The organism is Providencia rustigianii DSM 4541, from assembly GCF_000156395.1.
Lineage (GTDB): Bacteria > Pseudomonadota > Gammaproteobacteria > Enterobacterales > Enterobacteriaceae > Providencia > Providencia rustigianii.
Genome location: NZ_GG703818.1, coordinates 501,010 through 549,843, shown reverse-complemented (window position 1 = coordinate 549,843; position 48,834 = coordinate 501,010). Strand labels below are relative to the sequence as shown.

Below are 48,834 nucleotides of genomic sequence, written 5' to 3'. Positions count from 1 at the left end.
GCACCTAGCATCATAAATCCTATCACCGAAGCAATAAAACTTAAGTAACCTTTTGACGAATAGTATTTATCCACCGTTTCTAAATAGTGTGAGTTTATTTCAATCACTTTTAAGTCAGGCATTAATTGGTCAGTCTCAAAATCCAGCCGTACTTTTTGGTCTAATTGTGTGGCGCGTTCACGCTCATTCAATGGGCGATTGAGTTTAAAATGGGGGAATAATCCGTAAATATCCATAAAGTGTTATCCTATTGCGCGTTCAAAGGCATCCATTTCCATTGACATGGTCGGGTAAATCTCTGGCCATTCACTTTGTGGGATATGCGCGGGCACTTTCCGCCACAGGCATTGCTCTAACCATTTTTGGATCTTATTTTGTCCTTCGATGGCAATGTAAATTGCCGCCCCAATCATGATGAGCACAGCTAACAAGGTTAATACCGCAAATGCAGCAAAAAACTTAGAAAAAATAATTATAATCAACCATGTTCCAGATGCAGCAGACAGACCATAAGCAATTGCTAATCCTTTATTATTTTTACCCCATTCTTCATCTGCATGATAAATATCAAATGCAACAGAGATGACTCCAGCAACAACACCAGCTCCTTTGCCTATGCCGATAAACAGATTTTTGTACGCCGTGGAGTTTCTAAACAGCACTTTTTCCGCAAGATTTTCAAACGTTGCAAAACGCTTCATGCCTTCTTCAACTAACCCAAACGATGTACTAACGATCCCTGCAACCCCAGCATAGAATCGGCTATGAGCTTCCACAACTTCTTCCGGCAATGTCTTTTTATTCTCCAAATCTGCCGAATGGAACAAGGCAATGCTTTGAAGAATACCCGATACTATCCCCGCACCGATGACCATCCCAGATTTTCCCTTTCCGGATGTCATGCTGGCGCGCATCCGCGCAATGCTGGCAGACTCCGTTTCTGAGTGTAACTGCAACAACTGACTGAGGGCTTTTTCTTGATCTTTAGGAGCGAGAAGTTTAATTCTATCTAATTCACTGATATCAATGTCAATCCAATATTTTAATATTCGATTCTGCTCCATCGGTAATCCAGCGACCTTCAATCGTTCAAGTTTCTTGTATACATGCTTTCTAATTTCATTCTCATTTAATTCATGGTTATTATCACTAAGACGAACCAATGTATTCACGACATCTTTAACAAAGTGGCGATAGATGCCTTCTTTACGCACAGGGATAATGGCTTTATTACTGAATGCCCCTAAGGCGACAGCAAAGCCATACACTTTTTCTGAACTCATGGCTTTGTCAACACTTTGCATTATCGCAGTGGCAAGGTTACCGAGGTAAACCGCCATGATACCTTGAGAAGTTATTTGGTGTGGTTCAATTAATTTGGCAAACGCATCCGCTAATCCAGCCCAATTGAGCGATATCATCTCTAATGATGAATTTGTCGCCTCCTCCATCTTCTTAATTAATGACGCTTGATTGAAGACTAATGCCCGACCTAAAATATTAGTCGGGTCAGACAAGCTTTTTAACAGTGAGCTTGAGAAATAGTCTAAACTGCCTTTTTTGTCCGACATTTTGATAATGCAATAGCTAACGGTGGCGGTATAGGCAATCCCACTGAGCAAATCCCGCGTATCAAAATGTTGCTGAAAATAATGCATTAATGTTGGTGACTGAAACCAATCTAAATACAATTGTATTCGTGGGCTGACAACACGGGTATTGTATTCTTCTAAAATGCTCTGAAAACGAAGATTGAATGCATCATAGACCTCAGTATTATAGTACTGCTCATATTCAGCCCAATTTGCCTGCGTTTTCGCCATGATCATATTTCGGCGATTCTGAATAAATACACTGTCTAATTCATCTTCCTCCAACTCTACGATACGACGCCCATACCCATAGGGATCTCGTTCGATACTCTTAATCAGAGCTGCCTCATCTAATATGGAGGTGATGTAATTTTCTTGAAATTGGTCTCTGATGCTGTTTTTGACACCTGAAATCGCACCAAGTAGCATGACTTGCCGCTTAATATCAGGGCGCTGATAAACATGCTTATCTAGCTCATATTCAATTAATGTAGGTAAATCATTCAAGATCCCAGTCGGGTCTTGTAAGACAAGGAGAGCCCCATTGGGATGCAGCTCCTGACTCGCTGTCGCCTCCACTTGTTGACCTGTAGCGATAGGTCTAAATTGCGAGGTGATGGGGTAAACTAAGGTTTTGAGTCCTTCAAGGAGGTCAAGCTGGGATATTAACAGTGACCATTTCCACATTTGGCTTTGTCGGACGTGCTGAGAATAATCTGCAACGGTTTGTTCCAAATGTGATAACGGTAATGCCTGTGCAGCCGACTGACTATTGAGCCACGTATCCATATCAAACGGCTGCATGTACTGTTCACGGTGACTTTGTTGTTCAAACTGTTTACGAATATTATCGGTCCATTTCACTTCCGACCAAGCAAACCAAAAAAGACCATTTTTCATGCCTTGAGGCATCACCGGCAAGGTAATCAACGACGCTTTGGCTAATTCTTCGGGCTGGTCAATGCACGGTTTGATTGTCCCGGTGGCAATGTCATCAGGTACATCACCACTTTCTGGCAAGGGATAGTAAAAGCCTCCAGCAGTGACAAAATAATTAATCCATCCATGTGCGTGTTCATCCCAAATATTAAGATACCCAGAACGCATGAGCCGCAATGTGTAGGCCGTTTCACCTTGAGCAGGAATGGGTACTTGAATCGAATCAGGCATAATAGGCAATACGTCGTGTTGTGACATAATGGCCGGGCGAACAGGTAAGATAGGCAACCCACGACGTTGACAAAAACTACATCCTTCGGGCTTAGCAGGCTGAGCCATACAATTTCTTCTCCTTGAAATATAAACAGTCAAATAACATTAAATTGATAAATTTTAGTTAAGTTAGCATTTATTGATAGCTGTCGCATGCTTTTCTTTAATAAAAAATATATTGAAGGGAGATTCCCAGATTTTTTATTTCATAATGCGAGTTCCTGAGAACTTAAATATCAAAACTCCTTCCAAGATTAACCAACTATAGTCGCTGTTATTTCTGTTTTATTCTTTATATGTCATAGTGATTCACTGCGCTTAACTCAATAAAAGGACGCTCTGTGCAATCAGTCATGCGGGTATTGCGGAAATTGTATAAATACGAAAATAGCCAATATGATGGGGAGCGGGCGGTTTCAGTTTATCCGTTGGACTCTTTATCTGATAAAGAACGCGACGTATTAGACGAGGTTCACTGGCAAGCCAATATCATTGAATCTTTTGCTGATCACCAAGATATTATTAATAAGCTGCACAGTTTAAAACAGGAAACGGCATTAACACGTCAACGTTGTTTGGATGCTTTTGTTGCGGGAGTGGGTGGTAGTTATCTGCGTGGGCGCTCTGTATTAGGGGCTTACCATAAACTGCATACGTTACCCGCCCATGCCTATATAGAAAAACCCCAATATGCCTGTTGTTGGGTTTGTAGTGACTATAATAAGCGTATTCATATCAATGACAGCTATTTCCAATACTGTTTATATTACGGAAATTCCTATACTGGAAATGCCACTTACGCTTATTTGAATCTCCGACATTTACTGACCGTTGAAGCGGTTGTGCCCACAGATGAAGACAAAAAAATTTTTAACCAACTGTTGGATTTATTACGCAATGCGCCTGAAGATGAAACGCCGGGAAAATTTGAGAAGCGCTTATCTCAAGCGAAATTGGTCAAAGGGGATAAATATACCCTACGAGGCATATTGCATTCACTGGCATTAATTGGCGTTATTCCGAATGCTTTCATTCCATTATCCCTCGATAGCTGGACTGATTTTGGCGATATTACCAGTGTAGAAAACCAACTTAGCAATACAAAAGGGCGTTCTGATATGGAAATGCCTTGGGCGGGTTGGAAAGGAAATTTGAAGGTAAATGAGGAAAAAGTCGCTGAATATTTTGGGGACTATTGACGAAAACGTTAAGTTTCTCTTCGCAATATTGAGCCTCATTGAGAAAAACACTCTAGCCATTCGCAGAGTGTTTTTTTATTTTAACCCTCTGAAAAATATCATTGATTTTGGATGAGCGCATTCCACTATAAGAAACAAAATTCTATTGCGATCACAGATATGTAAACTAAATGTTATCAATGCGCAATCATTGTGTATATTTTGAATAATAGCCTTTTCAGGCGATTAATATTCCTTATACTTGCTCAGCAAACACATTTAATTCCTAAAAAAGATAATCATAAAGGTCTATCATGGATACAAATAAAACAGGGTTATGGCGAGTGATTAGTCAGGGCAGTTTGGTCAAACAGATCCTTGTTGGCTTAATTGCGGGTATTTTACTTGCTTGGTTATGGCCATCCGCAGCGAAAAACGTCGGTCTGTTGGGTGACTTATTTGTCAGTGCGTTAAAAGCAGTGGCTCCAGTGTTGGTTTGGGTGCTGGTTATGGCATCGATTGCAAACCATCGCCAAGGGCAAAAAACCAGTATTCGTCCAATTTTAGTTCTGTATATTTTAGGGACTTTCTTTGCGGCTGTTGTTGCAGTTATCGGTTCATTTATGTTCCCCTCTAAGCTGATTTTAGCGGTGGGTGACACTCAACTGACTCCTCCGGGTAACATTGCTGAAGTCTTAAAAGGGTTATTGATTAATATCTTTGCAAACCCTGTAGATGCCCTGATCAAAGGTAACTATATTGGGATTTTGGCATGGGCTATCGGTCTGGGTATTGCATTACGCCATGCGAGCGACTCGACGAAAACCATGATCCAAGATTTTTCATTGAGTGTGACCCAGTTAGTTCGTGTCGTGATCCGCTTAGCACCATTAGGTATTTTCGGTTTAGTTTCCTCAACGATTGCGACAACCGGTTTCGAAACCTTAACAGGCTATTTCCACGTACTGGCTGTATTAATCGGCTGTATGCTGATCGTGGCGTTAGTGGTTAATCCACTGATTGTTTACTGGAAAATGAAACGTAACCCGTATCCACTGGTTTTTGCTTGCCTGCGTGAAAGCGGCGTCACTGCCTTCTTTACGCGTAGTTCTGCGGCAAATATTCCGGTGAATATGGGAATGTGCCGTCGGATGAATTTGCACGAAGATACTTACTCGGTATCAATCCCGCTGGGAGCCACCATCAACATGGGCGGTGCTGCGGTTACGATCACGGTATTAACGCTGGCGGCAGTTCACACATTGGGTATTCCGGTTGATATCCCAACGGCTCTGTTATTAAGCGTCGTGGCAGCCGTGTGCGCATGCGGTGCTTCCGGTGTGGCAGGTGGTTCATTACTGCTGATCCCACTGGCGTGTAACATGTTTGGTATCTCTAATGAAATCGCGATGCAGGTTGTTGCTGTCGGCGTGATGATTGGGGTACTGCAAGATTCAGCGGAAACTGCACTGAACTCTTCGACGGATGTGCTGTTTACTGCGGCGGTTTGTATTGCTGAAGATGACCGTTTAGCCAATGCGGATTCTGAGTTATCTCAGACTCAAGATTAAGCATTAAATAGCGAATAACAGACAAATGAAAACCCCGCCGACAATACTGCAAGCGGGGTTTTTTATTGGTATTTGATTAGAGCGAGTAGGCGATTTTCATACCTTGTTCGATGGCTCGGCGAGCATCCAGCTCCGCAGCAATATCCGCACCACCAATCACATGGGGATGGATCCCTCGTTCTTCTAGTTGTTTCTGTAATGGGCGGTAAGGTTCCTGACCTGCACACAGAACCACATTATCAACGGGTAAACAGATATTTTCATCTTGATAACGAATGTGTAGCCCTTGATCGTCGACACGCATATATTCTACACCGTTAAACATTTTAACCCCGCGCTTCATCAGCGAAAGTCGATGAACCCAACCAGTCGTTTTTCCTAAGCCTGCACCTACTTTGCTATTTTTACGTTGCAATAAATAGAGATGACGAGGTGAAGGTTCGAGCTGTTTATTCGGTGGATAAATACCGCCATGGGTGGTAATCGAGGGGTCGATATTCCATTCCTGAATAAACTTATCATCATCCAAACTGCTGCTGATACCTTGTTGAGTTAATAGCTCGGCGACATCAAATCCGATGCCTCCCGCACCAATAATGGCGACATTCTTACCGACAGCATTAGGGTGATTCAGTGCCTCAATATAGGTGATAACTTTTGCATGGTTTGCCCCCGATAAACTGACGGATCGAGGGATCACGCCCGTGGCAATAATCACGTCATCAAACCCTGTAAGGCTATTAACGTCAGCGGCTTGCTCTAAGCGGACATCCACATTAAGTTTCTCGAGCTGGCGCGCAAAATAGCGAATGGTTTCGTAGAATTCTTCTTTACCGGGGATCTGCTTCGCCAGATTAAACTGCCCACCGATTTGATTAGCGCGCTCAAACAGTGTCACTTTATGCCCGCGTTTAGCCGCATAAATGGCGCAAGATAGCCCTGCAGGACCCGCGCCAACGATAGCCACATTTTTCTGACGAGCCGCCAATTCATTCGGATAATCCATCTCCCTTACCGCTTGGGGATTGACTAAACAACTGGCTAATTTGCCATTAAAAATTTGGTCAAGACAAGCTTGATTACAGCCAATACAGGTGTTGATTTCATCGGCTCTATTTTCTTGTGCTTTTAAGACAAATGCTTCATCGGCGAGGAATGGGCGTGCCATTGACACCATATCTGCCTGACCGCTAGCAATAATTTGTTCGGCAACAAACGGGTCATTGATACGGTTGGTGGTAATCAACGGAATGCTGACTCTCCCCATCAATTTTTCTGTTACCCAGCTAAATGCTTTGCGAGGAACTTGAGTCGCGATAGTCGGAACCCGCGCTTCATGCCAGCCAATCCCCGTATTAATCATGGTTGCTCCAGCTTTCTCGATCTCTTTGGCAAGATATTCGATTTCATCCCATGTGGAGCCGCCTTCGACAAGATCCAGCATCGATAAGCGATAAATAATAATAAAATTTTTACCCACAGCTTCACGGATTCGCCGAACAATTTCAATGGGAAGGCGAATACGATTTTGATAACTGCCTCCCCACTCATCGGTTCTGTGATTGGTGCGTAATGTTATAAATTGATTAATTAAATAACCTTCGGAGCCCATCACTTCGACCCCATCGTAGCCCGCTTGCTGGGCAAGCTTGGCTGTTTTGACGAAATCATCGATGGTTGTATGGATTTCATCCCCTGATAATTCCCGAGGAGGAAATGGGGTGATTTCAGACTTAATAGCACTCGGAGCCACTAATAATGGATGTAAACTATATCGCCCTGCGTGTAATATTTGTAAAGCGATTTTCCCGTCAGCTTGGTGAACGGCTTGGGTGATTTGCTGGTGAAAAGGCAGTTGTTCTTCATTATTTAATACTGCGCCATGAGGGGCTAATGCACCTTCTGGATTAGGGGCGATCCCCCCAGTAATAATTAGGCTGACACCATTTTCAGCGCGTAACCGATAAAAGTGGGCCAAACGCTGGCTACCTTGTGGGTGTTCTTCTAAGCCTGTGTGCATTGAACCCATCAAAATACGGTTTTTCAGAACGGTATGCCCCAAATCAAGAGGGGTAAAAAGATGTGAAAAATTGCTCATAATGGCTCCCATTTGGGGCAGTTGATAACAGGTCAGATGAGTTAACTGTAGCGTACTGGCTGCGTGAATTGGGAATGATGTTAAGAAATTGTGATTTTTATCATATGTTTTACACAGAACGGCTAAATAACAACGAACGCAGATCCCATTTTATTTTTTTGTCATAAAAAAGGGTTACAACAATCGAAAGTCATTAAGTCGTCGTAATTCGATAGTAAGTGGATTCATATAATCTGTTCAATTCAGGAAACATGCCAATGAAAGAGATTTGCCAAGTTGTGACCTTAGAAGGCAAGCACGTTCGATTAGAGTTATTATCTCACCAGCATGACGCTGTTTTTACAGATATTATTGCTAGGGATAAGCTTCACCATTTATGGTATACCTCCGTACCTGAGCCAGAGAATTTAGCCAAAGACGTGGACACGCGTTTAGCTCGCTTTGCTAGCAAAGAAATGCTGCCATTCGCCATTATTGATCAACGTACCAATAAGGCGGTTGGAATGACGTCTTATATGCGCATTGACCACGGAGTTCGTCGAGTTGAAATTGGTGCCACATGGTATGGGGGTGAGGCGCAGCGTACCCCCATGAATACTGAAGCTAAGTACTTATTATTAAAGTATGCTTTTGAAGAACTTGAGTGCGTTGCTGTTGAGCTGAGAACGCATTTTTTAAACCATCAAAGCCGTAAAGCTATTGAACGTTTAGGCGCTAAGCTGGATGGGATCTTGCGCAATCATATGGTGACGCGTACAGGGGAGTTGCGTGATACTTGCGTATATAGCATCTTAAACAATGAATGGCCGGCAGTTCGTCGTCATATAGAATGGCTGATGACAAAACCACGTTGAGATACAAAATAGCCCACAAAAGAGTGGGCTATTGTCTTTATGATTTATTTATAGATATTCGTGCATTGGTTTAGTCATATAGACGTTATTTGGCATTTTCTCTGTAGTGATATAGCCCGCAGGACTATTAATCAGTGCAGGGATGCGGTTAACCAAATTGGCACAGGTTAACTCTACCGTTGCAGGGTTATTCACTTCAATAGCAGTATCTGGCTCGCCGATTAACTGCCAGCAATTTTTATCACACTCATCCGCCGTTAAAATTTTACCGATACATTCGGTTTCCAAGGTGACACCTTCGGCTGTTTCCGTGATCACCACGGCTGACAGACCTAAAACATCCCCTTTCTTCACGGTCATTTTTAAGGTGTCCGAGTAAATATCTTCGTTAGCAATTTGCGGTACGCAACGTTGAGTTTGGCTAGTGATAGTTAAGCCTAAGCGGCTGCACAGCCAACCATTTTGAGTCCACATATACGGTGGTGCATATTCGCCGCTCTCAATTTTTTGAGAAATCACCTCATAAGGCAGGTCATTATAGTTGCCAATTTGCTGGTTAAACTCATCAACAGTCAGTCCGGCACCGTGACCGATGGCTAATGCAATCCCGTAATCTTCGACGTTATAGCAGCTAGAACCTTTAATTTTTACCAATTTATGCATTGAACCTGCGAGGGTATCGACAAGCACACCCCAAAACATATCTGGATAGCCGCTACCTGCTAAAGTACAGTCATGGGCTTTGGCCAGTTCATCGAGTTTTTGGGTAATTTCAGGGGAGGAGTTCCAAGGGTAGAGCGCTTCTTCGCCAGTGGAAATAGCATTCACGCCATGACGTGCAAATAGGGAGAATGCATCTTCTAAATCAGCCATGGTACTGAGGGTAGCGATAATCCCGACATCCGGTTTTAAAGCTTCTAGGGTCTTATCGGCTTCATGGAGTGGCTGAACTTTGACTCCGGTTGGTGCAGTACCCGCAATCTCACCAATATCTTTACCTATAACAGCTTCGTTGATATCAAAAGCCGCCACAACTTCAGCACCGTGTTCTTGTAGGTAACGGATGAGAAACTTACCCATCTTTCCACAACCATATTGAACTGCACGTACTTTTTTCATCATTATCGTCCTATGCTATTTATCTTTTAATCATCATGTTAGATATAGAGTATAAAATTATTGTTTTATATCAATCAATTGAACAAAGAATGCGAAATAAAAAAGAGAGTGATTAGTCGGGGGTAACGTTCGACTATTTGATATAGGTTAGTCATTAACTCAGACTTATCTACAAACTGTTATCTAATAAAGAATGGAAAGCTAGAATAAAATCCGAACATTGGGATGGGAATAATAATTTTTGATGATGCTAGAATGTTGAATTATAGAGAAACTCATCGCCTTGAACACAAATTCGCCATATAGTTTTGAAATACTAGACCTTCACTAAAACAGCACGTATAATCGCACCACTTTGGCCCCTTAGCTCAGTTGGTTAGAGCAGGCGACTCATAATCGCTTGGTCGCTGGTTCAAGTCCAGCAGGGGCCACCAAATTTTAGCTGTTAAATCAGCGCATTAAGCCACTTTGAAAAAAGTGGCTTTTTTGTGTCTAAAAAGCCAATGGCGACAAAATGGCTTCCCTCTGCCCATTTCCCATCAATTCAGACACTCCTCTTTAGATTAATCTAACCATAAAATTAACGTAAATGAGCCTCATTTTTGATTGTCAGTATCCTGTGTGATAGAGAAATATATTTTTAAGTCATTAAATAATTCTCATTAGATAAAAGTAATAATAATTTAATCTTTCTTCTTAGTTAATGATAATGATTCAAACAATTTAAATAAATTAATTTTTACTATCAGGAAATAAAAATAGGAATTTGACTATAATTTTAAAATAAATCATTACGCTATTTAGTAGTAATTGAAAATTATTGTATGAATTGAAATATTAAAATGTAACAAACTGAAAAGAAGTGATTTTTAATGTTTTGTCATTATATTAATGTTTTTGTGAATTAATGAAACATTATGTATAACTCATTGATTTTTATTGGTTGTTGATAATCGGAATGTGATTAAATGTATCAAGAAATAACTGCCTATTAAACTTAATACTATCAATAGGTGTATCTGCCTTTACAGCTTTTAAGTGTAATTATAATATTTATGCGAACCGAAGCTAAAGAACAAATAGATTCAATTAATAATCTTATCTATGTATTGTTCTTTCATTCCGAATTCTATATCTGAATCGTTAATTAATGACGATTTTATTGATTTATTTTTGCTTAATTTTTCATTTCTAAATATTACTTAATTAAGGAATTATCTTATGAAATTCAATAAAACTATTATGGCTATCGCAGCAACAAGTTTAATTAGCTTCAGCGCGTTCTCTGCGCCAGTGAACCACGGTAACGGTAAAGTCACTTTTACTGGTAGCATCATCAGCGCACCTTGTTCTATTGACCCTGCGTCTTTAGACCAAACAGTGGATTTAGGTCAAATTGCTGACGTTGTATTAAAAAATGGTGAAACTTCAGATGGTCAATCATCCCCAGTTATGTTCGATATCAAACTGATTGACTGTACTGTTGAAACAGGTGATACCGTGAACGTGACATTTTCAGGTGCAGCCGCTGAGAATAACGGTAATCCATTATTAGCGATTACAGGTACTGCGGGTGGTGCTGGTATCCAAATCGTCGATAGCAACAATGCTCCAATTGTATTAAATGAAAAAACTAAATCGACTCATAAACTGCAAGGTGTAACTAATACACTGCAATTTGCTGCTTACATTAAAGGTTTAGGAACATTAAAGGGCGCTTCTGATCCAGTAGAAATTATTCCTGGTGAATTCCAAGCAGTAACTGATTTTATTTTGACTTATAATTAATTCGCTTTAGAACAATATTTATAAAGATATCTATAGCGATAAGCTGAAGTAATGAATAAACTCATTACTTCAGCTTAGGAACTTTATTAAAATTTAAGGGCATAGCAATGATGAATAATAAAAATAAAATTATCAAATCTGTGTTTTTAAATGTTAATATTTTTTGATCCCATGAAAAAACTACTCGTAATATTACTTATTTCACTTCAGTCATCAGTTTCTTTTGCTGAAGATGATGATATTGATTTTAATGTCAATATTTTGAATGCAGAAGATAGAGAAAACATAAACTTAGCTGTTTTTTCTAGAGATTTATATATTGTTCCCGGTATTTATCCATTTAAAATTTATATTAACAATGCTTTTTTACCGGAAGAAAAAATACAAATTTTTAGTCGAGATGAAAAGTCTGAGGCTTGTATAACCAATGAAATTGTTGAGAAGTTTAACTTAAATCCACAGGCATTAAATTCATTAAAATGGGAATCAATAGATGGATTAGAATGTCTAGATACATCTAGTCTATCAGGAATGAAAGTTAGACCTGAATTATCAAATAGCACGTTGAATATAAATATTCCCAAAAATTATCAGGAATATTCTGCGGATGACTGGGAGCCAGCATCACGCTGGGAAGATGGAATTAAAGGTCTTATTCTTGATTATAATTTAACCTCTCAATTTAATCGCAGCTTAGGTGATAATAAAGCGGGTGACACGGTTTATTTTTCAGGATTAGGTGTATTAGGCGCAAATTTAGGTAGTTGGCGTTTACGGGGACACTGGCAGGGCACTTATAATCATGTACAGCATAGCAATGCGGGAGACACCAAAGAATTTCAGTGGACCAGTATTTATGCCTATCGAGCGATTAGAAGCTTAAAGGCAAAATTAACGGTCGGCGAAGATTATCTGCAATCTAATTTATTTGATAATTTTAAATTTGCCGGAATTTCTTTGTACTCCGATGACAATATGTTGCCCCCTAGCTTGCGTTCTTACGCTCCAGAAGTCACGGGGTTTGCCGAAACAAATGCCATCGTTAAAATCAGCCAAGATGGTCGATTAATCTATGAAAGCTTAGTGCCCGCTGGTCCTTTTCGCATTCAAAATTTAAATAGCGGCATTACAGGAACTTTGCAGGTTAGAGTTGAAGAGAGTGATGGTCGAGTCTCTGAATTTGAAGTTGAAGCGACAAATGTTCCTTTTTTATCTCGACCGGGTTCTATTCGTTATAAAATGAGTGCGGGTAGACCAACAGATTTAAACCGTCATGTTAATGGTGATATTTTTGCCCAAAGTGAAGCGTCATGGGGAATAACCAACGGCTGGTCTATTTTTGGTGGAGCGCTTAACAGTAGCAAATTCAATTCATTTGCGATGGGGGTTGGGCGTGATTTATTCCAGTTTGGCGCAGTTTCTTTTACCTTAAATCATTCAGTAGCGTCACTCTCAGAGGGTCCTACGCTCAAAGGTAAAGCATACAAGATTGATTATTATAAAAGTTTTCAGTCACACAGTAGTCAATTGCAGTTATCGGCGTATCGTTTTACGGATCGTGAATTTATGACGATGAGTGATTTCCTCGCCTATAATAATCATGAATCGATGTATGCCGGACATAATAAAAACCTATACACAGCCTCGGTGAGCAAAAATTTTACTGATTGGCGCTCATCCATGAATTTGAGCTACAACCATCAGACTTACTGGAATAGACCCAACAGCCATCGGTATAACATGACATTTTCCAAGTATTTCGATACGAAAATGTTTAACAACGTTGGATTATCCATCAACGTATTTAGCAGTAAGATGCAGAGTTTCCGAGATAATGGCGTTTATGTCAGCGTATCTGTGCCATTGACAAGTGGAACGAATATCAGCGCTTCGACGTACAATGGTAGGAATGATAATACCAACAAGCTCACTGCCAATACCCGAATTGACGATAGAAATAATGTATCACTCAGCGTTGGTAATAACAGGCACAGTGCCTTACTCAGTGGATATTACAGCCACAAAGGAAACAATTCTGACTTTAATTCTAGCTTCAACTATATGAGTAATAGCTCGATGAGTCTGTCATCGACACTGCAAGGTGGAATGACATTAACAGGCTATGGGGCTGGATTTCATCCAATTACCGCACTTGGTGGAACCCGCATTTTTGTTGATACCAACGGCGTTAAAGATGTACCTGTAAAATATAATGGAACCACATTGCGCTCGAACAGTTTTGGTAAAGCCATCGTTCCAGATTTAACTAGCTACTATAAAACGAATTTAGCAATAGATATTAATAAACTACCTAAAAATGTTGAAGTGGCGGATTCCATTGCTCAATCAACGTTAACAGAAGGCGCAATAGGGTACCGAAATTTTGATGTTATTTACGGTAAGAAATTAATGGTTCTATTGAGATTAAAAGATGGGAGTTATCCTCCTTTCGCATCCGATATTAAAAATAATGACGGTAAGGTGACGGGAATTGTTGGAGACCAAGGCGAAGCCTATATTGGGGGAATTAGACCGGGTGAAACTATGAATGTTACTTGGCAAGGTTCTGAATGTGTTATTACATTCCCTAAAGATATTGAATCGCACGATGTTTTCGACAAATTGCTCTTACCCTGCAATTAATAAAATATATTAAAAAGAAGGCTAATGTTTATGATGAAGAAATTATCCGTAATATTACTTAGCTGTTTTGTCACAGCGAATGCCTATTCTGCTATTTCGATGGATCGTACTCGAATTATTTATAATGGAGATAGCAATTCAATTTCATTAACAGTCAGTAATAAAAATAACCAACTGCCTTATTTAGCTCAAGGTTGGATGCAAGTGCCTAATGGCGAAAAACTGACTTCATATTTTACGATCCTGCCACCAATTCAGCGAATTAACGCGGGGCAAACTAGCCAATTACGAATTGAAGCTTTACCGGATGTGGTGAAATTACCTCAAGATAGAGAAACGATGTTTTTCTTTAATTTGAGAGAAATTCCACCAACAAGTAAAAAAAGTAACGTATTGCAAATTGCACTGCAAACTCGAGTGAAGTTTTTTTATCGTCCTGAATCATTAGTAATGGATTCAACTGAAATGAAAAATTCACCATGGCAGCATAAATTAGTGTTGGTTAAGAAAAATGGCGAAATATATGCCAAAAACCCAACACCGTATTACATCATCATGAATAGCGTTAAGAAAAATGCAACCTCAGAAAAAATAGCGGGTTTTACTGCTACCGATATTGCGCCGTTTGCTGAAACAAAACTATCGCTGACGGCAGATCAATTAGGCTCAGCGCCGGTCATTAATTATATCAATGACTACGGTGGACAAGTGGATTTACCATTTAGCTGTTCTGCAACAGAATGTCGTGCGAAAGAGACCAAATAACCAAACTGCAAATGATGGATAGAGACCATGCCAATAGTTAAGAAGTTATTGTGCCTTAGTTTACTGTTTTTTGTGTCTGTATTGTCGTTTGCAGATGGGAAATTTGTGACTGTTAGAGTGAATATTTTATCGGGCGGATGTGTATTAAACGACAATGAAGAAATTTATGTCGATTTCGGTGACGATGTGGTTATCGGGCAAATTGATTCCGGAAAATACACCCAGCCAGTGAAGTATAAATTGTATTGTGATTCCTCGTTTGATGAATTGTATTTGATTTTTGAAGGTGCCAGAGGGGAAACGGCGAATAGCCTTGAAGTCGATAACACGCCGGGTTTGAATATTAAGTTATATTTCGATAATGGCCCTATGAATATAGGAACTCGATACGAAATTGATAACTATTCTAATCCACCATCTTTAACCGCAGAACTAGCATTAGCTGATGGGATAAGACCTGTTGGAGGCGAGTTTTCTACTACCGCAACACTCACTGTTGGGTATCATTAAGGTATTTTCTTATGAAAAAGATTTGTCTTTCAGGACTCTTATTGTTGGCTTTTACACACACGGCGCTAGCGGTACCCGTTAACTTTAGTGGGCGATTAATTGAAAGCACACCTTGTGTTATCAATGATAATCGACCAATTAACGTATATTTTGGTGATGACTTGGTTGTGGCATTAGTCCCAACAAAAGACGGCAAAACCTATATTGAAGATATTGATTTTGAATGGGAATGTAACGGTATTTCATCAGGAACTGACGTTGTTTTTAGTTTCGATGGCGCTGAATCAGAATTTGATAGAGATCTGTTAGCAATCAATGAACAAGATGAGATTGGATTACAGCTCTATAACGGCTCAAGATCACTGTCAGTTAATTCTGACTTTACTTATACTTATCGCTCAGATGGTGAAACACCAGATTTAAAAGCAAGCTTAGTCAAAAGTGGCTCAAGTAACGCGGTCGTCTATGCTGGTGCATTTACCGCCAATGCAACATTGACGGTTGCTTATCAATGAAAATAATCTTCTTTACTCTACTGTTTTATTTCTCTGGGAATGCTTTCGCGGATGAAGTGAGCTTTTCTGGAGTATTGAGGAACGCAATCCCTTGTAATATCAATGATGGCGCTGATCTAGAGATACCGTTTCATGAGGTTAATGATAAGGATCTGTATAGACAAAGAGAGATTGCCGAAGTTTTTAACATTACGCTATCTGATTGTGAGTATCTACCTGATTTTTCATATTCAATGGAATTCACTGGCGTCGTAAATTCAAAAATTAAAGGTTCTCTGGCGGTTGATGGTGATACGGGGGATTTAGGGTATGCCATCAAGCTCACGCACGACAATAGCGATATAGATATTAATACTCAATATCCAGTTAGTGGGATGAAAAACAATGACTTTCCGGCCGCTATTACCTTTAAGGCCTCTATCCTTGCTGAAGATGATGCTATCGCGAATAAGAGTATTAAATTAGGTGATTTTACCGCTACAACAACCTTCAATATCTATTACGAATAACTACGTTGTTAAGGTTATTATGAAAAAACTCATATTTATCTGTTTATTACTGATATCGCCTTTTCAAGTTGCACGAGCTGAATTCGCCGCGCAAGGTGAGCTACTCACTGACTATGGTGCGTGGATGGATACACGGTATATTTTACGTGGCGATTTGCAACATGATAATCGTCCGATGGCTGTACAAACAACAGGAAGCTGCCCTTGTGATATCGAATTAGGATCATGGGGAACTTATGCTGATGGTGGATATGGTGCTGGCAACTCACACATTGTTAACTTTGACACGCATTCTGTCAGATTGAGAGAAAGAAGTTCATGGGATGAAAAACCCGTTACATTTAGTGAAGTTGCGCGAGCATTAGAAAACGATAATGTATTAAATAGACAAATACCGGGTCGTTGGCAATTTTATCCAAGAAGACCGGGTGTTGGATATTGCTTCAATTTAGGAATTCTTTATCGGCAGAAAATGCAGAGGGAGCAAACTGCGGATAACCCGATTATACTCTGCTCCCCATTAGACCCGGGGACGGTAAACTGTAATATCGAAGGTCCAGATTATATCGACCACGGCACTTTATCCAATAGTTCCCTAAATGGGCATACTGTGACAGAAAACTTCACCGTTAGTTGCACGGATACTACAGATGTAAAAATTGCAGCAGTGGCTGGTTTAGATAATGATAACTTTATCTTTATTGCGGATGGGTTAGAGTCAGAAATTAATGTGGACGGTTCACCTTCAACAATATTAACGGTTGAGTCTTTTGTGAAAAAACAGTTTCGAGTCTCTAGCCGATTAGTGAAAACCAAGGATCTTGCACCGGACGAATATTCTGGAATTTTCCTGTTATCGGTAGAAATTCCGTAATAACAAACCTGATAATATGCAAATGGCAGAGTGATGGTGAAATTTGATGACCACTACTCTGCCATTTTTTGATCTTAACTTAGGTTATTTTTACTTATTAGCGCGAGAATACCTTCTCCATCATAAGAGGGCATTTGGGTGAAAAACGGAATACAGCTGCGGATCAAAGGTAAAGTGCAAGGGGTTGGTTTCCGACCTTATGTATGGCAGTTAGCCCATCAATGTGCTTTCAAAGGTGATGTCTGTAACGATGGGGAAGGTGTCCTAGTCCGTTTCCTTGCAGATGCGGATATCTGCGTATTTACTGAATTACTGTATCAGCATTGCCCGCCACTAGCACATATTGAATCGGTGCAATCCCAGCCTTTTGATTGGGATGAAATACCCGAAAAATTTTCTATCCGTCACAGCGGTGCGGGTAGAATGGATACCCAAGTTATTCCGGATGCAGCCACGTGTGAAGCGTGCAGTAGCGAACTTTTTGATCCCTCAAATCGCCGCTATCATTATCCGTTCGCAAATTGTACCCATTGCGGGCCTCGTTTTACGATTATCCGTCAAATGCCCTATGACCGCCCAAATACCTCAATGGCAGAATTTCCACTGTGCCCTGAATGTCAGCAAGAATATGAGGATCCTGCCGATCGCCGCTTTCATGCTCAGCCAAATGCTTGTGCTGTTTGTGGACCAGAAATCCAGCTGTGTGATAGGTCGGGAAACTTATTAGCGACAAAATATGAGGCGTTAAAGCAAACGGCTCAACGATTATTGGCTGGGGAAATTGCAGCGATTAAAGGGGTAGGGGGATTCCATCTAGCTTGTGATGCCACAAATTCCCCTGCGGTCAATCAATTACGACAACGTAAACATCGCCCAAGCAAGCCCTTAGCGGTCATGATCCCATCAATCAATTGGTTAGCAGAGCAAGGGGTTGAGGTTACTGATGGACTGAGAGCTTTACTTCAAAGTTCTGCCGCTCCGATTGTTTTGATCCCGATTTGGGCCAATAGTTTACTTAGCCCTGATATTGCGCCCCACTTACAGGAAATTGGGGTCATGCTGCCATCAAATCCCTTACAGCATTTATTGATGTCAGAGGTGAATACTCCTTTAGTCATGACTTCGGGAAATGCCTCTGGCAAACCGCCGGTGTTAACCGACCAAGAGGCGTTGACGGATTTAGCCAATATTGCCGATATTTGGTTGATACATAATCGGGAGATTGTCCAACGAGCGGATGACTCTTTGGTGCGCTACCATGGGGGACAGGCGGAAATGCTGCGCCGAGCAAGGGGCTATGTTCCTGATGCTATTGAACTTCCCGCAGGTTTCGAAAACTCCCCATCTATTTTGGCGCTTGGCGCAGATTTAAAAAATACTTTTTGCTTATTACGTGATAAAAACGCGGTGCTCAGTCAACATTTGGGCGATTTGGATGATATTGATATTTATCAACAATATCAAAAAACTATCCATCTTTTTGAATCAATTTACCGCTTTACACCAACAGTATTAGTCGGGGATATGCACCCTAGTTATGTCAGTCATCGCTACGGTAAATCCTTGAGCGAGCAATTACACATTCCATTTATCCAAGTCCAGCATCATCATGCCCATATTGCGGCGGTGATGGTTGAGCATGGCATTCCCCTTGGCCATGAGAAAGTGATCGGTTTAGCCTTAGATGGTTTAGGCTTTGGCGATGATAATCGTTTATGGGGCGGAGAATGTTTATTGGTGGATTACCGTGCCAGCCAGCATATTGGTGGATTACCCCCCGTTCCAATGCCGGGGGGAGATTTGGCCTCCCGCCAACCATGGCGAAATTTATTGGCTCATTTGGAGCAATTTGTTCCGAATTGGCAAACATTGCCAATCGCTTCAACGCTCCAGCCTTTCCCTTATCCAGTACTCCAAAAAGCGATGCTACGTGGAATTAATAGCCCTACAGCGTCATCCGCTGGGCGACTTTTCGATGCGATTTCGGCAGCATTGGGGATCTGTAAACAGCAGATGAGCTGGGAGGGGGAGGGAGCTTGCCAACTAGAAGCACTAGCTCGGCAAAGTGTCCTAAAACAGCATCCGGTAAGTTTGCCAGTGATTGGGCAACAATTGGATTTGAAAACATTTTGGCAGCAATGGTTGCGTTATTCTGCACCTGATGCTGAGCGTGCTCATGCTTTTCATGTCGCTTTAGCGCAGGGATTTGCAGATCTAGCGCATCAAGCTGCTCACCGGTATGAAATTAATAAGGTAGTTTTATCTGGTGGGGTGATGCATAACCTATTATTGCGTCAGCTACTGGTTGAAAAATTGCAGCCTTTGGATGTGCTATATGCACGCCAATTGCCGATGGGCGATGGAGGATTAGCGTTAGGACAGGCGGCGATAGCTACTGCTCAAATTAAAGATGAATAACTGACAATAATAGTCAGGCTTTATTTTAAATAAACGAATATATAAACTTATTTAAATTTAGCTTTATTCTTTTTGATATTTATTCTTATTTATCTTTTTTGAGATTAATTCTTATTTGTTTTTAAATAGAATTGAATGAACATCAAAAAAAGCTACTCGGAATTCGTTTAATTAATCTTTTCAGTTCTGTTAAATATATTAACGGAATGATGCTGTTTTGGTTTTTTTCTTTATTTTCAATTGATTATAATCTTTATTTTTTGGAATATTAAAATTTTCAATAAAAAGTCAAATCATCTGCTAACCCTTGGCTGAATCGATTTTTCTATCATAAATTTAAAAAAGACCAAATTTCTTATTGCCTCTTGATGAAGATCAAGTGATTAAAAGGTGGTAGGACTAGGATCTCATTCATATTTACACATCAGGTAACGTCTAATAAGAATATTGTTTATTAGATGTAATTGTTGAAGCAATTTTGAATACAAATAATACATCAAAACTGAAGCATATTTTAAATGTGCGGAGGGATTTATGTATTTTTTGAATACAAAATCGTAAAGAAAAATAGCCTAATAAATAGGCTTTAAGCCACTCATAATAGGAAATAGAAATGGCAGGAGATAACTCTATTATTTCTCCCCATGGCATTAATCGCCGTGACTTTATGAAGTTATGTACAGCACTCGCTGCGACAATGGGGTTAAGTGGAAAAGCCGCTGCTCAAATGGCAGATGCGGTCAGTGATCCAGAACGCCCACCGGTCATTTGGATTGGTGCGCAAGAGTGTACGGGTTGTACAGAATCTTTGTTGTGTGCAACTCACCCGACCCTCGAAAACTTAATTCTCGATACCATTTCTCTCGAATATCACGAAGTACTGTCAGCCGCATTTGGTGAACAAGTTGAAGAAAATAAACACAATGCGATTGAAAGATACAAAGGTCGATATGTTTTAGTCGTTGATGGCTCGATTCCACTGAAAGACGATGGGATCTATTGCATGGTGGCGGGTAAACCTATTGTTGAGCATATTCGTATGGCGGCAGAGCATGCAGCGGCGATTATTGCTATCGGTTCTTGTGCTTCTTGGGGCGGTGTTGCCGCAGCGGGAAGTAACCCAACAGGTGCAGTGGGTCTGAGTGAAGTCATCAAAGATAAAACCATTATTAATATTCCTGGCTGCCCACCTAACCCACACAATTTTTTAGCGACAGTCGCACATATTATTACTTTTAATCGCCCACCAGCATTGGATAGCAAAAACCGTCCAATGTTCGCGTACGGTCGATTAATTCATGAACATTGTGAACGTCGACCACATTTTGATGCGGGACGCTTCGCAAAAGAGTTTGGCGATGCTGGTCACCGTGAAGGTTGGTGTTTATACCATTTAGGATGCAAAGGTCCTGAAACTTACGGTAACTGTTCAACCTTGCAATTCTGTGATGTGGGCGGAGTTTGGCCTGTAGCGATTGGTCACCCATGCTATGGCTGTAACGAAGAAAATGTCGGCTTCCATAAAGCGATACACCAACTTGCAAACGTTGAAAACCAAACGCCACGCTCAGAAAAACCGGATTTGAATAACAAAGAAGGTGGTCAAGTTTCTGCCACAGCAGTCGGTCTAATCGGTGGTGTGGTTGGTCTGGTTGCAGGTGTCAGTGTGATGGCGGTACGTGAGTTGGGACGTCAAAAACGTCAAAATGATAACGACTCACGGGGAGAATAACCGTGGATAGACGAAATTTTCTTAAGCTCTCAGCTGGGGGAGCGCTGTTAGCCAGCACTTCAACACCTAGCTTGGCGGGAGCGGAAAACAGACCGCCAATTCCGAATTCACTTGGGATGCTCTACGACTCAACGTTATGTGTAGGTTGTCAGGCGTGCGTAACCAAATGTCAGGATATCAACCATCCTGAGCGTAATCCTGTGGGGCCACAAACATGGTCAAACAACGATAAGTTAACGCCATACACCAATAACATCATTCAAGTCTGGAGTGACGGTACTGGCTTACATAAAGATCAGGAAAAAGACGGTTACGCCTACATTAAAAAACAGTGTATGCATTGCGTTGACCCGAACTGTGTTTCTGTTTGCCCAGTTTCTGCGCTGACTAAAGACCCGAAAACGGGGATTGTGCATTACGATCCCGATATCTGTACGGGTTGCCGTTACTGCATGGTGGGTTGTCCATTTAACATCCCTAAATATGCATACGATGACAAATTTGGTGCGATCCATAAATGTGAACTGTGTAACCAGAAAGGTGTTGAACGTCTGGATAAAGGCGGTTTACCGGGTTGTGTTGAAGTTTGTCCTACGGGGGCAGTTATTTTTGGTACTCGCGAAGAGCTTCTGGCGGAAGCCAAAAAACGTTTATCACTGAAAGTGGGTGAAGAGTATGGTTTTCCTCGCCAAACGCTGCACCACAACGACCCGAACGTCATGCCAGCGCCAAAATATCAGCAACATGTTTATGGTGAATTAGAAGCCGGTGGAACGCAGGTCATGGTGCTCTCTGGTGTACCGTACCAAAACCTTGGCTTACCTGAACTGGATGAGTTAGCAACAGGTGCGCGTTCTGAAAACGTTCAGCACACACTGTACAAAGGTATGGTTCTGCCTTTAGCCGCATTGGCGGGGTTAAGTTTCTTAGTGTATCGCAACACCAAGAAACAGGATCATCATGATTCCCATGACGACCAATCTCATGATGGCAAACCTCATGATGGTAAATCTCATGACAACAAAGGAGACGACTCTAATGGCGACGCATGATAAAGAACAGCCGCTAGGCGGGCGTTTAGTCAGTTGGCCAGTGATTGTCTTTGGCCCATTCGTCTTCCTGTGCCTGATTCTGATTGTTAAACGTTTAGTGTTTGGATTGGGGTCAGTTTCTGACTTAAACGGCGGCTATCCATGGGGTATCTGGATTGCCTTTGACTTGCTAATTGGTACAGGTTTTGCCTGTGGTGGTTGGGCATTGGCATGGGCGGTTTATGTATTTAATCGTGGTGAATACCATCCGCTAGTACGCCCCGCGTTACTCGCCAGCTTATTTGGTTATTCCCTCGGTGGTTTATCCATCACTATCGACGTTGGTCGTTACTGGAACCTGCCATATTTCTATATTCCAGGTTACTTTAATACCAACTCCGTACTGTTTGAAACTGCCGTCTGTATGACTATCTACATCGGTGTGATGGCATTGGAATTTGCCCCTGCAATTTGTGAAAAATTTGGTTGGAAAGTTTTCTTAAAACGCTTGAATAAAGTGATGTTCTTTATCATTGCGTTAGGAGCATTACTGCCAATGATGCACCAATCATCAATGGGTTCATTAATGATTGCGGCAGGTTATAAAGTCCATCCGATTTGGCAAAGCTATGAAATGTTGCCGCTCTTATCGCTATTGACCGCATTTATTATGGGCTTCTCCATTGTCATATTTGAAGGCTCATTACTGCAAGCAGCGTTAAAAGGGCAAGGGGCTGATGAGCGACCCCTGTTTATCAAGATAACCAATATTCTCCAAGTCTTCTTAGTGCTGTTCTTGGTTTGTCGCTTTGGTGAGCTGATTTATCGCGGCAAGATGCATTACGTGATGGGCTTTGATTTCTACGCCATCATGTTCTGGATCGAAACGGCGTTAATGGTCATCCCATTAGTGATTTTCCGTAAACCATCATTACGTATGGATTCAAGATGGTTATATTTCAGCGGTCTAAGCATGCTGATTGGTGCGGCGCTGTGGCGTATGAACTACTCGCTAATCGCATTCAATCCAGGTGGTGGGTATGACTATTTCCCAACCACTGAAGAGATACTAATTTCAATTGGTTTCGTCGCGATCGAAGTGTGTGCTTACATCTTACTGATCCGCTTACTGCCAATTATTCCAGCACTAAAAAAATCTAATTTGAGTCCTTCTCAGGCCCGAGGTAAAGCATGAGCCAACGTATAACAATTGACCCGGTAACTCGTATCGAAGGTCACTTACGCATTGATTGTGAAATCGAAGATGGAAAAGTCACAAAAGCTTGGGCATCCGGCACCATGTGGCGCGGTATGGAAGAGATTGTAAAAGGAAAAGATGCTCGCGATGCATGGATGATCATGCAGCGTATTTGTGGGGTATGTACCACGGTGCACGGCATTATTTCCGTGCGCACCATTGAAAGTGCTTTAAATCTTGAAGTGCCGGTCAATGCGCAATACATCCGTAACATGATTTTGGCTGCGCATACTATCCAAGACCATATTGTGCATTTTTATCAGTTGTCAGCGTTGGACTGGGTTGATATCACCTCGGCATTGCAAGCGGATCCAACCAAAGCCGCAGACATGCTAAAAGGCGTTTCGACATGGTCTTTAAATAGCCCAGAAGAGTTCACTCGCGTTCAGAACAAAATTAAAGATTTAGTTGCCAGTGGGCAGTTGGGTATTTTTGCCAACGGCTATTGGGGTCACCCAGCGATGAAATTATCGCCAGAAGTGAACCTGATTGCGGTTGCTCACTACCTGCAAGCGCTAGAATGCCAACGTGATGCTAACCGTATCGTGGCACTGCTGGGTGGTAAAACGCCGCATATTCAAAACTTAGCGGTGGGTGGGGTAGCAAACCCAATCAATCTAGACGGTCTGGGCGTGTTGAACCTTGAGCGCTTAATGTATGTGAAATCCTTCATTGACCGCTTAGGTGACTTTATCGAGCAAGTTTATAAAGTTGATGCCGCAGTGATTGCAGCAGGTTACCCAGAATGGCTAGAAGTTGGTAAAGGTGCGCAACATTATATGTGCGTTCCAGAAATGCCAATGGATAACAAAAATGGCAGCTTCTTACTGCCGGGTGGTTATCTGGAAAATGCAGATTTCAGTACTTATCGTCCAATTACTAGCCACACTGACGAATACCTGATCAATGGTATCAAAGAGAGCAGTAAACACGCGTGGTACAAAGATAATGAGCCACAAGCCCCATGGGAAGGAACCACAATTCCTGACTACACTGGCTGGGATGATGACGGTAAATATTCGTGGGTTAAAGCGCCAACCTTCTACGACAAAACTGTGGAAGTGGGTCCATTAGCTGATTTGCTGTGTAAACTGGCGGCAAAACATGAGCCGACAGAAAAACACTTCAACCAAATTGTGGGTCTGTACCAAGCCCTAACCGGCAACACAATTACCAAAAACCAATTAGAGTCTACCTTTGGCCGTATTATTGGTCGTTCAGTACGTTGCTGCGTGTTGAATGAAACCTTATCCATCCAATGGCAAGCGCTGGTGGATAACATTGCGAAAGGTGACCACACCACCTTTATCAAACCAAACTTCCCGCAAGATGTGGCAATCAAAGGGGTCGGTTTTGGTGAAGTTCCTCGCGGTCTGTTATCCCACTGGGTCGTGGTTAAAGATGGCAAAATTGAAAACTATCAAGCGGTAGTGCCATCAACATGGAACTCGGGTCCACGTAACTTCAATGACGAACCGGGTCCTTACGAACAAGCATTGGTGGGAACGCCAGTGGCTGATCCATCTAAGCCATTGGAAGTGGTGCGTACTATCCACTCATTTGACCCATGTATGTCCTGTGCGGTGCATATCGTTGATACGGAAGGCTCCGAAGTGACTAAGGTGAAGGTGCTTTAATGCGAATTTTAGTCTTAGGTGTAGGCAACATTTTGCTCAGTGATGAAGGGATCGGTGTCCGTATTGTCGAGGCACTCGAACAACGTTATCACTTGCCAGAATGTGTCGAAGTATTGGATGGGGGAACCGCAGGCATGGAGCTGATTGGCGCCATGGCGGATCGCGATCATTTGATTATTGCGGATGTGGTCTTGTCGAGCCAGCAACCTGGTAACATTTTGGTGTTACGAGATGAGGAAGTTCCTGCGCTGTTTACGCGTAAAATCTCGCCTCATCAGTTAGGGCTATCTGACGTGTTGTCCGCATTGCATCTTACCGATGAATTCCCTAAGCGCTTAACGTTGGTCGGTATTGTGCCTGAATCTTTGGAGCCACGTATTGGTTTAACAGAAACAGGTAAAGCCGCATTAGAACCCGCACTGCAAAAAGTCATTGAAGTATTACGCAGTGAGGGGTTAGAGATTATCGAAAAAGAAGAGAGTCTCCATGCCTGATGAAACTATGCCTAGTGATATTCAAGGTTACTCAAACAATCCGCAGCCGTTAGTTCAGGCTGCGTTTGAACGGGTTTCTGAACAGTCGATGCATGATTTATCTTTCTTGCACCCAACGATGGGCATTTATGCCAGTCCGTTTAGCGTGTTTGAAAATCAGTGGGTTGGGGTGGTTATCACCCCATGGATGCTGAGTGCCATTATTCTGCCGGGACCCGATCAGTATTGGGAACATCGTACGGTTGGCGAAAAACTTGGGTTGATCCTACCGTATGGCGAAATGACCTACACGGTAGGGGAACTTGAAGGGTTAACTCAGTATTTAGCATGCTCATTGATGTCGCCGTTAGACAGAAAACTGACGGCGGAACAAGGTGTGCATCTGGCGGATGACTGTGCTCGGATGTTGCTATCCTTGCCAGTGACAGATCCAAATGTACCGAAATCACCAGAGCGTAGAGCCGTGTTTGCCCGTTACTTGGGAGATAAATAATGCATGAAGTCTCTTTGTGCCAAAGTGCCGTTGACATTATTGAGCAGCAGGCGCGGCAGCATAACGTGAATAAAGTGACGGGAGTTTGGTTAGAAATTGGTGCGCTCTCTTGCGTAGAAGAGAGTGCGCTACGTTTTTGTTTTGATATCGCGTGCCGCGACACCGTGGCACACGGTAGCCAATTACATATTGTGTATCGTCCTGCTCAAGCTTGGTGTTGGGATTGTAGTGAAAGTGTTGAAATCCATACCCACGAGACTCCTTGCCCAAAATGTCACGGTTTCAACCTGAAAGTTGAAAACGGGGATAGCCTTCGAATCAAAGAACTTGAAATTGAGTAGAATTTTGATCTAGTAACCTTTTGTGTGATTTAGCGTGAAATTTGTTGATTGACCTTGCGGTGAATCAACCTTTTTTTTGGGGCTTGAACTAAGCTGACGTGATAACACTCGACTAAGGAGTAATACCATGTGTAGTACTTGTGGCTGTGCATCGGGAGAGCGCAGAATTGAAGGTGATGACCATAATCATGAGCATCACCATGGACATGACCATCAGCATCCTCATTCTCATGACCATCAGCATCCTCATTCTCATGACCATCATCACGATCATGATCATCATGGTCATAGCCATGATCACGACCATCATCACGATCATGACCACCATCACGACCATGACCATGCTCCTCAACAAAGTGGTAAAACAGTGATTATTCATCATCACTATTATCACCAAGGTGATGTTAACCATTACTACCAAGCTGAAGCTGCAACGAGCGGCGTTAAAGTAGAAAAACATAAGCATAAACATAAACACGAACATCAGCATCTTCATGGTGAGGTTGAAACGACTTTTGAACCTGCGGGTGAGCACCACGACCTTGATTATGGACACGGTGAAGCGGGCACCCATGCCCCGGGCATTAGCCAAAAACGCATGCTACAAATTGAGATGGATGTTCTCGATAAAAACAACCATCTAGCCGAACATAACCGTGAAGATTTTGCGGCAAAAAATATTCTGGCATTGAACCTAGTTTCTAGCCCCGGCTCAGGCAAAACCACCTTATTGACTGAAACCTTGTTACGTCTGCGCGACAAACTGAACTGCGCCGTGATCGAAGGGGATCAGCAAACCACCAACGACGCTCAGCGTATTCGTGAAACGGGTGTACCTGCGATTCAAGTGAATACCGGTAAAGGCTGCCATTTAGATGCACAAATGGTGCATGATGCTGTAGACCGTTTAGGTTTGGACGACAACAGCTTACTGTTTATTGAAAACGTGGGTAACCTCGTTTGTCCAGCAAGCTTTGACCTCGGCGAACGTCATAAAGTTGCGGTATTGTCTGTGACTGAAGGTGAAGACAAACCCTTGAAATACCCGCACATGTTTGCGGCGTCAGATATTATGATCCTCAACAAAATTGACTTACTGCCTTATCTACATTTCGATGTTGAAGCGTGTATTGCCAATGCCAAACGCGTTAATCCAAATATTCAAGTGATCAAAGTCTCCGCGACAAGTGGCGAGGGGATGGATGCTTGGTTAGCGTGGCTGGAGACCCAGTTATGTGCTTAGGAATTCCCGGGAAAATTGTCGCGGTCGGTGAAGATATTCACCAACTGGCTCAAGTCGACGTTTGTGGTGTAAAACGCGACGTCAATATTGGGCTGATTTGCGAGGGTGACACCGCGGAACTATTAGGTCAATGGGTCTTGGTACACGTTGGCTTCGCGATGAGTATCATTAACGAAGAAGAGGCTCAAGCCACCCTTGATGCGCTAATGGCTATGAGCCAATTAGACCATGAAGTGGGGGATTTTAGTGGGTTGAATTCGGGAGCAACAGATGCAGTACGTCGATGAGTTTCGCGACCCTGCTTTAGCGAAAGTTTTGTTGGAGCATATCCGTAAACGGGTAGCCCAAATTCCTCAAGCGAAGCAGCGCCCATTGCAATTAATGGAAGTGTGTGGGGGACATACCCACGCGATTTTTAAGTTTGGCATTGACCAGCTGCTTCCCCCTGAAATTGAGTTTGTCCATGGACCGGGTTGCCCGGTCTGTGTCTTGCCAATGGGGCGAATTGACGGCTGTATTGAAATTGCTGAACGCCCTGAAGTGATCTTCTGCACTTATGGGGATGCCATGCGAGTGCCGGGTAAAAATGGTTCTTTATTAGATGCCAAACGCCGTGGTGCGGATGTGCGGATCGTCTATTCGCCACTGGATGCGTTAAACCTTGCTCAGCAAAATCCCGACCGCGAAGTGGTATTTTTTGCCTTGGGTTTCGAAACCACCATGCCGAGCACGGCGCTTACCTTGCAACAAGCCCGTCTGCGTCAGGTGAAAAACTTCAGTATATTTTGCCAACATATCACCATCATTCCTACACTGCGTAGCCTACTGGAGCAGCCTGATGTGCGCATTGATGGTTTCCTTGCGCCGGGTCACGTCAGTATGGTGATTGGTGCTCATCCCTACCAATTTATTACACAAGAATTCCATAAACCATTGGTGGTGACAGGGTTTGAGCCACTGGATATTTTGCAAGCGCTCGCCATGCTGGTGGATCAAATTGCAGATGGACGCTGTGAAGTGGAAAACCAATATAAACGTATTGTGGCGGACAAAGGTAACTTGCTGGCTCTGAAAGCGCTGGACGATGTGTTTGAATTGAAAGCCACGAGCGAATGGCGTGGATTAGGTGAAATAGCGGGTTCCGGTGTTCAACTGACATTGGATTACCAATCGTTTGATGCCGAACTGCGTTTCCACATTCAGCCGCATCAGGTTTCTGATGATCCTCAAGCCCGTTGTGGGGATGTATTAACCGGTCGTTGTAAGCCGAATGAGTGCCCATTATTTGGTCAACGTTGTACGCCACAAACGGCATTTGGTGCATTGATGGTCTCCTCCGAAGGAGCTTGCGCCGCGTATTATCAGTATCGTCGGGAGGCGTAAAATGAGCATGAATCATAACGATGTCGTCACCATGGCTCATGGTAGTGGCGGGCAGGCGATGCAGCAGCTAATTGAACAGCTGTTTTTGCAGGCTTTTGCTAACCAAGCGCTGGATGAACGTGAAGACCAAGCCCGCTTATCGTTAGCGGAACTCACCGCGTTAGGGGATCGTCTAGCTTTCAGTACCGATAGCTATGTGATTGATCCGATTTTCTTTCCCGGCGGTAATATCGGTAAATTAGCAGTCTGTGGCACGGTGAATGATGTTGCCGTCAGCGGTGCTGTGCCTAAATATTTGTCTTGTGGGTTTATCCTTGAAGAGGGATTTTCCCTTGCTGAATTAACCACGATTGTCGAATCGATGGCGGCCACGGCCAAAGCGGCAGGGGTACAAATTGTCACTGGGGATACCAAAGTCGTGCAGCGCGGCGCCGCAGATAAAATCTTTATCAATACGGCGGGGATCGGTGTGATCCCAACAGATATTCATTGGGGCGCTCAACAAATTCAAGCGGGCGATAAAGTGATCGTCAGCGGAACATTGGGTGATCATGGCGCGACAATCTTAAATCTGCGTGAGCAGATGGGGCTGGAAGGCCAGCTTAGCAGCGATTGTGCGGTCTTAACGCCACTGATTGAACCTCTGCGTAACATTGACGGCGTGCGTGCATTGCGTGATGCCACTCGCGGTGGGGTTAATGCCATTTTGCATGAGTTTGCACAAGCAAGCGGCTGCGGGATTTCGATCAATGAAGGGGATTTACCCGTTTCTTCTGCCGTACGTGGAGTGTGTGAATTACTAGGTTTAGAGCCACTGAATTTCGCTAATGAAGGCAAATTGGTGATTGTGGTGAAACCTGATGTTGAGCAACAAGTTTTGGCGGCATTACGTCAACATCCATTAGGTGAAAATGCAGCAACCATCGGTACGGTGACTGAACATAAACAAGTCAAATTGGTGGGTATTTTTGGCGCATCAAGATTATTAGACTTACCTCACAGCGAGCCACTACCAAGAATTTGTTAGTGATTGGCAATTTTTGAAAATAAAAACCACGGATTAGAGGGTGATATGATTAAAAAATTAGCAGTTGCTATGTGCTTAATGGGCTTAACGCTCCAAGCACAAGCGGCGGAACCGGCTTCATCTTCACATACACTACGACTTGCCATTGGTGCAGAACCCACGGAAGGTTTTGACCCAATGTTGGGTTGGAGTCACGGAAGTTATTTACTCCTGCACAGCCCATTGTTGAAGCAAAAAGCCGACCTCTCTTGGCACAGTTATATGCTGGAAAGCTATAAACATAATGATGATGGTAAAGAGTGGACGCTAACCCTGAAAAAAGGGCTGAAATTTTCGGATGGCTCCCCATTAACGGCAAAAGATGTGGTATTTAGCTACAACAATGCCGCAGCCAGTGGCGGTAAAGTGGATATGGGTAACTTTGCCAAAGCCGAAGAAATTAACCCGCAAACCGTTAAAATTACCTTATCTTCCCCACAAAGTACCTTTATCAATGTGCTGGGCTCTTTAGGAATTGTTTCTGCCGATAAATATGACGCGAAAACCTATGCCCATAATCCGATTGGTGCAGGACCATACCGTTTGGTGGCATTCCAACCGGGCCAACAACTGATTGTAGAACAAAACCCTTACTACGCCGGTCCAAAAAATGACTATGGCAAAATGGTGTTTGTGTTCCTTGATGAAGATGCCGCTTTTGCCGCAGCGCAAAGTGCTCAACTTGAAGTCGTTCGAATTCCACCTGCAGTGGCAAGCCATGCAGGGGATGTGAAAAACATGAAGCTGATTGAGCGCTACAGCGTGGAAAACCGTGGGATATCATTCCCGATTCCACCAGCGGGTGAAAAAGATGCGCAAGGTAATCCGATCGGTAACGATATCACCTCCGATGTGGCTATCCGCAAAGCGATTAACTACGCGTTAGACCGTAAATTACTGGCAGAGTCTGTATTAGAAGGTTTTGCGGTTCCGGCTTACACCGGGGTTGCTGGGCTTCCGTGGAATAATCCTGAGTCAGCATTTAAAGATGGTGACCTAGAGAAAGCTAAAACCATTCTGGAAGAAGCTGGCTGGAAATTGAATAAAGACGGTTTAAGAGAGAAAGAGGGTAAAGTGGCTAAGTTGACGTTATGGTACGCCAGCGGTGACACGACTCGCCGTGACTTAGCGCAAGCGATTCGTTCAAGCCTGAAACCTCTTGGTATTGAAATGGATTTAAAATCAGGTAGCTGGGAAACCGTTGAGTTACATATGCATGCGAATCCAACCCTATTTGGTTGGGGAAGCCTTGACCCAATGGAATTAGTCCACAACTACAGCAGTAAAGCGGCGGGTGTCGGTTTTTATAATGCGGGTTACTATAAAAACCCCGCTGTTGATGAAATTATCGAAGAAGCGTTACGTCAGCCAGACCAAGATGCGGCAATTCCATTATGGCAACAAGTGGATTGGAACGGCAAAGTGGGTGTTGGCATCAAAGGTGATGCGGCATGGGCTTGGCTAATGAATGTTCAGCATGTCTATCTCTCTAACCAGTGTGTTGATTTAGGTAAGAGCGCGCCAGAAATTCACGGTTCTTGGTCAGTGCTTAATAATGTCGACGAATGGAAGTGGACGTGTAAGTAATGCGTAGCACTCTTGGGCTTTTATTGCGATTTATTTGTCTGCTAACCGTAACGGCAGTGGGGATTTTTATCCTACTGAGTTACTCGCCAATTGATCCGATTAAAGCCTATATTGGTAATGACCTGATGCATGTTCCCCCAGAGCAGTATCCGCTGATTGCGGCGCGTTGGGGGCTTGACCAGCCGCTATGGATGCAGTTTTGGCGCTGGTTCTCGCAAATGATTCAGGGGGATTTGGGGTATTCGATGCTATACAATACCCCAGTTCTGCAAGTGATTTCCGACCGTTTAGTTCCCTCGCTGGCATTACTGGGCAGCGCGTGGATCTTTTCTGGGGTCATGGGTTTTGGACTTGGGTTAGTTGCTGGGCGCTACCTTAATCGCTGGCCTGACAAAATTATCTCTGCTTTTTGCTATATTCTAGCCTCCATTCCGGTGTTCTGGATTGGACTATTGTTGCTATCCCTATTTGCGGTGTCTTTAAAATGGGCGCCTATCTGCTGTGCATGGCCGATTGGCCTAGATGAGCAAACCGCCACTTTCTCACAAAAACTCCATCATTTAGTTCTTCCGGTTATTGCGCTGGGAATGCTGGGTGTCGGCACTATTGCACTGCACACGCGTTCTAAAGTCGTGGAAGTGATGAACAGCGAATTTATCCATTATGCGAAAGCGCAGGGGGATCAAGGCTGGTCAATGATGCGGTTTCACGTTCTAAAGCATGCTATTACTCCAGCCATCTGCTTGCAGTTTGCTTCCGTTGGGGAGTTATTGAGTGGGGCATTATTGGCAGAAAAAGTGTTCGCTTATCCAGGGTTAGGGCAGGCGACTATTGATGCTGGGCTACGCGGGGATGTTCCGTTACTTATGGGGATTGTGATGTTGTGTGCGGTACTGATTTTCTTCAGTAACACCATTGCGGATCTGCTGCTCAGAAAGGTAAATAAGGGAGTAATGAGAGGAGCATGACCTATAATCCGAACCGGGCCTTAATAAAATTAATTATCTCACTGACCTGCTTAACGCTGCTCGGTGTGTATGCTTTTTGGTTGCTATCCGCCGATGTTGAAATGAACTTGATGGATAGGCGACAAGCGCCTTCGCTAGCGCACCTATTTGGTACTGATAATCTGGGTCGTGATTTGTTTGACCGCACGTTTCAAGGATTGGCAACCAGTCTACAAATTGGTTTAACCGCCGCCGTGACTAGCGGGGCGATTGCCTTGATTATGGCTGGATTATCTTCTCTTAGTAAAAGTATGGATTATATGGTGCGTGGGGTGATTGATTCGCTGCTCGCATTGCCGCATTTACTGCTATTGGTTTTGATTTGTTTCACGCTAGGGGGGGGGAAGATGGGCGTAATTTGGGCGGTTGCGTTAACGCACTGGCCTAAGCTTACATTAATCCTACGCTCTGAATTACTGAGAGTTCAGCAAGCCGATTATATTATGTTATCTCGCCGTATTGGTAACAGTGCCTTCCAGCGCCTACGCTATCACTATTTACCGATGCTGTTGCCACAATGGATGGTCGGAACGCTATTAATGTTCCCTCACTCTGTTTTACACAGTGCCGCACTCAGTTTTTTGGGATTTGGATTAGCGCCACACGAGCCTTCGTTAGGTATCTTGCTCTCTGAGGCCTTACGCTATTTAAGCACCGGTGCATGGTGGATGGTGGTGTTTCCGGGGCTTGCTCTGATGGGGCTGGTTCTGTTATTTGATCAGTTTGCAAAATCCACCCAACAATTGTGGCTAAGGGGAGCAACATGCTGAGGTTTGATAATTTGACGATCGACGTCGCGCAATATCGTTGGCTCGGTAAGAAAAGTTGGTCTCCGCTACTGCAAGATATTTCTCTGGATGTGCAACCGGGGGAAATGGTTGCACTGATTGGTGGCAGCGGTGAAGGCAAAAGTTTATTGCTACAAAGCGCTCTCGGATTGCTGCCGGAGAATATGCGCTGCCAAGGAAGTATTGAGCTAAATGGCCAAGCGCTGACGGAGAAAACTAAGCCACAGCATCGAGGCAATTCTTTGTGCTATGTGCCTCAAGGGGTGAGCGCATTAAACCCACTTATCCAGATTGGTCCTCAGCTAGAACGTGCCGCAGTATTGAGTGGCCAGCATCTTAAAATGCATGATGTGGCTCGGCATTTACAGGAATACAACTTACAGTCCAGTTTGGTGAATAGCTACCCCAGCCAACTTTCTGGGGGCATGGCAAAAAGGGTACTGGCAAGCAGCGCCACGCTATCCCGTGCGGAATATATTTTAGCAGATGAAATTTCCTCGTGGTTGGATGATGAGCATGCTTTGCAGTTACTCGAAAATATCAAATCCTTATGCCGTGATGGGCGGGGCGTACTGTGGGTGACTCACGATTTGTCCATGGCGGTACGGTTTGCTGACCGAGTTGCACTGTTGCGTAATGGGACTTTGGAAGAAGTACTTAGTAGCCAAAAGCTTAAACAAGGTGGCGGGGGAAAGTGGATCCAATCCCTCTGGAATGCGTTGCCTGAGCACCAGTTTATGATGATGGATGAGTGGAGATAATGGGATGCTAGAGGTTCAAAATTTGCGTATCGAGCAAGCGGGGCGCGTATTGTGGGACGACCTTTGCTTATCACTCGCTGATAATGAACGTTTAGGTATTTCTGCGCCCAGTGGATTTGGGAAAACCACGCTTGGACGTGTGCTCGGTCAATGGCAATTGCCCACCGAAGGGCAAATTTTGTTTAATGGTAAACCACTCCCGCGTCATGGATATTGCCCCATTCAGTTAGTTCCTCAACACCCTGAAAAGAGTTTTAATCCTTATCGTACGGTGGGTGCCAGTGTCCGTGATGCGTGGGAGCCTGATGCCGAATATTTGGAGATGCTCTCTATTAAATCTGAATGGTTAACTCGCCGCCCTAGCGAGCTTTCCGGTGGAGAGCTTGCCCGCATTGCGTTATTAAGAGCCTTAGATCCTCGAACAAAAGTGCTGATCGCGGATGAAATCACCGCCCAGCTCGATGCTCATTTGCAAAAAGAGGTTTGGCAACATTTGATCCGCCTCTCTCAACAACGTCCCCTCGCTATGATTATTTTTAGCCATAACAAAGCACTGCTGGAAAAAGTGTGCACGAAAGAGTGGACCGTGGCGTCACAATAGCGGTATTAGTGGTCTCGATATTGATTGGTTTCTCTGGAAGAGGTTATGATACCCCAGAAACACGAAACCCCGAGAGGAACAGTATGTCTATCTCGGGGCTCTAAATAGATTGTTGAGGGTGCATGTTATACAGAGGGACCACATCAACTGCTCTGATAGGGATTCTAGAGGGATATGGCTGAAAGTCAAGTAGCTTATATATATGGTAATAATATAAGTGCAATAAAAGATAGTCTTTCAGATAAGCGATTTTTAGCTTATTTAAAGAAAGCGGGTTTCAATGAAACTTATGCATTTAATTTATATTTATACAATGCTCGAATATCTAAAGCATTCTTATTTCCATTGCATATATTAGAGGTTTCATTAAGAAATCGAATTAATGAAATTTTTAAGATTAATTATGGTGAGGATTGGGCTAATCATTCCAATTTTCAATCTATTTTAACATTTGAAAGCTTAAGTAATCTTGAGGTAGCCTTATGCCGAGCCAGCCAAAATAAAACAGAAAATGTAATCTCTGAATTATCATTTGATTTTTGGTCTAACCTATTCAGGCCTGAATATGATAGATATTTTTGGCAGAAAAATATGAAATTCTTGATTTCTAATCATCTAGTTACAAGGAAGGTATTTCAAAAAATCATTAAAGAAATTAATAAATTTAGAAATAGAATTGCTCATCATGAGCCTATTTATTATTTGAATATTTCAGAGTTGCATTCTCAATTAATAGAAGTGATAGGTTGGATATCACAAGAAACGGGGCATTGGGTTAAACATCACTCTACAGTCAATGAAATATTACGTACATCACCTAGTATAGAGGGGGGAGTTCGACCTCACTTTGGTGAAAGATGTGATAATGATTTTATCTTGATACATGAAAATTCATTATTATCCGAGATACCAAAAAAAAGATTTATTTTAGTACAGAATGATTTTGGCTTAATTGAATCCATAATAGAGTATAAAGATATTTTTATTTTTATAATGAGGTTAATTGATAATGATGGAAAAAGTATAGTGATAGATCTTTCTCAGTATACTTTTAAAAATGTATGTGAAAAACTAGAATTGAAGGTTAACTATCATGAGTGTGGCTATGAAGAAAGTTTAAATAAAGCAAATTTAATATTCAAAAAATCAAAAATTGAATTTATTATAGTGAAAAAAATAAATGAAATTATAGGTGTTATTTCTAAGTCTCACCGTAGGTATTAATTATTCTTTTAATTTACCCACCAAAAACTCAATAAATGCCCGTGTTTTAGCGGGGAGGTTACTGGTATTGGGGTAAAGCAATTGAATGTTTCTTTTTGGAAGACTGAACTCAGGCAATAAACGAATTAATCGGTTATGTTTAATATCCTCTTCTACCAACCAATCTGGGCAAATCGCAACGCCTAAAGAAGCTAAAGCCATTTGATGGATAACCTCCGCTGAATTGGATGAATATTGGCTATTGATCAGCGGTAATTCGAATTTTTCACCGGAATTATTTTGCAAAAAATATTCGGTATCCTGCCAATTTAATAATGAATGAGTGATCCACGGAATCTCGGCCAAATCGCTGATTTGTACAATAGGGTATTGGCGAGCAAATTGCGGTGTTGCTACCAAATGAATAGCATATTCTCCCAGCTTACGTACTTTTAATGACGAACTCTTCAAATTACCTAAGCGAATGGCAATATCTAATTTTTCTGAGATCAAATCATCGAGAGAAGAATTGAAGGTATATTGCAGATGTAGCTTGGGGTATAGGCGACAAAATTCAGGTAATAAAGGCAAAATATAGCGCTGACCAAATTCATTGGTTGAAGAAAAACGCAATGTTCCTGTGATATTCAATCCGAGATTTTGGCTCTTTTCAAACGCCTCCTCAATTTGCAACTGAATGCGTTTAAAGTCATCGTAGAAATGTTTTCCCACTTCTGTCAGGGCAATATTGCGGGTATTTCGCGTTAATAAACTGACGTTCAGGCGCTGTTCCAATTGCTTAATATCAATACTCACCATCGAGCGGCTTAATCCCAAAATTTCAGCAGCTTTCGTGAAAGATCCGGAATCGACCACCTGAAGAAAACTGGTAATTTGCTTGAGATTTTTTTGCATAATTAGCTCGATTGTTTGATTGTATTAAACAATGATTTTACTTCCCTTGCATCGACAAAGAAAGCCCTCAGCCTTACTCTTTGCGACCGGAGGTAGTTATGTCCTATCGTTATCAAATTGCTACAGTATTTCTTCTCGGTTTCTTCATTGATTGTATTAATATTTTTATGTCCGCCATTGCGTTACCCAATATCGCAACGCATTTTTCAACCAGCCAATCGATGGTGGCTTGGGTCGCGAATGCCTATATTTTAGGGTTGGTGCTGATTATGCCAATCAGCTTATGGCTTTCAGGGCGGCTCGGCGAGCGCAAGCTACTCGCTTATTCCATGCTGCTATTTACTCTTGCAGTGGGAATGTGTGGTATCAGTGATTCTATTTATAGCTTAATTTTTTGGCGCTTTATTCAAGGGGTTTCTGGTGGGCTATTAATCCCAGTTGGGCAAGCGTTAGTTTTTAGCTTATTTCCTAATCAAGAACGCCAAAAAATATCGACCATGATTATGACGGTAGCGTTGATTGCCCCTGCATTTTCCCCAGCGATTGGCGGCATGATCATTGATTCTTTCTCATGGCGTTGGGTATTTTTTGCCAATATTCCATTTTCTCTCTTAGCGGCATTATTAGCCTGGGGATGGGTAAAAAATGGTGAAAAACAGGCTCGTGAAAAACCGGATATTTTCGGCCTACTATTAGTCAGCCTTAGTTTACTGGGCTTATTAATGTCTTTTTCCCTGTATAACGATTATCAAAATCTTATATTGGCACTATTGAGTTTTGGGGCCTCAGCATTGCTATTGGCGGTATATTTACGGTATGCCCAAAAATGCCGAGCGCCTATTTTAAATTTACAGCTACTTAAAAATTACAATTTACGGAATGGATTTATTGTCTATTACGCGGTGCCGGGAATTTTTACGGGGGTTAACTTACTTAATATTTTTAACCTACAAACCAATATTGGCTTTAATGCTCAACAGACCGGGTTATTTATGTTGTTGTACGCTGCGGGTGCGTTATTTTCCATGATATCCGGTGGCTATTTTTATCATCGTCTTGGTAAGCGTAGTTTATTTATTGCAGGAATTACGCTGCACAGTTTAGGGATATTTTCTCTATTCTGGATTGATAACCAAAGCCAACTAGGATTACTGGTTATTGCCTATTTATTAATGGGAATGGGCGGTGGAATGAGCGCAAATACGGCGCAAATTAGTGCACTGATTGATTTTAAAGATCGCGATTTATTACAAGGTAGCGTGCTGTGGAATATTAATCGGCAGGTGGCATTCAGTGTGGGGACCGTGGTATTAATTTCAATTTTTAACTTGATGACCTCTTCAAGCGATCTAGTTCGTTATCAATATACTTTTTTTATTGCAGCACTTCTGGGGCTGTTATCGTTAATTTCAGTGATTAAAGGAAAATAAGATGGACCAGCAAATGGCTTTGGCCGTACAGAGCATCATTGATGTTCATGTGCTTATTGAGGATGTATTTACGGGGCGTCATCAGGGGAAGAGCCTTCAGCCACTATTAGCCAGCTTTGATAAAGATTTTAAAATGGTGACTATTCAAGGCGCTTGCATTGGCTTGGAGCAAGTGACTGAATTATTTAGTCATAATGTCGGTGCTAAGCCTTCACTGGATATTACGGTTCAAAATATTGAGCCGTTATTTGAGTCTTCAGATAACCAATATTGGCTACGCTACCAAGAATACCAAACGGTCGAGGGGCTGAGAACCTTACGCACTTCAACCGTAGGTCTAAAAATTGAAGCTGGAAAATGTTATTGGCAATATCTTCATGAAACTCCAGTTAAATAGTTACTTAGTGAAACATACAAACGGTCAATAGACCGTTTTTTATATTTGGCTCTATAACAATATCAATAAGAATAATTATAAATGATTTCTATTCTCATTTTTATTGACCGTCGGTCGGTCGTGATTTAACATGCAGTAAAGATCGACAATAAGGTTAAAGAGAATGAAGCGAATTTTTTTGATCGTAGCGGTGTGCCTCGGCACTTTTATGGCAACGCTCGACATCAGCATTGTTAATGTTGCACTACCGGTGATAGGTCAGGAGCTGAATGCTAATCTGTCGATGTTGCAGTGGATCATTGATTCTTACGCACTCTGTTTATCAGCATTGATCCTATCGGTTGGCCCAATCAGTGATCGCTATGGACGCAAGAAAGTTTGGTTAACGGGAATCGTGATCTTCACGGTGGGATCGTTGATTTGCGCTTTTTCGCTGAGTGCACAAATGCTGTTATTTGGCAGGGTGATCCAAGGTATTGCCGCTGCAGCATTGATTCCTGGGGCGCTATCCATCATTACACAAGCTTTTAGTAATGATATCGAAAGGATTAAAGTGATCGGCATTTGGTCGGCAGTCAGCGCTCTCTCTTTGATTATCGGCCCTATTTTAGGGGGGTTCTTAGTCGATACCTTCGAGTGGAGCTTTATTTTTATGATCAATCTTCCCATTGGGCTATTAACGTTATTACTTGGGGGGTTAGGAATCAAAGAAAGTGCTGATCCGGATAAGGCGGCGTTAGATCCTCTTGGTCAGCTACTTAGCGTCGTTGCGCTGGCAGGGCTCACTTATGGATTGATAGAAGCGGGGGATATGGGCTGGGCGAGTTTACCCACAATAGCTGGATTGATGATTGGCGGTATTGCCGCACTCGGTTTTGTGATTGTGGAATTAAACGTCCCACGCCCTTTGTTGCCTATTTTTCTCTTCAAGCAAAATCCCTATTTCTTGCAATACAATTTAGCTTCTTTTGCCTTGGGATTTGCCACGTATAGCAACGTGTTTTTTATTGCGCTATTTTTGCAAAAAGGACAAGGGTGGGGAGCCTTTGAGGCAGGGTTACGCATGGCACCCGAATTTATTGCCATGGCGCTGTTTTCCTTTAGCTTTGGACGGCTTTCACGTACGTTAAGTGTGCGCAATATTATGGTCATCGGATTCTTATTGATCGCGACGGCATCGATGCTACTGACGCGCGTTAATTCAGATACCGAATATTTACCAATTGCCGCTATCTTATTTATTCTTGGTGCTGGAATGGGTATGGCAACACCAGCAATTGGTGCATTGGTGATGGCGAGTGTTGAAAAAGCGTATTCAGGGATAGCTTCCGCGGTGATGAATGCTTTGAGGCAAACGGGAATGACTCTGGGGATCGCTTTGCTAGGAACATTAATGACCCATCGGGCTATTGACCAATTAATGGAAGACCCGCAAATCAGTAGGCTGTTATCAGTGGGAGAAGTTGACGGGTTGATTAAAGGATCTGTGGCGGCATCATCTCATTTTATCGAGCAAGCGACACAATCCGCATTTGTTTCTGGTTTTAATTTGGCGATGCTGGGGGGAGCGATATCAATTATGCTTTGTCTCGCGTTGATGATGAAAACAAGCCAGATTGTCAGGGGAAAGTAGCGGATAAAAAAACACCTGCATTTGCAGGTGTTTTATTTATTTTAATGCATTATTCGTCAAGGAAGCTACGCAGAACTTCTGAGCGACTTGGGTGGCGTAATTTACGCAGCGCTTTCGCTTCAATCTGACGGATACGTTCACGGGTTACATCAAACTGTTTACCCACTTCCTCTAAGGTGTGGTCAGTGTTCATGTCGATACCGAAACGCATACGCAGAACTTTCGCTTCACGAGCGGTTAAGCCAGCCAGCACTTCATGAGTTGCCGAACGTAAGCTCTCTGAAGTTGCAGAATCTAATGGCAGCTCTAATGTGGTATCTTCAATAAAGTCACCTAAATGTGAATCTTCATCGTCACCAATTGGCGTTTCCATTGAGATTGGCTCTTTGGCAATCTTCAGTACTTTACGAATTTTATCTTCCGGCATCAGCATGCGTTCTGCCAGTTCTTCTGGCGATGGTTCACGACCCATCTCTTGCAGCATTTGACGAGAGATACGGTTCAGTTTGTTGATCGTTTCGATCATGTGAACCGGAATACGAATTGTACGTGCTTGGTCGGCGATAGAACGGGTAATAGCCTGACGGATCCACCAAGTTGCATAAGTTGAGAACTTATAACCACGGCGGTATTCAAACTTATCAACCGCTTTCATCAAGCCGATGTTACCTTCTTGAATCAAGTCGAGGAACTGTAAACCACGGTTGGTATATTTCTTCGCGATAGAGATAACCAGACGTAAGTTTGCTTCAACCATCTCTTTCTTAGCACGACGAGCTTTCGCTTCACCGATAGACATACGACGGTTGATATCTTTAACCTGTTCAATTGTCAGGCCAGTTTCTTCTTCAATTTGACGCAGTCTTTGCAGGCAACGTAAAACGTCTTCTTCAACATCCAGCAGTTTTTCAGACCATGGCTTGTTCATCGCTTTTGCTGCGGTTAACCAAGTCTCGCTGGTTTCATTACCACCGAATAAGGTGATGAAGTTTTTCTTAGGCATTTTGCACTGCTCAACACACAGCTTCATAATGGTACGTTCTTGTTGACGAACGCGCTCCATCATTTCACGCATGTTGTTGACCAGATAGTCAAACTGTTTTGGTACTAAACGGAACTCTTTGAAAACGTCAGACAATTGATTAATTGCTGCAACAGTTTTCGCATCGCTACGTCCATATTGTTTGATATGTGAACGTGTTTTTTCATACTGTTCACGAAGATCGGAGAATTTTTGACGAGCTAATTCAGGATCGATGCTGTTATCGTCATCGGTATCGCTGTCTTCGCTGTCTTCATCTTCCTCTTCTTCTTCGTCGTTATTTAACTCTTCTTGTGGAAGTTCAGAGCCAACGTGGGTTGCTGTTGGGGCTAAATCTTCTTCCGCATTCGGGTCAACGAATCCGGTAATTAAGTCAGATAAACGGCTTTCGCCCGCTTCAACGCGGTCATACTGCTCTAACAGGTAGGTGATAGCCTCAGGGTATTCAGCAACAGAGCACTGAACCTGATTAATACCATCTTCGATACGTTTAGCAATGTCGATTTCACCTTCACGGGTGAGAAGCTCGACAGTCCCCATTTCACGCATATACATGCGCACAGGGTCGGTAGTACGGCCGATTTCACTTTCAACACTGGACAGTACTTGTGCAGCAGCTTCTGCCGCATCTTCATCGGTGTCGGAAGTATTTTCAGCCAAAATTAAATCATCGGCATCAGGTGCTTCTTCCATGACCTGGATGCCCATGTCATTAATCATCTGGATGATATCTTCGATCTGATCTGAATCGACGATATCTTCCGGCAGATGGTCGTTTACCTCAGCATAGGTTAAATAACCTTGCTCTTTACCCTTGGTGACGAGTAGCTTAAGCTGTGACTGCGGGTTTTGCTCCATAAGACGGTATCCACACTTCTGAGTATTTAAATTGGTGTCGGTCGGCGAAACTAACGGCCAACAAGAACATTCAAAGGGACATTTTTCTCTGTGCTACGCCCTTTATGTTTCGTAGCATTTTACAGGCAATTGCCTTGTTATTTGCGGCACTTAAGCCGTTTTATGTACTATTTTGGATGCTTTATGTTTTCACTCGTGAAAGAGTGATTAGACGGACTTCCTCGCGCTCTTCAGGTGTCAGCCTTTGTGTTCGTTCTTTCGCTATTAGATAGTCGAAACGCTCATCGAGGGCGCTATTAAATAGATGATTTAGAGCATCTATAAAGGTATTTTCCGCTATTTCCTCTATTTCTATATCGTTCCACGTTGCTAGTTTTTCAAGCTGTTTCGCAAATTTATTATCGCGATAACGCTCTAGCAGCTGCCCTGTGGTCATTCCGGGGGTGGAACGGCAAACTTCAACCAATTCCTGAAATAGAGAAAGCCCCGGCATCTGGATGTGGGCAATTCCCTCTAACGAGGGAACGAACTCCGAAAAATTCGGATTCTGTACCAACAAGGCGATAAGGATACGCATTGTTGTCGGTTTTAGCTTTGGTGCCTGATAATTAATTTGCTCGGTGTTCTCTCTATCAATCATAGCAAGAACCTGAGAAATATCCGGTATACCAATAAAATTTCCTAATTCTTGGGCCATATACAGGCGCAGAGTTTCACCCGGTATCTGCTTTATCAATGGGATAGCAAGTTTACTAATTTTTGCTCGACCCTCTTGGGTTTTTAAGTCCACCTGTGGGACTAAAGAGTCAAATAAAAATGTGGAAAGACTTAGCGCATTTTCCATGCGTTGCTCAAAAGCGTCTTTTCCTTCTTTGCGTACCAATGAATCTGGATCTTCGCCATCAGGCAAAAACATAAAACGAATTTGGCGGCCATCGGTGAGATAGGGAAGGGCATTTTCGAGAGCACGCCATGCGGCTTCTCTTCCTGCTCTATCTCCGTCATAACAGCAAATCACCGTATCTGTTGAACGATAGAGCAACTGAATATGCTCTGCAGTTGTAGAGGTGCCAAGTGATGCAACCGCATAGCGGATGTCATACTGTGCGAGTGCTACAACGTCCATATAGCCTTCAACAACAAGTAATTTTGCCAGCTCACTACTATTTTGTGTCGCTTCATAAAGACCAAAAAGTTGGCGACCCTTATGAAATATATCGGTTTCTGGGGAGTTTAAGTATTTAGGGACACCATCGCCTAATACTCGTCCACCAAATGCAATAACGCGACCTCGGCGATCCCGGATAGGGAACATGACGCGATCTCTAAAGCGATCATAAACGCGCCCATTATCGTTGGTCACCAGCATGCCCGCTTCATCAAGTTGCTGACGGCTTTCTGGGTTTACCGCAAATTTCTTTAAGAGGTTATCCCAACCTGCTGGGGCGAAACCAATAGAAAAATGAGCAATAATTTCCGGGCTCAAACCACGTTGGCTTAAATAATCCTTGGCTTTATTTGCCGATGAATGATTTAAGGCAGCGCAGTAAAACTGATTAATCTTTTCCATCAATTGGTAGAGATTTTGACGTTGATGGAGTTCAATTTGGCTTGTTCCAGTTCCTTTTTCGTAAGGAACATCAAGACCGTGTAGTGCAGACAGCTCTTCTATTGCTTCAACAAAATCGAGTTTGTCGTAATTCATCAAAAAATCGATGGCATTACCATGGGCACCACAACCAAAACAATAATAAAACTGTCGGTCACCATTCACCGTAAATGAAGGTGTTTTTTCGTTATGAAAAGGACAGCAAGCGTGATGGTTTTTACCCTGTTTTTTTAACGGGACTTTTGCATCGACTAAATCAATGATGTCGGTTCTTGCTAATAAATCATTGATAAATGAACGCGGAATTCGTCCAGCCATAAGCCTCTTTTTTCGCCTGTTGATGAACGATAATAAGCCGCGCTTCCTTTAGGAAAGCACGGCCTTTAACTGCTTACTAGTACTGTCTGTGTTGGTTGCGATTAGGATCGCAATCAATTAATACAGACGAGTACGGCGTGCGTTTTCACGAGCAAGTTTTTTAGCGTGACGTTTTACAGCAGATGCTTTAGCGCGTTTACGTTCAGTCGTTGGTTTTTCATAGAATTCACGACGACGAACTTCAGCTAAAACTCCTGCTTTTTCACAGGAACGTTTGAAACGACGCAGTGCAACGTCGAATGGCTCGTTTTCACGTACTTTAATTACCGGCATGTGCCTCTCACCTCAATAGAAATCGGTTTGTCGCTGGTTTTGGTTCACCAGCCATCATTTAAAATGGTGCGGAATTTTACTTCAATGAGTACGGGTTTGTAAAGTGCCGTATAAAATTGAATCACGCAAGATTATCTGTTTTGTTACTAACTTCATAAATAAAGCCAGCAAAACCAGATAATAATGAGAATTAGCCACACGAAATTTTTATTACAGGACTCTGATTATAGACTATACAACCGAGAAAGTCAGCCTTTTGCTGTCATTAATTGTCAGTTTTAGTGTCATTTATTTATTATATTGCGCGATAATGCGAATTTAGTGGTAAACTTGCGCGCATGCAATAAACAAGGGTAGTGCAATGCGTGTTTTAGGTATCGAAACCTCTTGCGATGAAACCGGAATCGCAATCTATGATGATAAGCTTGGCCTATTAGCCAATCAATTATACAGTCAAATCAAAGTTCATGCGGATTACGGTGGCGTTGTTCCCGAATTAGCATCCCGTGATCATATCCGTAAAACCGTTCCTCTGATTCAAGCCGCGCTCAAAGAAGCTAACTTAACCCGCTCTGATATTGATGCGGTGGCGTATACTGCGGGCCCTGGTTTAGTCGGTGCCTTGATGGTCGGTGCAACCGTTGGTCGGGCATTAGCTTTTGCGTGGAATGTTCCCGCGGTGGCCGTACACCACATGGAAGGGCATTTATTAGCGCCGATGTTGGAAGAGAAAAGCCCTGAATTCCCATTTGTAGCGCTGTTAGTATCGGGTGGACATACCCAATTGATTAGTGTGACTGGCATTGGTGAATATGAACTGCTAGGCGAATCTATCGATGATGCCGCAGGGGAAGCTTTCGATAAAACCGCAAAGCTGCTCGGTCTCGATTATCCCGGCGGTCCGGTATTATCTAAAATGGCGCAACAAGGCGTCGCTGGGCGCTTTGTTTTTCCTCGTCCAATGACTGACAGGCCGGGACTGGATTTTAGTTTCTCAGGCTTAAAAACTTTCGCTGCAAATACTATTCGTGATAATGACAGTGACGACCAGACTCGCGCTGATATCGCTAGAGCATTTGAGGATGCAGTGGTTGATACACTCGCAATCAAATGTAAACGCGCCCTTGAGCAAACGGGTTTTAAACGTTTGGTGATGGCCGGTGGCGTGAGTGCTAACCGTGCTTTGCGAGCAAAAATGGAAGAGGTTCTCAAGCAGCGTGGCGGTGAAGTCTTTTATGCTCGGCCTGAATTTTGTACTGATAACGGGGCGATGATCGCCTTGGCAGGTCTCATTCGCCTAAAAGGTGGTGCAAACGCAGGGTTGGGTGTGACTGTGCGTCCTCGTTGGCCATTAGCGGAATTACCGCCGTTGGATAAGTAAACCTAGGTCAAACGTGGATTGAGATATGGGTGGCTCACGATGCCACCCATCCATTTTAATGTAAAATTGTCACTGCATCTTCAAGGCGAATCGAGCGACTTCTCACTTGATTTGATGTCTCTGTACTTTGCTCTACTAATAAACTGCTTTGCTGAGTGATGGATTCCAGTTCACTAACAGCTTGAGTAATATCAGAAATTCCCGCCGCTTGTTCCGTGGTCGCATGACTAATATGTGTAATCAATTGCGTGACATTTTGCACTTGATCAACAATATCTTTCATGGTGTTCCCCGCGTTATAAACTTGATCCTTACCGGAACTCACTTTCTTTTCGCAGTCATTGATAAGCTCTCGAATGTCGTTAACAGCGCTAGCACTACGGCTGGCAAGGCTACGAACCTCATTAGCGACAACGGCAAATCCTTTACCTTGCTCTCCAGCTCTTGCGGCTTCAACCGCGGCATTAAGCGCTAAAATATTGGTTTGAAAAGCGATGGTTTTAATGACGTCGGTAATGGAGTTTATCTTACTGGTACTGCGTACAATTTCATCCATGGTCGTGACAACTGCATCCATAATGGCACCACCGTTCACCGCCGTTTCGCTGGTTTCATTAGATAGCATATCGACCTTGAGGGTGTTGTCCGCATTCATTTTGACGGAAACCGACATTTGGTTCATGGTGGCGACCGTTTGCTGCATATAGCCGACAGTTCGTTGTGTATGGCTGTCTAACTCACCACAATCATTGACCAGAGATTCGCTATCTTTTCGGACATTGTCTACTTGTTCTGACACATCATTAATTAGCCAGCGACAGACTAAACCAAGCTGACCAATGGAGCGAAGAATTTGCCCAATTTCATCAACACGGCTCATATGGTCAATGCTATTACGATTTCCTCTTGCCACATTTAAGGCTTGGGACATGATATTTTCGATAGGTTTTGCAAAACTGCGTTCGAGCATAAAGTTACCCAGTAATAGGGTAGCGAAGGTACATAAACTGGGGATAATTAATGCGCTGGAAGATAAACCGGATACAACTGCCATTAACAGCCATATCACAAATAAGCTGATGGAAATTAAGCGAATACGCCAGCGTACGCTGAGAGTGGAAAGGGTAAACTGGCGGCGTTTAGGAAGAACGATCCCTTTGTAGATCTTGCGGTTACTTCGATTTTCTACCATCGATTGATATAACGGTTCGACCGTGGCGATCTCTTCTCGAGTGGCTCGTATACGAATCGACATATAACCTGTGATCACACCATTCCTCTGCATTGGAATGATATTGGCACGAACCCAATAATGGTCGCCATTTTTACGCCGATTTTTAACTATCCCAGTCCAAGGTTCCCCCATTTTTAAGGTTCGCCACATATCTGCAAAGGCTTCCTTCGGCATATCAGGATGACGAATAATTCGGTGCGGTTGACCCATCAGTTCATCAAGTTGATATCCACTAACCTGCACAAAGAAATCATTAGCGTGGATAATGTTCCCGTGTAGGTCGCTGGTTGTCATGAGGGTTATATCTTCATCTAAGATATGTTCATTCTGAGTAATATAGGGAGTTCTGCTCATTTTATAGTCACTTTTATAGTTAAGTTTTCCTTTATATAGTCGACAGTTTTTAATTATTCATTAGTAATAATTTTTCAAATTATTAACTTTTTATTAAAAGTGTGCGCTGGAAAACGAATAAGTGAAAATACCTAGTACAGACGTGATGATTTTGTGAGGAAAATGAGGTGGAGTGGCGAATGATGAGCATAAAAAAGGGCTGAAATTCAGCCCTTATGATTAGTCATCTTCTTTGCGTTGTTCTTGAGCGACTTCTTTAGCGGTTTTTTGTTTCTTATTTTTTAGTTTTTGCCAAATTCGACTTTCTTGCCCTCGCCATAGCCGTTGGATATTTCCGTGATGGCGTATGAGTACTAAGCAGGACAACATGGCGACAGGGAATGTGAATTCAGGCTTAAACCACCAGACATAAAAAGGGGCTAATAATGCACTTACAATAGCCCCCAAGGATGAATAGCCGCTGAGTAATACCGTTAATAGCCATGTTCCTGCGACAAGTCCAGAAAGATCCCAACCAATGGCTGCGATGGAGCCAAATGCGGTGGCAACGCCTTTTCCGCCTTTAAAATGGAAGAAAACTGGATAAATATGCCCAAGACAGGCTGCAATCGCGACCAAGCCAAGATAGAATGGTTGTACATTTAAATAATAAGCAATCCAAACTGGGATCATCCCTTTGAGGACGTCGCAGAGCAGTACCGCTGCGGCAGCGGCTTTACCACCGACACGCAGGACGTTAGTTGCACCCGGGTTACCAGAGCCATGCTGACGAGGATCGGGGAGTCTCGCCAAACGGCAGATCAATATAGCGCTGGAAATTGATCCGCAAAGGTAGGCGAAGATTATCATGCCAAGCGCGATTGCACTCATAACTAACTCCAAAACGGTTTAAGCTATTTTATATGTAATTCACTTCAACATGGATAATACGCATATTTTTCCTGAAGTGGTATCAATTCAGCACATAAACGAGAAAATGACGTGATGGATATCGTATTTATTGAACAATTATCAGTCATTACCACCATTGGTGTATATGACTGGGAACAAAAGATCGAG

The 48,834-nt window shown here is 42.8% G+C and carries 41 protein-coding genes, 1 tRNA gene and 2 pseudogenes (1 of these 44 only partly in view); 34 read left to right on the top strand and 10 right to left on the bottom strand.

The window, feature by feature from the left end; translation table 11 throughout:
* Both PROVRUST_RS19855 and PROVRUST_RS07560 read right to left on the bottom strand, forming a co-directional pair.
* Positions 1-236, bottom strand: a pseudogene (locus tag PROVRUST_RS19855) (hypothetical protein); the annotation flags it as partial.
* 6 nt (positions 237-242) lie between these two features.
* Entirely contained in the window at positions 243-2,870 is a 2,628-nt protein-coding gene (locus PROVRUST_RS07560) for a T6SS effector BTH_I2691 family protein (protein ID WP_006814170.1), read from the bottom strand.
* A gap of 275 nt (positions 2,871-3,145) precedes the next feature.
* On the opposite strand from PROVRUST_RS07560, the gene PROVRUST_RS07555 reads away from it, so the two are divergent.
* Positions 3,146-4,003 carry a hypothetical protein gene (locus PROVRUST_RS07555; RefSeq protein ID WP_248696628.1) on the top strand — a complete coding sequence of 286 codons (858 nt, stop codon included), beginning with the start codon at positions 3,146-3,148 and terminating at the stop codon, positions 4,001-4,003.
* Positions 4,004-4,296: 293 nt separating this feature from the next.
* Positions 4,297-5,553 carry a serine/threonine transporter SstT gene (gene sstT / locus PROVRUST_RS07550; RefSeq protein WP_006814168.1) on the top strand — a complete coding sequence of 419 codons (1,257 nt, stop codon included), beginning with the start codon at positions 4,297-4,299 and terminating at the stop codon, positions 5,551-5,553.
* Between the two features lie 76 nt (positions 5,554-5,629).
* On the opposite strand, the gene PROVRUST_RS07545 is transcribed toward sstT, so the two are convergent.
* A complete protein-coding gene (locus PROVRUST_RS07545; RefSeq protein WP_039854737.1) occupies positions 5,630-7,651 on the bottom strand; it encodes an NADPH-dependent 2,4-dienoyl-CoA reductase in 2,022 nt (673 codons plus the stop codon).
* 257 nt (positions 7,652-7,908) lie between these two features.
* Here PROVRUST_RS07545 and PROVRUST_RS07540 point away from each other — a divergent pair, with 257 nt between their 5' ends.
* The gene (locus tag PROVRUST_RS07540) at positions 7,909-8,505 is read left to right on the top strand and encodes a GNAT family N-acetyltransferase (RefSeq protein ID WP_039854735.1); all 597 of its coding nucleotides are present in this window, start codon (positions 7,909-7,911) and stop codon (positions 8,503-8,505) included.
* A gap of 48 nt (positions 8,506-8,553) precedes the next feature.
* Here PROVRUST_RS07540 and PROVRUST_RS07535 read toward each other — a convergent pair whose 3' ends face one another.
* Complete coding sequence (locus PROVRUST_RS07535) at positions 8,554-9,627, bottom strand: NAD(P)H-dependent amine dehydrogenase family protein (protein ID WP_006814165.1); 1,074 nt, start codon at positions 9,625-9,627, stop codon at positions 8,554-8,556.
* A gap of 354 nt (positions 9,628-9,981) precedes the next feature.
* Between PROVRUST_RS07535 and PROVRUST_RS07530 the strand changes: the two genes are divergently transcribed.
* The 26 genes from PROVRUST_RS07530 to PROVRUST_RS07405 all read left to right on the top strand — a co-directional run bounded on the left by PROVRUST_RS07530 (position 9,982) and on the right by PROVRUST_RS07405 (position 36,292).
* Positions 9,982-10,058: transfer RNA gene (locus PROVRUST_RS07530), tRNA-Ile, on the top strand.
* A gap of 787 nt (positions 10,059-10,845) precedes the next feature.
* A complete protein-coding gene (locus PROVRUST_RS07525; protein ID WP_006814164.1) occupies positions 10,846-11,412 on the top strand; it encodes a fimbrial protein in 567 nt (188 codons plus the stop codon).
* A gap of 171 nt (positions 11,413-11,583) precedes the next feature.
* Positions 11,584-14,055 (top strand): fimbria/pilus outer membrane usher protein, encoded by a 2,472-nt coding sequence (locus PROVRUST_RS07520; protein ID WP_039854948.1) that lies wholly within the window; start codon positions 11,584-11,586, stop codon positions 14,053-14,055.
* A gap of 30 nt (positions 14,056-14,085) precedes the next feature.
* On the top strand, positions 14,086-14,820 hold the full coding sequence (locus PROVRUST_RS07515) for a fimbria/pilus periplasmic chaperone (RefSeq protein ID WP_223844720.1): 735 nt from the start codon (positions 14,086-14,088) through the stop codon (positions 14,818-14,820).
* Between the two features lie 27 nt (positions 14,821-14,847).
* On the top strand, positions 14,848-15,330 hold the full coding sequence (locus PROVRUST_RS07510; protein ID WP_006814161.1) for a fimbrial protein: 483 nt from the start codon (positions 14,848-14,850) through the stop codon (positions 15,328-15,330).
* An 11-nt stretch (positions 15,331-15,341) separates the two neighbouring features.
* Positions 15,342-15,845, top strand: coding sequence for a fimbrial protein (locus PROVRUST_RS07505; RefSeq protein ID WP_006814160.1), 504 nt, complete (start codon positions 15,342-15,344; stop codon positions 15,843-15,845).
* Positions 15,842-16,354: a fimbrial protein gene (locus PROVRUST_RS07500; protein ID WP_006814159.1), complete on the top strand. Its 513-nt coding sequence runs from the start codon at positions 15,842-15,844 to the stop codon at positions 16,352-16,354. Before PROVRUST_RS07505 ends, PROVRUST_RS07500 begins: the two co-directional genes overlap by 4 nt.
* 19 nt (positions 16,355-16,373) lie before the next feature.
* Positions 16,374-17,228, top strand: coding sequence for an MrpH family fimbial adhesin (locus PROVRUST_RS07495; RefSeq protein WP_006814158.1), 855 nt, complete (start codon positions 16,374-16,376; stop codon positions 17,226-17,228).
* A gap of 138 nt (positions 17,229-17,366) precedes the next feature.
* Complete coding sequence (gene hypF, locus PROVRUST_RS07490; RefSeq protein ID WP_006814157.1) at positions 17,367-19,646, top strand: carbamoyltransferase HypF; 2,280 nt, start codon at positions 17,367-17,369, stop codon at positions 19,644-19,646.
* Positions 19,647-20,259: 613 nt separating this feature from the next.
* Positions 20,260-21,378 carry a hydrogenase 2 small subunit gene (gene hybO / locus PROVRUST_RS07485; RefSeq protein ID WP_006814155.1) on the top strand — a complete coding sequence of 373 codons (1,119 nt, stop codon included), beginning with the start codon at positions 20,260-20,262 and terminating at the stop codon, positions 21,376-21,378.
* A 2-nt stretch (positions 21,379-21,380) separates the two neighbouring features.
* The gene (hybA, locus tag PROVRUST_RS07480; RefSeq protein ID WP_006814154.1) at positions 21,381-22,430 is read left to right on the top strand and encodes a hydrogenase 2 operon protein HybA; all 1,050 of its coding nucleotides are present in this window, start codon (positions 21,381-21,383) and stop codon (positions 22,428-22,430) included.
* The gene (hybB, locus tag PROVRUST_RS07475; protein WP_006814153.1) at positions 22,417-23,604 is read left to right on the top strand and encodes a Ni/Fe-hydrogenase cytochrome b subunit; all 1,188 of its coding nucleotides are present in this window, start codon (positions 22,417-22,419) and stop codon (positions 23,602-23,604) included. Before hybA ends, hybB begins: the two co-directional genes overlap by 14 nt.
* Positions 23,601-25,304: a hydrogenase 2 large subunit gene (hybC, locus tag PROVRUST_RS07470; RefSeq protein ID WP_006814152.1), complete on the top strand. Its 1,704-nt coding sequence runs from the start codon at positions 23,601-23,603 to the stop codon at positions 25,302-25,304. The genes hybB and hybC overlap by 4 nt, the downstream gene beginning before the upstream one ends.
* Complete coding sequence (locus tag PROVRUST_RS07465) at positions 25,304-25,798, top strand: HyaD/HybD family hydrogenase maturation endopeptidase (protein WP_006814151.1); 495 nt, start codon at positions 25,304-25,306, stop codon at positions 25,796-25,798. Before hybC ends, PROVRUST_RS07465 begins: the two co-directional genes overlap by 1 nt.
* A 7-nt stretch (positions 25,799-25,805) precedes the next feature.
* Positions 25,806-26,291: a hydrogenase-2 assembly chaperone gene (gene hybE, locus PROVRUST_RS07460; protein ID WP_039854946.1), complete on the top strand. Its 486-nt coding sequence runs from the start codon at positions 25,806-25,808 to the stop codon at positions 26,289-26,291.
* On the top strand, positions 26,291-26,632 hold the full coding sequence (gene hypA / locus PROVRUST_RS07455; protein ID WP_006814149.1) for a hydrogenase maturation nickel metallochaperone HypA: 342 nt from the start codon (positions 26,291-26,293) through the stop codon (positions 26,630-26,632). The genes hybE and hypA overlap by 1 nt, the downstream gene beginning before the upstream one ends.
* 127 nt (positions 26,633-26,759) lie before the next feature.
* The gene (gene hypB / locus PROVRUST_RS07450; RefSeq protein WP_039854732.1) at positions 26,760-27,875 is read left to right on the top strand and encodes a hydrogenase nickel incorporation protein HypB; all 1,116 of its coding nucleotides are present in this window, start codon (positions 26,760-26,762) and stop codon (positions 27,873-27,875) included.
* On the top strand, positions 27,866-28,162 hold the full coding sequence (hybG, locus tag PROVRUST_RS07445; protein WP_006814146.1) for a hydrogenase maturation factor HybG: 297 nt from the start codon (positions 27,866-27,868) through the stop codon (positions 28,160-28,162). Before hypB ends, hybG begins: the two co-directional genes overlap by 10 nt.
* Entirely contained in the window at positions 28,146-29,258 is a 1,113-nt protein-coding gene (hypD, locus tag PROVRUST_RS07440; protein ID WP_006814145.1) for a hydrogenase formation protein HypD, read from the top strand. Before hybG ends, hypD begins: the two co-directional genes overlap by 17 nt.
* A gap of 1 nt (position 29,259) precedes the next feature.
* Positions 29,260-30,285 (top strand): hydrogenase expression/formation protein HypE, encoded by a 1,026-nt coding sequence (hypE, locus tag PROVRUST_RS07435; protein ID WP_006814144.1) that lies wholly within the window; start codon positions 29,260-29,262, stop codon positions 30,283-30,285.
* Positions 30,286-30,354: 69 nt separating this feature from the next.
* Positions 30,355-31,911, top strand: coding sequence for an ABC transporter substrate-binding protein (locus tag PROVRUST_RS07430; RefSeq protein WP_377093608.1), 1,557 nt, complete (start codon positions 30,355-30,357; stop codon positions 31,909-31,911).
* On the top strand, positions 31,911-32,879 hold the full coding sequence (locus PROVRUST_RS07425; protein WP_006814142.1) for an ABC transporter permease: 969 nt from the start codon (positions 31,911-31,913) through the stop codon (positions 32,877-32,879). Before PROVRUST_RS07430 ends, PROVRUST_RS07425 begins: the two co-directional genes overlap by 1 nt.
* A complete protein-coding gene (locus tag PROVRUST_RS07420) occupies positions 32,876-33,688 on the top strand; it encodes an ABC transporter permease (protein ID WP_006814141.1) in 813 nt (270 codons plus the stop codon). Before PROVRUST_RS07425 ends, PROVRUST_RS07420 begins: the two co-directional genes overlap by 4 nt.
* The gene (locus tag PROVRUST_RS07415) at positions 33,682-34,467 is read left to right on the top strand and encodes an ATP-binding cassette domain-containing protein (protein WP_006814140.1); all 786 of its coding nucleotides are present in this window, start codon (positions 33,682-33,684) and stop codon (positions 34,465-34,467) included. Before PROVRUST_RS07420 ends, PROVRUST_RS07415 begins: the two co-directional genes overlap by 7 nt.
* 4 nt (positions 34,468-34,471) lie before the next feature.
* Positions 34,472-35,068, top strand: coding sequence for an ATP-binding cassette domain-containing protein (locus PROVRUST_RS07410; protein ID WP_039854938.1), 597 nt, complete (start codon positions 34,472-34,474; stop codon positions 35,066-35,068).
* Positions 35,069-35,242: 174 nt separating this feature from the next.
* Positions 35,243-36,292, top strand: coding sequence for an Abi family protein (locus PROVRUST_RS07405; protein WP_006814137.1), 1,050 nt, complete (start codon positions 35,243-35,245; stop codon positions 36,290-36,292).
* On the opposite strand, the gene PROVRUST_RS07400 is transcribed toward PROVRUST_RS07405, so the two are convergent.
* Positions 36,293-37,186: a LysR family transcriptional regulator gene (locus PROVRUST_RS07400; protein ID WP_006814136.1), complete on the bottom strand. Its 894-nt coding sequence runs from the start codon at positions 37,184-37,186 to the stop codon at positions 36,293-36,295.
* A 98-nt stretch (positions 37,187-37,284) separates the two neighbouring features.
* On the opposite strand from PROVRUST_RS07400, the gene PROVRUST_RS07395 reads away from it, so the two are divergent.
* The 3 genes from PROVRUST_RS07395 (at position 37,285) to PROVRUST_RS07385 (ending at position 40,646) form a co-directional block, all read left to right on the top strand.
* Positions 37,285-38,616, top strand: coding sequence for an MFS transporter (locus PROVRUST_RS07395; RefSeq protein WP_006814135.1), 1,332 nt, complete (start codon positions 37,285-37,287; stop codon positions 38,614-38,616).
* A 1-nt stretch (position 38,617) separates the two neighbouring features.
* Positions 38,618-39,013: a hypothetical protein gene (locus tag PROVRUST_RS07390; RefSeq protein ID WP_006814134.1), complete on the top strand. Its 396-nt coding sequence runs from the start codon at positions 38,618-38,620 to the stop codon at positions 39,011-39,013.
* Positions 39,014-39,176: 163 nt separating this feature from the next.
* Positions 39,177-40,646, top strand: a complete 1,470-nt coding sequence (locus tag PROVRUST_RS07385) for an MFS transporter (RefSeq protein WP_006814133.1) — start codon at positions 39,177-39,179, stop codon at positions 40,644-40,646.
* A gap of 49 nt (positions 40,647-40,695) precedes the next feature.
* On the opposite strand, the pseudogene rpoD reads toward PROVRUST_RS07385, so the two are convergent.
* The 3 genes and pseudogenes from rpoD to rpsU all read right to left on the bottom strand — a co-directional run.
* Positions 40,696-42,564 (bottom strand): annotated as a pseudogene (rpoD, locus tag PROVRUST_RS07380) (RNA polymerase sigma factor RpoD); the annotation flags it as partial.
* Positions 42,565-42,727: 163 nt separating this feature from the next.
* Positions 42,728-44,473 carry a DNA primase gene (gene dnaG / locus PROVRUST_RS07375; protein WP_006814131.1) on the bottom strand — a complete coding sequence of 582 codons (1,746 nt, stop codon included), beginning with the start codon at positions 44,471-44,473 and terminating at the stop codon, positions 42,728-42,730.
* A gap of 117 nt (positions 44,474-44,590) precedes the next feature.
* On the bottom strand, positions 44,591-44,806 hold the full coding sequence (gene rpsU / locus PROVRUST_RS07370) for a 30S ribosomal protein S21 (protein ID WP_001144069.1): 216 nt from the start codon (positions 44,804-44,806) through the stop codon (positions 44,591-44,593).
* A gap of 361 nt (positions 44,807-45,167) precedes the next feature.
* On the opposite strand from rpsU, the gene tsaD reads away from it, so the two are divergent.
* A complete protein-coding gene (gene tsaD, locus PROVRUST_RS07365; RefSeq protein ID WP_006814130.1) occupies positions 45,168-46,187 on the top strand; it encodes a tRNA (adenosine(37)-N6)-threonylcarbamoyltransferase complex transferase subunit TsaD in 1,020 nt (339 codons plus the stop codon).
* Positions 46,188-46,242: 55 nt separating this feature from the next.
* Here tsaD and PROVRUST_RS07360 read toward each other — a convergent pair whose 3' ends face one another.
* Both PROVRUST_RS07360 and plsY read right to left on the bottom strand, forming a co-directional pair.
* Positions 46,243-47,775, bottom strand: coding sequence for a methyl-accepting chemotaxis protein (locus tag PROVRUST_RS07360; protein WP_006814129.1), 1,533 nt, complete (start codon positions 47,773-47,775; stop codon positions 46,243-46,245).
* A 219-nt stretch (positions 47,776-47,994) separates the two neighbouring features.
* Entirely contained in the window at positions 47,995-48,645 is a 651-nt protein-coding gene (plsY, locus tag PROVRUST_RS07355) for a glycerol-3-phosphate 1-O-acyltransferase PlsY (protein ID WP_006814128.1), read from the bottom strand.
* A gap of 114 nt (positions 48,646-48,759) precedes the next feature.
* Between plsY and folB the strand changes: the two genes are divergently transcribed.
* Positions 48,760-48,834: the beginning of a bifunctional dihydroneopterin aldolase/7,8-dihydroneopterin epimerase gene (folB, locus tag PROVRUST_RS07350; protein WP_006814127.1), read on the top strand. The gene runs 285 nt beyond the window's last position; only the first 75 of its 360 coding nucleotides appear in the window; it begins with the start codon at positions 48,760-48,762; the stop codon falls past the right edge of the window.

Coding starts and splice junctions, on each gene's coding strand:
- PROVRUST_RS07560 (WP_006814170.1), bottom strand. CDS start 2,870: ATGGCTCAGCCTGCTAAGCCCGAAGGATGTAGTTTTTGTCAACGTCGT.
- sstT (WP_006814168.1), top strand. CDS start 4,297: ATGGATACAAATAAAACAGGGTTATGGCGAGTGATTAGTCAGGGCAGT.
- PROVRUST_RS07545 (WP_039854737.1), bottom strand. CDS start 7,651: ATGAGCAATTTTTCACATCTTTTTACCCCTCTTGATTTGGGGCATACC.
- PROVRUST_RS07540 (WP_039854735.1), top strand. CDS start 7,909: ATGAAAGAGATTTGCCAAGTTGTGACCTTAGAAGGCAAGCACGTTCGA.
- PROVRUST_RS07535 (WP_006814165.1), bottom strand. CDS start 9,627: ATGATGAAAAAAGTACGTGCAGTTCAATATGGTTGTGGAAAGATGGGT.
- PROVRUST_RS07525 (WP_006814164.1), top strand. CDS start 10,846: ATGAAATTCAATAAAACTATTATGGCTATCGCAGCAACAAGTTTAATT.
- PROVRUST_RS07520 (WP_039854948.1), top strand. CDS start 11,584: ATGAAAAAACTACTCGTAATATTACTTATTTCACTTCAGTCATCAGTT.
- PROVRUST_RS07515 (WP_223844720.1), top strand. CDS start 14,086: ATGATGAAGAAATTATCCGTAATATTACTTAGCTGTTTTGTCACAGCG.
- PROVRUST_RS07510 (WP_006814161.1), top strand. CDS start 14,848: ATGCCAATAGTTAAGAAGTTATTGTGCCTTAGTTTACTGTTTTTTGTG.
- PROVRUST_RS07505 (WP_006814160.1), top strand. CDS start 15,342: ATGAAAAAGATTTGTCTTTCAGGACTCTTATTGTTGGCTTTTACACAC.
- PROVRUST_RS07500 (WP_006814159.1), top strand. CDS start 15,842: ATGAAAATAATCTTCTTTACTCTACTGTTTTATTTCTCTGGGAATGCT.
- PROVRUST_RS07495 (WP_006814158.1), top strand. CDS start 16,374: ATGAAAAAACTCATATTTATCTGTTTATTACTGATATCGCCTTTTCAA.
- hybO (WP_006814155.1), top strand. CDS start 20,260: ATGGCAGGAGATAACTCTATTATTTCTCCCCATGGCATTAATCGCCGT.
- hybB (WP_006814153.1), top strand. CDS start 22,417: ATGGCGACGCATGATAAAGAACAGCCGCTAGGCGGGCGTTTAGTCAGT.
- hybC (WP_006814152.1), top strand. CDS start 23,601: ATGAGCCAACGTATAACAATTGACCCGGTAACTCGTATCGAAGGTCAC.
- PROVRUST_RS07465 (WP_006814151.1), top strand. CDS start 25,304: ATGCGAATTTTAGTCTTAGGTGTAGGCAACATTTTGCTCAGTGATGAA.
- hybE (WP_039854946.1), top strand. CDS start 25,806: ATGCCTAGTGATATTCAAGGTTACTCAAACAATCCGCAGCCGTTAGTT.
- hypA (WP_006814149.1), top strand. CDS start 26,291: ATGCATGAAGTCTCTTTGTGCCAAAGTGCCGTTGACATTATTGAGCAG.
- hypB (WP_039854732.1), top strand. CDS start 26,760: ATGTGTAGTACTTGTGGCTGTGCATCGGGAGAGCGCAGAATTGAAGGT.
- hybG (WP_006814146.1), top strand. CDS start 27,866: ATGTGCTTAGGAATTCCCGGGAAAATTGTCGCGGTCGGTGAAGATATT.
- hypD (WP_006814145.1), top strand. CDS start 28,146: ATGCAGTACGTCGATGAGTTTCGCGACCCTGCTTTAGCGAAAGTTTTG.
- hypE (WP_006814144.1), top strand. CDS start 29,260: ATGAGCATGAATCATAACGATGTCGTCACCATGGCTCATGGTAGTGGC.
- PROVRUST_RS07430 (WP_377093608.1), top strand. CDS start 30,355: ATGTGCTTAATGGGCTTAACGCTCCAAGCACAAGCGGCGGAACCGGCT.
- PROVRUST_RS07425 (WP_006814142.1), top strand. CDS start 31,911: ATGCGTAGCACTCTTGGGCTTTTATTGCGATTTATTTGTCTGCTAACC.
- PROVRUST_RS07420 (WP_006814141.1), top strand. CDS start 32,876: ATGACCTATAATCCGAACCGGGCCTTAATAAAATTAATTATCTCACTG.
- PROVRUST_RS07415 (WP_006814140.1), top strand. CDS start 33,682: ATGCTGAGGTTTGATAATTTGACGATCGACGTCGCGCAATATCGTTGG.
- PROVRUST_RS07410 (WP_039854938.1), top strand. CDS start 34,472: ATGCTAGAGGTTCAAAATTTGCGTATCGAGCAAGCGGGGCGCGTATTG.
- PROVRUST_RS07405 (WP_006814137.1), top strand. CDS start 35,243: ATGGCTGAAAGTCAAGTAGCTTATATATATGGTAATAATATAAGTGCA.
- PROVRUST_RS07400 (WP_006814136.1), bottom strand. CDS start 37,186: ATGCAAAAAAATCTCAAGCAAATTACCAGTTTTCTTCAGGTGGTCGAT.
- PROVRUST_RS07395 (WP_006814135.1), top strand. CDS start 37,285: ATGTCCTATCGTTATCAAATTGCTACAGTATTTCTTCTCGGTTTCTTC.
- PROVRUST_RS07390 (WP_006814134.1), top strand. CDS start 38,618: ATGGACCAGCAAATGGCTTTGGCCGTACAGAGCATCATTGATGTTCAT.
- PROVRUST_RS07385 (WP_006814133.1), top strand. CDS start 39,177: ATGAAGCGAATTTTTTTGATCGTAGCGGTGTGCCTCGGCACTTTTATG.
- dnaG (WP_006814131.1), bottom strand. CDS start 44,473: ATGGCTGGACGAATTCCGCGTTCATTTATCAATGATTTATTAGCAAGA.
- rpsU (WP_001144069.1), bottom strand. CDS start 44,806: ATGCCGGTAATTAAAGTACGTGAAAACGAGCCATTCGACGTTGCACTG.
- tsaD (WP_006814130.1), top strand. CDS start 45,168: ATGCGTGTTTTAGGTATCGAAACCTCTTGCGATGAAACCGGAATCGCA.
- PROVRUST_RS07360 (WP_006814129.1), bottom strand. CDS start 47,775: ATGAGCAGAACTCCCTATATTACTCAGAATGAACATATCTTAGATGAA.
- plsY (WP_006814128.1), bottom strand. CDS start 48,645: ATGAGTGCAATCGCGCTTGGCATGATAATCTTCGCCTACCTTTGCGGA.